This window comes from Arthrobacter endolithicus, from assembly GCF_026627425.1.
Taxonomy (GTDB): domain Bacteria; phylum Actinomycetota; class Actinomycetes; order Actinomycetales; family Micrococcaceae; genus Arthrobacter_M.
The window spans coordinates 1-57671 of the sequence record NZ_JAPNLH010000019.1; the positions used below are offsets into that span (position 1 = coordinate 1).

At 61.9% G+C, this 57671-nt stretch carries 51 protein-coding genes and 1 pseudogene (1 of these 52 running past the window's edge); 22 read left to right on the forward strand and 30 right to left on the reverse strand.

Annotated features, from left to right (window positions below; translation table 11 throughout):
* Positions 1-127: helix-turn-helix domain-containing protein (locus OS914_RS18305; RefSeq protein ID WP_420713967.1), on the reverse strand; the 127-nt coding region annotated here is incomplete at its 3' end.
* Between the two features lie 371 nt (positions 128-498).
* On the opposite strand from OS914_RS18305, the gene OS914_RS14765 reads away from it, so the two are divergent.
* The 6 genes from OS914_RS14765 to OS914_RS14785 all read left to right on the forward strand — a co-directional run bounded on the left by OS914_RS14765 (position 499) and on the right by OS914_RS14785 (position 8298).
* Complete coding sequence (locus OS914_RS14765) at positions 499-1893, forward strand: OFA family MFS transporter (RefSeq protein ID WP_267546825.1); 1395 nt, start codon at positions 499-501, stop codon at positions 1891-1893.
* Position 1894: 1 nt separating this feature from the next.
* On the forward strand, positions 1895-1996 hold the full coding sequence (locus OS914_RS18310) for an MFS transporter small subunit (protein WP_420713963.1): 102 nt from the start codon (positions 1895-1897) through the stop codon (positions 1994-1996).
* Positions 1997-3458: 1462 nt separating this feature from the next.
* Positions 3459-4946: an NCS1 family nucleobase:cation symporter-1 gene (locus tag OS914_RS14770; RefSeq protein WP_267546875.1), complete on the forward strand. Its 1488-nt coding sequence runs from the start codon at positions 3459-3461 to the stop codon at positions 4944-4946.
* 95 nt (positions 4947-5041) lie between these two features.
* Positions 5042-5788: an aspartate/glutamate racemase family protein gene (locus OS914_RS14775; RefSeq protein WP_267546826.1), complete on the forward strand. Its 747-nt coding sequence runs from the start codon at positions 5042-5044 to the stop codon at positions 5786-5788.
* An 81-nt stretch (positions 5789-5869) separates the two neighbouring features.
* Positions 5870-7222: an allantoinase AllB gene (allB, locus tag OS914_RS14780; protein ID WP_267546827.1), complete on the forward strand. Its 1353-nt coding sequence runs from the start codon at positions 5870-5872 to the stop codon at positions 7220-7222.
* 215 nt (positions 7223-7437) lie between these two features.
* Entirely contained in the window at positions 7438-8298 is an 861-nt protein-coding gene (locus tag OS914_RS14785) for a universal stress protein (protein WP_267546828.1), read from the forward strand.
* 28 nt (positions 8299-8326) lie between these two features.
* On the opposite strand, the gene OS914_RS14790 is transcribed toward OS914_RS14785, so the two are convergent.
* Both OS914_RS14790 and OS914_RS14795 read right to left on the reverse strand, forming a co-directional pair.
* Positions 8327-8752 (reverse strand): recombinase family protein, encoded by a 426-nt coding sequence (locus OS914_RS14790; protein WP_267546876.1) that lies wholly within the window; start codon positions 8750-8752, stop codon positions 8327-8329.
* A 37-nt stretch (positions 8753-8789) separates the two neighbouring features.
* Positions 8790-8924 (reverse strand): recombinase family protein, encoded by a 135-nt coding sequence (locus OS914_RS14795; RefSeq protein ID WP_267546829.1) that lies wholly within the window; start codon positions 8922-8924, stop codon positions 8790-8792.
* Between the two features lie 474 nt (positions 8925-9398).
* On the opposite strand from OS914_RS14795, the gene OS914_RS14800 reads away from it, so the two are divergent.
* Positions 9399-10655: an IS110 family RNA-guided transposase gene (locus tag OS914_RS14800; protein ID WP_267546877.1), complete on the forward strand. Its 1257-nt coding sequence runs from the start codon at positions 9399-9401 to the stop codon at positions 10653-10655.
* 149 nt (positions 10656-10804) lie between these two features.
* Here the strand turns inward: OS914_RS14800 and OS914_RS14805 are convergent, their stop codons facing one another.
* From OS914_RS14805 to OS914_RS14830, 7 genes and pseudogenes are all read right to left on the reverse strand, one after another.
* Entirely contained in the window at positions 10805-10993 is a 189-nt protein-coding gene (locus OS914_RS14805) for a hypothetical protein (protein WP_267546830.1), read from the reverse strand.
* Positions 10994-11138: 145 nt separating this feature from the next.
* Entirely contained in the window at positions 11139-11279 is a 141-nt protein-coding gene (locus OS914_RS14810; protein WP_267546831.1) for a hypothetical protein, read from the reverse strand.
* A gap of 115 nt (positions 11280-11394) precedes the next feature.
* Positions 11395-12504, reverse strand: a complete 1110-nt coding sequence (locus OS914_RS14815; protein WP_267546832.1) for a YeiH family protein — start codon at positions 12502-12504, stop codon at positions 11395-11397.
* Positions 12505-12844: 340 nt separating this feature from the next.
* A pseudogene (locus OS914_RS18120) lies at positions 12845-12943 on the reverse strand (sugar ABC transporter permease); the annotation flags it as partial.
* 150 nt (positions 12944-13093) lie between these two features.
* The gene (locus OS914_RS14820; protein ID WP_267546833.1) at positions 13094-13729 is read right to left on the reverse strand and encodes a DedA family protein; all 636 of its coding nucleotides are present in this window, start codon (positions 13727-13729) and stop codon (positions 13094-13096) included.
* 108 nt (positions 13730-13837) lie between these two features.
* Complete coding sequence (locus OS914_RS14825) at positions 13838-15154, reverse strand: alpha/beta hydrolase (RefSeq protein ID WP_267546834.1); 1317 nt, start codon at positions 15152-15154, stop codon at positions 13838-13840.
* 246 nt (positions 15155-15400) lie between these two features.
* The gene (locus OS914_RS14830) at positions 15401-15790 is read right to left on the reverse strand and encodes a hypothetical protein (RefSeq protein ID WP_267546835.1); all 390 of its coding nucleotides are present in this window, start codon (positions 15788-15790) and stop codon (positions 15401-15403) included.
* Positions 15791-15966: 176 nt separating this feature from the next.
* On the opposite strand from OS914_RS14830, the gene OS914_RS14835 reads away from it, so the two are divergent.
* The gene (locus tag OS914_RS14835) at positions 15967-17379 is read left to right on the forward strand and encodes a sensor histidine kinase (RefSeq protein ID WP_267546836.1); all 1413 of its coding nucleotides are present in this window, start codon (positions 15967-15969) and stop codon (positions 17377-17379) included.
* Positions 17380-17427: 48 nt separating this feature from the next.
* On the opposite strand, the gene OS914_RS14840 is transcribed toward OS914_RS14835, so the two are convergent.
* Entirely contained in the window at positions 17428-18156 is a 729-nt protein-coding gene (locus tag OS914_RS14840; RefSeq protein ID WP_267546837.1) for a response regulator transcription factor, read from the reverse strand.
* Between the two features lie 133 nt (positions 18157-18289).
* On the opposite strand from OS914_RS14840, the gene OS914_RS14845 reads away from it, so the two are divergent.
* Genes OS914_RS14845 through OS914_RS14855 form a run of 3 tightly spaced genes read left to right on the forward strand, consistent with a single transcriptional unit; the run spans position 18290 to position 22477 of the window.
* Positions 18290-19045: a phosphatase PAP2 family protein gene (locus tag OS914_RS14845; protein ID WP_267546838.1), complete on the forward strand. Its 756-nt coding sequence runs from the start codon at positions 18290-18292 to the stop codon at positions 19043-19045.
* Between the two features lie 31 nt (positions 19046-19076).
* Entirely contained in the window at positions 19077-21698 is a 2622-nt protein-coding gene (locus OS914_RS14850; protein WP_267546839.1) for a bifunctional lysylphosphatidylglycerol flippase/synthetase MprF, read from the forward strand.
* 59 nt (positions 21699-21757) lie between these two features.
* On the forward strand, positions 21758-22477 hold the full coding sequence (locus tag OS914_RS14855) for an SGNH/GDSL hydrolase family protein (protein WP_267546840.1): 720 nt from the start codon (positions 21758-21760) through the stop codon (positions 22475-22477).
* Here OS914_RS14855 and OS914_RS18125 read toward each other — a convergent pair.
* The 3 genes from OS914_RS18125 to OS914_RS14865 form a co-directional block, all read right to left on the reverse strand.
* On the reverse strand, positions 22426-22689 hold the full coding sequence (locus OS914_RS18125) for a putative immunity protein (protein WP_324290668.1): 264 nt from the start codon (positions 22687-22689) through the stop codon (positions 22426-22428). The genes OS914_RS14855 and OS914_RS18125 overlap by 52 nt on opposite strands.
* Positions 22634-24091 (reverse strand): cation:proton antiporter domain-containing protein, encoded by a 1458-nt coding sequence (locus tag OS914_RS14860; protein WP_267546841.1) that lies wholly within the window; start codon positions 24089-24091, stop codon positions 22634-22636. Before OS914_RS14860 ends, OS914_RS18125 begins: the two co-directional genes overlap by 56 nt.
* An 84-nt stretch (positions 24092-24175) precedes the next feature.
* Positions 24176-24688 (reverse strand): MarR family transcriptional regulator, encoded by a 513-nt coding sequence (locus OS914_RS14865; protein ID WP_267546842.1) that lies wholly within the window; start codon positions 24686-24688, stop codon positions 24176-24178.
* Between the two features lie 110 nt (positions 24689-24798).
* Here OS914_RS14865 and OS914_RS14870 point away from each other — a divergent pair, with 110 nt between their 5' ends.
* Positions 24799-26994: a chloride channel protein gene (locus OS914_RS14870; protein ID WP_267546843.1), complete on the forward strand. Its 2196-nt coding sequence runs from the start codon at positions 24799-24801 to the stop codon at positions 26992-26994.
* A gap of 112 nt (positions 26995-27106) precedes the next feature.
* Here OS914_RS14870 and OS914_RS14875 read toward each other — a convergent pair whose 3' ends face one another.
* The 3 genes from OS914_RS14875 to OS914_RS14885 form a co-directional block, all read right to left on the reverse strand.
* On the reverse strand, positions 27107-29752 hold the full coding sequence (locus OS914_RS14875; RefSeq protein WP_267546844.1) for a plasma-membrane proton-efflux P-type ATPase: 2646 nt from the start codon (positions 29750-29752) through the stop codon (positions 27107-27109).
* 191 nt (positions 29753-29943) lie between these two features.
* Positions 29944-32355, reverse strand: coding sequence for a phosphoketolase family protein (locus OS914_RS14880; protein ID WP_420713965.1), 2412 nt, complete (start codon positions 32353-32355; stop codon positions 29944-29946).
* A gap of 14 nt (positions 32356-32369) precedes the next feature.
* Entirely contained in the window at positions 32370-33263 is an 894-nt protein-coding gene (locus tag OS914_RS14885; protein ID WP_267546845.1) for a slipin family protein, read from the reverse strand.
* Between the two features lie 436 nt (positions 33264-33699).
* On the opposite strand from OS914_RS14885, the gene OS914_RS14890 reads away from it, so the two are divergent.
* Complete coding sequence (locus tag OS914_RS14890) at positions 33700-34284, forward strand: SOUL family heme-binding protein (RefSeq protein WP_267546846.1); 585 nt, start codon at positions 33700-33702, stop codon at positions 34282-34284.
* Between the two features lie 95 nt (positions 34285-34379).
* Here the strand turns inward: OS914_RS14890 and OS914_RS14895 are convergent, their stop codons facing one another.
* From OS914_RS14895 to OS914_RS14905, 3 genes are all read right to left on the reverse strand, one after another.
* Positions 34380-35069: an SDR family NAD(P)-dependent oxidoreductase gene (locus tag OS914_RS14895; RefSeq protein WP_267546847.1), complete on the reverse strand. Its 690-nt coding sequence runs from the start codon at positions 35067-35069 to the stop codon at positions 34380-34382.
* Between the two features lie 61 nt (positions 35070-35130).
* Positions 35131-36435 (reverse strand): nucleotide disphospho-sugar-binding domain-containing protein, encoded by a 1305-nt coding sequence (locus tag OS914_RS14900; protein ID WP_267546848.1) that lies wholly within the window; start codon positions 36433-36435, stop codon positions 35131-35133.
* A complete protein-coding gene (locus OS914_RS14905) occupies positions 36432-38642 on the reverse strand; it encodes a glycosyltransferase (protein ID WP_267546849.1) in 2211 nt (736 codons plus the stop codon). Before OS914_RS14905 ends, OS914_RS14900 begins: the two co-directional genes overlap by 4 nt.
* A 475-nt stretch (positions 38643-39117) precedes the next feature.
* On the opposite strand from OS914_RS14905, the gene OS914_RS14910 reads away from it, so the two are divergent.
* The 3 genes from OS914_RS14910 to OS914_RS14920 all read left to right on the forward strand — a co-directional run bounded on the left by OS914_RS14910 (position 39118) and on the right by OS914_RS14920 (position 41375).
* Positions 39118-39627: a GNAT family N-acetyltransferase gene (locus tag OS914_RS14910; protein ID WP_267546850.1), complete on the forward strand. Its 510-nt coding sequence runs from the start codon at positions 39118-39120 to the stop codon at positions 39625-39627.
* A 46-nt stretch (positions 39628-39673) separates the two neighbouring features.
* The gene (locus OS914_RS14915; RefSeq protein WP_267546851.1) at positions 39674-39805 is read left to right on the forward strand and encodes a hypothetical protein; all 132 of its coding nucleotides are present in this window, start codon (positions 39674-39676) and stop codon (positions 39803-39805) included.
* A gap of 181 nt (positions 39806-39986) precedes the next feature.
* Entirely contained in the window at positions 39987-41375 is a 1389-nt protein-coding gene (locus OS914_RS14920) for an MFS transporter (RefSeq protein ID WP_267546879.1), read from the forward strand.
* Positions 41376-42043: 668 nt separating this feature from the next.
* Here OS914_RS14920 and OS914_RS14925 read toward each other — a convergent pair.
* From OS914_RS14925 to OS914_RS14945, 5 genes are read right to left on the reverse strand one after another with little or no spacing between them, the layout of a single operon-like run.
* Positions 42044-42766, reverse strand: a complete 723-nt coding sequence (locus OS914_RS14925; RefSeq protein WP_267546852.1) for an SDR family NAD(P)-dependent oxidoreductase — start codon at positions 42764-42766, stop codon at positions 42044-42046.
* A gap of 14 nt (positions 42767-42780) precedes the next feature.
* Complete coding sequence (locus OS914_RS14930; RefSeq protein WP_267546853.1) at positions 42781-43545, reverse strand: SDR family NAD(P)-dependent oxidoreductase; 765 nt, start codon at positions 43543-43545, stop codon at positions 42781-42783.
* Entirely contained in the window at positions 43538-44926 is a 1389-nt protein-coding gene (locus OS914_RS14935) for an MFS transporter (protein ID WP_267546854.1), read from the reverse strand. The genes OS914_RS14930 and OS914_RS14935 overlap by 8 nt, the downstream gene beginning before the upstream one ends.
* Positions 44923-45813, reverse strand: coding sequence for a polysaccharide deacetylase family protein (locus OS914_RS14940; protein WP_267546855.1), 891 nt, complete (start codon positions 45811-45813; stop codon positions 44923-44925). Before OS914_RS14940 ends, OS914_RS14935 begins: the two co-directional genes overlap by 4 nt.
* Positions 45814-45866: 53 nt before the next feature.
* Entirely contained in the window at positions 45867-46880 is a 1014-nt protein-coding gene (locus OS914_RS14945; RefSeq protein ID WP_267546856.1) for an asparaginase, read from the reverse strand.
* A 352-nt stretch (positions 46881-47232) separates the two neighbouring features.
* Here OS914_RS14945 and OS914_RS14950 point away from each other — a divergent pair, with 352 nt between their 5' ends.
* From OS914_RS14950 to OS914_RS14975, 6 genes are all read left to right on the forward strand, one after another.
* Positions 47233-48210, forward strand: a complete 978-nt coding sequence (locus tag OS914_RS14950; RefSeq protein ID WP_420713966.1) for a LacI family DNA-binding transcriptional regulator — start codon at positions 47233-47235, stop codon at positions 48208-48210.
* Between the two features lie 301 nt (positions 48211-48511).
* Positions 48512-49261, forward strand: coding sequence for a 5-oxoprolinase subunit PxpA (gene pxpA, locus OS914_RS14955; protein ID WP_267546858.1), 750 nt, complete (start codon positions 48512-48514; stop codon positions 49259-49261).
* Between the two features lie 31 nt (positions 49262-49292).
* Entirely contained in the window at positions 49293-49532 is a 240-nt protein-coding gene (locus OS914_RS14960; protein ID WP_267546859.1) for an acetyl-CoA carboxylase, read from the forward strand.
* A gap of 2 nt (positions 49533-49534) precedes the next feature.
* The gene (locus OS914_RS14965; protein ID WP_267546860.1) at positions 49535-50887 is read left to right on the forward strand and encodes an acetyl-CoA carboxylase biotin carboxylase subunit; all 1353 of its coding nucleotides are present in this window, start codon (positions 49535-49537) and stop codon (positions 50885-50887) included.
* Positions 50884-51789, forward strand: a complete 906-nt coding sequence (locus OS914_RS14970) for a 5-oxoprolinase subunit B family protein (protein WP_267546861.1) — start codon at positions 50884-50886, stop codon at positions 51787-51789. The genes OS914_RS14965 and OS914_RS14970 overlap by 4 nt, the downstream gene beginning before the upstream one ends.
* Positions 51779-52765, forward strand: coding sequence for a 5-oxoprolinase subunit C family protein (locus OS914_RS14975; protein WP_267546862.1), 987 nt, complete (start codon positions 51779-51781; stop codon positions 52763-52765). Before OS914_RS14970 ends, OS914_RS14975 begins: the two co-directional genes overlap by 11 nt.
* Positions 52766-53548: 783 nt before the next feature.
* Here OS914_RS14975 and OS914_RS14980 read toward each other — a convergent pair.
* The 5 genes from OS914_RS14980 to OS914_RS15000 form a co-directional block, all read right to left on the reverse strand.
* The gene (locus OS914_RS14980; protein WP_267546863.1) at positions 53549-53938 is read right to left on the reverse strand and encodes an iron chaperone; all 390 of its coding nucleotides are present in this window, start codon (positions 53936-53938) and stop codon (positions 53549-53551) included.
* 391 nt (positions 53939-54329) lie between these two features.
* A complete protein-coding gene (locus OS914_RS14985; protein ID WP_267546864.1) occupies positions 54330-55115 on the reverse strand; it encodes a COG4705 family protein in 786 nt (261 codons plus the stop codon).
* A gap of 258 nt (positions 55116-55373) precedes the next feature.
* Positions 55374-56057, reverse strand: a complete 684-nt coding sequence (locus OS914_RS14990) for a maleylpyruvate isomerase family mycothiol-dependent enzyme (protein WP_267546865.1) — start codon at positions 56055-56057, stop codon at positions 55374-55376.
* Between the two features lie 230 nt (positions 56058-56287).
* Complete coding sequence (locus tag OS914_RS14995; RefSeq protein ID WP_267546866.1) at positions 56288-57145, reverse strand: PhzF family phenazine biosynthesis protein; 858 nt, start codon at positions 57143-57145, stop codon at positions 56288-56290.
* 72 nt (positions 57146-57217) lie between these two features.
* Positions 57218-57671, reverse strand: partial view of an FHA domain-containing protein gene (locus OS914_RS15000; RefSeq protein WP_267546867.1) — the 3' portion only. 434 nt of this gene lie beyond the right edge of the window; only the last 454 of its 888 coding nucleotides appear in the window; its start codon lies off the right edge, out of view — the gene reads right to left on this strand; the stop codon is at positions 57218-57220.

Sequence of the window (57671 nt, forward strand, 5' to 3'; positions counted from 1 at the left end):
GCCGTTCCCGCCAAATGATCGTATGATGCCGGCCAAGATCAGCCCCGATCTGCCGATCCGTCCTACCAGCCAGGACCCCCACAGCGATGTCCGCTCGATCCGAAAACGACAACGGCCTACGCCCCACAAGCAGCTCCTCTATTCAACCAACTTGTTGCTTCGAGGGTATGACACCGCCTTTTGTACTGCACTGATTAGACGCCGTCGTGCCCCGGACGCCGCTCGACGTGCAGCTCAAATAAGCTACCCGCCATCCACCTCGAATCCGCCAGGTCACGGTAGGAACCCGGCAAAGAATTGAACGTCGTCACGGCAAAGACCCCTACAGAAGACCCGCGCAGGACAATTCAGTGGCGACGCTCCGACCGGCGCGGGCGGCAGACAGCAGCCAACCAGTAAACCGCCGCTGGCCCGGCTTTATTTTCGATGTGATTTGTTACACAATTACGGACAGTGGCTGCTGATACCCACCGGGCCACACCGACCAAAGGAGTCCACATGGGTTGGCTTGACAGGGAGCGCACCGTCGCCCCTCCCGGCCTTAATCGCTGGTTCATCCCGCCGGCCGCTCTCGCGGTGCACCTATGCATCGGTCAGGCCTACGCCACAAGCGTGTACAAGACCGCCCTGGTAAAGCACTTCGGCGCCAGTCTGACGGAGATCGGCATTATCTTCTCCATCGCGATTGTGATGCTCGGCCTCTCCGCCGCCGTGATGGGCACTTGGGTGGACACGAACGGCCCACGCAAGGCCATGTTTGTCTCGGCGCTCTTCTGGTCCGGCGGGTTCCTGGTGGGATCACTGGGCATTTTCAGCCACCAGCTATGGCTGGTTTACCTCGGCTACGGGGTCATTGGCGGCATAGGGCTAGGCATCGGGTACATTTCGCCCGTCTCTACCTTGATCAAGTGGTTCCCGGACCGGCCCGGCCTGGCGACCGGCATGGCCATCATGGGTTTTGGCGGAGGAGCGTTGATTGCCAGCCCCCTGTCCTCAGCGCTGCTGAAGGCCTATGACCCGAACTCGGGTGCACCCGGCTGGGTTGCCAGCGGCAACGCCGTGGGGCTGCTCTTTCTCACCCTTGCCGGCATCTACCTTATCTACATGCTCTTTGGCGCCTTTACGATCAAGGTGCCGGCGGCGGACTGGAAGCCAGCTGGCTTTGATCCCGCCAAGGTCAAGGCAAAGACGCTGGTCACCTCAAACCACGTCTCGGCCGCCAATGCCATCAAGACCAAGCAGTTCTGGCTGGTATGGATTGCCCTATTCTGCAACGTGACCGGCGGCATTGGCATCTTGGAGCAGGCCTCACCCATGATCCAGGATTTTTTCCGCCAACCCGATGGTATGTCTCTGGTGACTGCCGGGGTCGCCAGCGGTTTTGTGGGACTGCTTTCCATCGCCAATATGGGCGGCCGTTTTGCCTGGTCGGCCACGTCGGATCTCGTGGGACGTAAACCGGTCTACATGATCTATCTGGGTGTCGGTGGCGGGCTTTATGTCCTGCTGGCGCTAGCCGGTTCAAGCACCACGGCGCTGTTCGTAGTCCTGGCGTTCATCATCATTTCCTTTTACGGTGGCGGCTTTTCAACAGCGCCGGCCTACCTGCGGGACCTCTTCGGCACCTACCAGGTGGGCGCGATCCACGGCAGGCTGCTAACTGCCTGGTCCGCTGCAGGAATTGCCGGTCCATTGATTATCAATGCTTTTCTGGACGTCCAGGGCAAACCGGGCGAGCTGACGGCGCAGGCTTACCAACCGGCGCTGCTGACCATGGTAGGCCTGCTGGTGATCGGATTCATCGCCAACCTGCTGGTCAGGCCCGTCCGGGATACGTTCCACGAATCAGCCCGAAGCATCCCCACCACCCGCGAACAAGCATTGGAGTCCTGAGATGACAGCTGTAAAACTCACCGTTGTCTGGGCACTGGTCGGAATTCCGCTGTTCTATGGCCTGTTCATCACGCTGACCAAGGTGGCAGCGCTCTTCGGTTGATCTGGGTTGAACACCCTCAACGGGACAGTGCACTGCCTAAACTTTTATCTAACCAAGGACGAGGTCAGGCCGATTATGCTTCCGCACCTGAACGTGGTGCGCCCATAGGTACCTTTCAAAGCAGGCTGCCTACCAAGTGGCCATTCGGAAACGGCCATCTCGGAAAGGCACTACGTCGCCACGCTCATTTTGATGGTTATTAGTGGTCGTCTAACCCGTCAATGCCGCGGTAGTGCGGTGTTTCTCTGACGGCGGGACAAGGAGTCAATAGCCATACTGATACGTACAGACCCGTTCCGTCAACTCGACCGGCTGGCCCAGCAAATACAGGGAACTGCAGCCGGGCCGGCGGCCGTGCCGACTTCAAGGCAGGGCATCAAGTTCCGCCCCAGAACGCGACCAGCTCCCCGAGCGCACCAAAGCCGGCATGGCCATCGCCGCCTCCCACGGACGTGAAGCAGGACGACGGGAAATCACCGCTACCCACCATGGAACCCGGAAAACACCTCGACCCCCACGGGACGATCTAAGAACAGCACCCCACAACAAGCCCCTTAATTGGACGGACAGCCGTACGGGTCACACGGACACTCTGCAACACAGACATCGACAAGATACCCATGATCGAGCTTCTTCAACGAAGAGGCGGCGAGCTTGTCGGGATCCGAAGGCTCGATCTCCGCCACACCCTAAGCATGTGCTGGAAACTTCTCCAAAAGGCAGGAGACACTACCGCGTTCCGCGAACTTGAGCCACCTAAGAAACACTGCCCACGTCCACAGCGCCAAACAGAACTAAAACTCCATTATGTGGAAATTAGGTATCTTATTGTGGAATTAGGTGATCTGCATTACAGTGGTGACATCCTCACGTTGAGGAGCCTCCAACGATTGGTCTAGGTCAATGTCTATCCCTCATCCTGCTGCGCTGAAAGCGAGTTCGGCCGCAGCCAAGAGACGCCGGCGGGTTCCTCCGGCCCCCCTCTTGAACAGTTCTGATCGCCCTGACGGCGCGTCCAGAAATCGACCGCCCCAGACGGATCCCCACTACTGTCAGGATCATAGCGTCCGCCCCTAATAAAGGGCATAAGGAGTCCGCCCTGACTTCGGCCGGATCGGTGCGAGGATCAGTGCCTGTAAGTCGTTGATGAAGCTGAGAAGCCATAATCCGACCGACAATTTGAACACGTAAGTGCCGGATCTTCGAGATTCTCTACACGTCCATGCGACGACCGTCTTCAAATCAGCGCCTCTGACGCTGCTGCCTCAGGAGCACCTTCCACTGGCCCTCACGCTCCACACACCCCGGCTCTGGGACTCTCCCCTGATTCTCATTCCGCCTGCGCGCCACCACAGATCATTTTTTTAGCTATTCGATAGGACCTCTAATGAGTATAATTCCAGGCTCGACCCCGCCGGTCGAGGTGCATGGCCACCACCACGGTAACCATCCCGATCCGATCATGCACCACCCGCCTGAGTCGGCTTTGCGTGTACCAGGTTTACCCGAGATCAGTGAGCGGCTGTACAACCAGGACTTGGCCCCGACCAAGGCAGAAGGTCGACGGTGGACGAGCTACAGCATTTTCACCCTGTGGGCCAACGATGTTCACAGCTTGGGCAACTACGGCTTCGCCATTGGCCTGTTCGCCCTCGGCCTCGGCGCGTGGCAGATTCTGGTGGCACTTGGCGTCGGCGCCGTCCTCTTGTTCGCGCTACTGACCTTCTCGGGTTTCATGGGATATAAGACGGGTGTCCCGTTTCCTGTGATGAGTCGCATCTCCTTCGGAATCCACGGCGCCCAGATTCCCGCGCTGATCCGCGGAGGCGTGGCTATTGCCTGGTTCGGAATCCAGACCTACCTCGCGTCCCTGGTCCTTCGCGTCCTGCTGATCGCCCTGTCGCCAGGACTGGGAAATCTCGACCATAACTCCATTCTAGGTCTTTCCACCCTCGGCTGGGCAGCCTTCCTCTTCCTGTGGGTGGTGCAGGTTATTATCGTCCGCTATGGAATGGACATGATCCGCAAGTACGAGGCTTTCGCCGGGCCCATCATCCTCATCACCATGATTGCCCTGGCCGTCTGGATGTTCGCAAAAGCCGGTGGGTCCATTGCCCTTTCAAAGCCTCATGCCCTCACCGGCGGTGCCATGTGGCGGGAAATTTTCGCCGGAGGTGCTCTCTGGGTTTCGATCTACGCCACGTTTGTTCTGAACTTTTGCGACTTCACCCGGGCCTCGAAGAGCCGCAAGTCAATCATCAAGGGCAATTTCTGGGGCATCCCGATTAACATGCTTCTCTTCGGCCTGATCGTCGTCGTCATCACCGGCGCCCAATTCAAAATCAACGGCGTCCTTATCAGCAGCCCCTCGGACATTGTCCAGTCCATCCCCAATACGCTCCTACTCGTCTTGGCTGCACTGGCCCTGCTCGTGCTGACTGTCGCTGTAAATCTGATGGCCAACTTTGTCGCCCCGATTTACGCCCTGACTAACTTGTTCCCCAAGAGACTCAACTTCCGCCGGGCCAGCCTGGTCAGCGCCATCATCGGCTTGGTGATCCTGCCTTGGAACCTCTACAACAACCCCGCAGTCATCGTCTATTTCCTTGGCGGACTTGGAGGGCTGCTCGGGCCTCTGTTCGGAGTGATCATGGCCGATTACTGGCTTCTCCGCAAGGCCAAGATCAACGTCCCCGAGCTCTACACCGAGTCCCGCACCGGAGCTTATTCCTACCGCAAGGGCATCAATTCCCGGGCGATCATCGCCTTCATTCCGTCCGCTGCCATCTCGCTTCTCATCGCCTTCGTTCCATCTCTCCAGGCAGTCGCGTCGTTCTCTTGGTTCTTCGGAGCCGGCATCGGGGCCTTGGTCTACTTCCTGATTGCTGACCGCAAGCGCTCATTCGAAGACGTCTCCGGAGAACCGATCGCGGTCCCCAGCCTGCACTGACAATCCCACCACCACTGGGGCACAGTCCCGACCCGGGACCCATTCGACGGACCGGACTGCGCCCCAGCGCCAAAGCAAAAGTAGGAAAGAACAACATGCGCATCCTGATCGCCAACGTCAACACCACCGTCTCCATGACAGACTCCATCGCCGCACAGGCGCGCAGCGCCGCGGCTCCCGGAACGGAAATTATCGGTATCACTCCGCGCTTCGGCGCCGAGTCCTGCGAGGGAAATTTTGAAAGCTATCTAGCCGCGATTGCCGTCATGGATGCGGTACTGGCCTACGCCGAGCCGTTCGACGCCGTCATCCAAGCAGGCTACGGTGAGCACGGCAGGGAGGGTCTTCAGGAACTACTTGACGTTCCCGTCGTGGACATCACCGAGGCCGCGGCAAGCACAGCAATGTTCCTCGGCCATAAATATTCGGTCGTCACCACCTTGGACAGGACAGTGCCGCTGATTGAGGACCGGCTCAAACTGGCCGGCCTCGACGCCCGTTGCGCCTCGGTGCGGGCCAGCGGCCTAGGAGTGCTGGAACTAGAAGAATTTCCGGACCGTTCGGTATCCGCGATCATCGACCAGGCCACCCAGGCTGTAGAGGACGACAAGGCAGAAGTCATCGTCTTGGGTTGCGGCGGCATGTCAGGCCTGGATGAACAAATCCGCACACGGTTGGGTGTTCCGGTGGTCGACGGCGTGGCGGCAGCGGTCACCATCGCGGAATCCCTGGTCCGACTCGGACTGTCCACCTCAAAAGTCCGCACCTACGCAACGCCGCGGCCCAAAAAAATTATCGGCTGGCCTCTGGCCGTATCCGTATCCGTATCCGTAGGGGAATAATGCCGTGTGCGAGCCGAAAGCGCCTCACTCCACCTTGCATTCCATCTTAGACACCCGTTCCAGGACACGAGGAGCTCTCCAATGACTTACCCCACACACGACACTTTTGACCTGGTCATCCGGGGCGTCAGCGTGCTGACCCAGGCCGGCACCGCCGCACACGAGGTGGGAATCACCGCTGGCGTTATTGCCGCCGTCGAACCCCTGGGAGCCGGGCTCACGGGCAGAAAGACTATCGAGCTCACCGCTGATGAGACCCTGATCCCCGGGCTCGTGGACAGCCATGTCCACATCAACGAGCCCGGACGCACCGATTGGGAGGGCTTCGCCTCAGCCACCCGGGCAGCTGCCGCCGGCGGCGTCACCACCGTGGTGGACATGCCACTGAACAGCATCCCCCCCACCACCACAGTGCCCAACCTTGAGCTCAAGCGCGAGGCCGCTGTGGGGCAGACCTTTGTCAACGTCGGCTTCTGGGGTGGGGCCATCCCAGGCAACACCGCGGACCTGCGCCCGCTATACGACGAGGGCGTGTTTGGTTTCAAGTGCTTTCTGATCCACTCCGGTGTGGACGAGTTCCCGCACCTGGAGGCCGATGAAATGGAGCGGGACCTGGCGGAAATCGGCACCTTCGACTCATTGTTGATTGTGCACGCCGAGGATTCGAGGACCATTGAGGAGGCCCCGGCTGTGCCCGGCCGGCACTACGCCGACTTTCTGGCCTCCCGCCCGCGCGCCGCGGAGAACACCGCGATCGCCCACGTCATTGAGGCGGCCCGGCGCACCGGCGCCCGCGCCCACATCCTGCACCTTTCCTCCGCCGAGGCCCTGCCGCTGATCGCGGCCGCGAAGGCCGAAGGCGTGCGTATCACCGTCGAGACGTGCCCGCACTACCTCACCCTCCAGGCCGAGGACGTACCGGACGGCGCCACCGCCTACAAGTGCTGCCCGCCCATCCGCGAGGCCGGCAACCGCGAACAGCTCTGGCAGGGACTGCAGGACGGCACTATCGACTGCATCGTCTCCGACCACTCCCCCAGCACGCTGGACTTGAAGGACCTGGAAAACGGCGACTTTGCCGTGGCCTGGGGCGGGGTGTCCTCGCTCCAGCTGGGCCTGCCGCTGATCTGGACCGAGGCCCGCAAGCGCGGCATTCCCCTGGAGAAGGTGGTCGAATGGATGTCCTCCGCCCCGGCCGACCTGGTAGGCCTGGAGGCCAAGGGCCGCCTCGCCGTGGGCGCAGACGCCGACTTCTCGATCTTCGCCGCCGACGAAGCCCAGGTGGTCGACGTGACGCGCCTCAAGCACAAGAACGCTATCACCCCGTACGACGGCGCATCCCTCACCGGGGTCATCCGGCGCACCTTCCTGGCCGGTGCCGAGATCGACGGCATCACCCCCACGGGCAAACTGCTGCGCAACAGCCAGATCTAAAAGCACTCCTTAACCGCCGCGAGAGAATCATTGTCCCAATGCCAACTCAACCAAAAGTTGCCTCACATGCCATCACGGTCTGGACACTACCGAGACGCGGCTCCCTTGAAATATGGATTCCTAAGTAGGGGCACCCCATAGATAGATATGTACTGTCAAATAAGAGCGAGGCGGCCATCAGGCAGCCAGTTCACCAAGGAACTAAAGGACACAACATGCGATACGTAGTTGGCTACACTCCCGACCGACGCGGGGCCGAGGCCGTCGCCCTCGCTGCGGCGATCGCCCGCACCCAAGATGCAAAATTGGAGTTAGTGCATGTTTTGGACAACCCACGACCGGAGGACGCCGGATACCCTGAACGCGGAGTCCAGCAAATTCTCGCCGGCAACGCCAAAGTGTGGTTGGAGGAAGCGTTGGCACTCCTCCCGCCAGACGTGCCTGTCCAAACCCACCTCCACTATGCTGAATCGTTTGCCGAGGGGCTGATTGAAGTTGCCGGGGAAGTGGACGCCGAGCTGATCGTCATTGGCGCAGCGAAACACGGCATACTCAAGCATTTCAGCATCGGAACGGTGGCCAACACGCTCCTGCATGCGTCCCCCGTGCCAGTCGCCCTGGCACCCTCCGGATACGAATCACCGCTATCAATAAGCCGCTTCACTTGCACGGTCGGTGGCAGGGAAGGCGCCAGAGAACTGCTTAGCGTAGCCATTGATGCCTCGTCACGGCGCCATGTCCCGCTTCGGCTCATTTCGTTGGTCGCCGTGGACCAGTCACACGCAAAGGACGCCAGCGAAGTTCAGCTGGCCAAGACCAATACCCGCATAGAAGAACTAATGGCAACGGCAGCAGTGTCGGCCGACACGGAGGTCACCCACGTCGTGGCACAAGGATCGACTCTCGAAGATGCGATCGGAAACCTTCCGTGGAACGACGATGAGGTAGTCCTGATCGGTTCGAGCCGATTGGCGGAAGGGCGGAGGCTGTTCCTCGGCAGAACTGCCTACAAGATGCTCCAACAACTCCAGGTGCCCATGGTGGTTGTCCCCCGCGCCTATGCGCGCAACATCTGATATTAGCTGCACACAACCAATCCCGCCTTCAGATATACGGCCCAGAGGGCGGCGAAGCGTCAGCAGTCGCCCCTTCTACGTCCGCTGCGCGACCGAGGCAGTAATCTACCGAGGCAGGACCAAAAAGGAGCCGAAAGACGCCGAGATCCCGGGCCACTTTGGCTTTGGGCACGTCCTGGGCAATCCGCTCGCGTGCGAGCTGGATCTGGTCCAGCGATAGCTTCGGAACCCGGTCGTAAACGCCGTTCCTCCTGTCAACGGCAACGCCCTCGGCCTGTCGCTCACGGACGGTATTGCCCGCAAACGGCGCGATGGCGACCAGGACCATGAGCATGAACTCCCCTTGCGGCGTGTCAGTGTTCAGTTCCGGGTTGTCGATGAAGTCCAGGGCGACGCCCTTGGCTTTGAGTTGCTCAATGAGCGAGAAGGTACGTCTTGGACCGTGCCAGCCGATCCGGTGACTTCACCCGAACCTTGTCACCGTCGCGGACTTAGGTCAGCATTTCCTGGAGCTGTAGCTGGTCGTTTGTGTTTTTGCCGCTGACCTTCTCGGAGAACAGCGTGGGTACAGGACCAAGTGCTTCGAGCTGCCGCGCCTCGTTCTGGTCGGCGACACTGACCCTCACGTAAAAAATGACCTGCCCTTTGCCTCCAGCTATCCTTAAAACGCGCGATCAGCTTTGACTAACCAAAGTCGAAGGGAGTGGCTGTTCGTTCAGAATAGCGGTTAAACGGCAGCTCAAAATTGCGGTTCGGCGGCACCGGTCGTCTTGCATCGCATGGGATTCGAGACACAGGGGTTACGAGCTGTGGAGCCGCTCCGCGGCGTTGGGGGTTTGAGAAAACGCCCTTGTGGCTAGGTTGGGTAGCGGCGCATGATGGCAGTGCCGCGGTCGACGCCGGTGTGTCTTAGTGCTTAGAGCCTGTTTACGAGCGTGGCGTGGAGGGCTTCCACGGGAACCGTGGATTGGTGCCGCAAGCCCAGCAGCGTAGGTCTGATGAGCCCGTTTAGTAGATTCCTGAATTATTTCCCCGCCCTTCCCGCGGCCCCTGGCACCACCAGCCGGTGGTGTTGTTGGACCAGACGCAAGGAGTAAATGATGGACATCGTGCACGAGCGCGCCGCGGGAATGGATATCTCCAAACGCAATGCGAAGGTCTGCATCCGGATACCGGGAACGCGGACAGGAACGTCCAGCAGGACAGTGACCACATACGGGGCAACGACGAATGAGATCGTGCGCCTGCGCCGGGATCTGGAGGCAGCTGCGGTGACGGTGGTGGTGATGGAGGCCACCGGCGACTACTGGAAACCGTTCTATTTCCTGCTGGCGGAGTCGCTGAATGTGCAACTGGTCAATGCTAAAGCTGCGCGGAATATCCCGGGCCGGAAGAGCGATGTTTCAGACGCAACGTGGCTGGCCGAGCTCGCAGCCCACAACCTGCTGCGGGCCAGTTTCGTGCCACCCGAGCCGATCCGCCAGTTGCGGGATTTGACCCGCACGCGATCGAACCTGACTCATGAGCGCACCCGAGAATACTCACGACTGGAAAAAGGGCTGGAGGACTCCAACATCAAATTGTCCTCGGTCGTCAGCACGCTGAGCACCCAATCCGCCCGCCGCATCCTCGACGCTCTCATTTCCGGAGAACGTGACCCACAGGCCTTGGCCTCGCTGGCGCATGCCTCGATGGGCCGCAAATCCGCAGCGCTGGTCGAAGCCCTCACGGGCCGTTTCACCGACCACCACGCATTCATGGTGCAGTTGCATCTGGACCGCATCGACCAGATCGAGGCGACCATCGCGGCCCTGGACGCCCGCATCGACACGGTGATGGAACCTTTTTCCTTAGCCCGGGAGCTGCTGATGACCGTCCCCGGGATATCGAGGAATGTCGCTAACGTCATTATCGCCGAAGCTGGCGTGGACATGAACGTGTTTGAAACTGCGGGCCATCTGGCATCGTGGGCCGGAGTGTGTCCGAGCCAGAACGAGTCCGCTGGACGGGTCAAGTCCACCCAAACCCGACCCGGCGACCATTACCTCAAAGCCGCCCTGGGAATCGCGGCGCTGGCCGTGTCCCGGTCAAAAACGACCTATCTCGCCGTGAAGTATCGTCGCATCCAGTCCCATGCCGGCGCCCTGCGGGCCGTAGTCGCACTTCAACACACGCTGCTCATCATCGTCTGGAACATGCTCCACGACGGAGTCGTCTATGACGAACTCGGCATCGATCATTACGACAAAACGAACCCCGAACGCGCCAAGAAACGCCTCCTACGCAGAATGGTCTCGCTCGGATTCGAGCCCAACCTCACCCCACTTTCCGCAGGGAGCTCACCTTCGTTTTCTTAGTAGACACCATGCCCGATGAAGACAAGGGGTGAAGAGGAGAGCCCGGCAGTGGTTCACCGACCTCCCCAAAACGTCCGCCATCATCCGGGCGGAATGAGCAACGGCGGCCCACCTCTCCAAACCACTCCTCGGTAGCTCGCGTTCACCCTTCACGGTGCGGCGTTCGGCGGAACGTTCGCTAGAACCTCAGCTGTCTGGCCCTCATCAAGCACCCAACGCTGACCAGGCGGGTGGTTCAGGTACTTTTCGCGAAGGTAGGATCGCACGACGCGACCCGGTCGAGTTTCCTCGGTGTAGCCCAGCTTGTAGGCGAGTTCAGCAGGTGAATAGGTGCCCATGCCCTGAGTCTAAGTCTTTCGAAAGCTTGCCAAGGGCAGGTCAGATACGGTCGCATATGGCACTTTCAGAGTGTTGTTTATGCCAACCGTCGGTTGACGGCCTTCGTGGAAGTAGTTGTTCCTCGTGCCGGGTTGTGGGGTCCGGTCAGGTATGGGCCCGTTGAAGGATTGCCTTTCCGATAGTCCGGGCATCGGCGGCCACGATGTCCGACCTGGTCGTGATCCCGGCTTTGGTGAGGGTCAGCAGAGCATCGTCGACCTGGCCTTGGGCGCTGGACTGGTTCAAGGTCGCGTGCCTGCTCCAGGATGGCTTCGCTGTGGGGCGTGGTATCGATGGCGACGAGGATACGGGAAAACATTGTTTCTCCTGGTTGGAAGGGCGGGGTGGTCCGCTGGGGTGGTCAGTTCAGTCCGGTGGCGGATTGGAGTCCGAGGCTGGTCAGGGTGACGATGATCCACAGCAAGGCGCCCAAAAGAAGTGGCTTCGTTCCGGCACGGCGGAATCCGCCCAGGTCTGTCGACAGGCCGATGGCCGACAGTGCGACGGTGATCAGGAAGACCGAAAGTGTGCTCAATCCTGGGTGGGCGGCGGCGGGGATCAGGCCAAGGGTGTTAATGGCGGCAATGAGGAGGAACCCGATCAGGAACCAGGGCACGAGGCGGAACACGTTCACCCGGGCCCGGGGGGCCGGTCCTGTTCCGGCAACCTCGCCGGCAGGGAGCCTGCTCCCGGTTTGCTTGAGGCGGTGTCCGGCCCAGGCCGCGAGGCCAAGACAGATGGGAATGATCATCAGGGTGCGGACAAGTTTGACGACGACGGCGAAGTTGGCGGCGGTGCTGCCGTACGTCGTTGCGGTCGCGACGACGGAGGACATGTCGTTCACGGCGGTGCCGGCAAAGAGCCCGAAGGCGTGCTGGCTCATTCCGAGTAGGTGACCGATCAAGGGAAAGGCCAGGACGGCGGCGATGTTGAATAGGAAGATCGTGGAGATCGCGTAGGCAACGTCAACGCTGACAGCACCGATCACGGGAGTGACCGCGGCGATGGCGGAGGCGCCGCAGATTCCCGTCCCGACGCCGATGAGGGTGCGCAGGTCCCCGACGATTCCCAGCCAGCGCCCCAGCAGATAAGCCGCAATCAGGCAGACCACCAGAGTGCCGAGCATGACGGGGAGGGATTCCAGGCCGGCCTGGGCGATCTGGGACAGGGACAGTTGGGAACCGAGGACGACGACGGAGAGCTGCAGGATGAACTTGCCTGCCGTGTTGATGCCTGGTCGAAGCCGGTCTCGGGGTTTAATCAGCGCGGCCAGTGCCACGCCGATGATGATGGCGCTGACCGGGCCGCCCACCAGCGGAACGAAACGACCGATCACTGTTGCAACTACAGCGATCGACACGGCCAGGGCCAGCCCCGGGATCCTTGCCGTGGTCCCCGAACGCAGGCGGTGCAACCTTCCCGTCCCGGGATAAGGGTTGCATGCGGTTTCCGTGCCGGTGGGTGTGTGCATGATTCCCATCCTCGCGTTCGCGCAGTGCCGGCAGTAGGGGGCCTTCACTTGTGAGGGTACAAGTCCCGCTTGTGTCTGCGGGTGACATGTCATTGTCCCCGCGGACATCGGCTTCAGCTTCACCGCGACCGGGCAGCCGAACGGCATCTCGGCATTGCACACCCATGACGGGTCGTTCCCCCTGCTCCGAGCCACCCATGACGGTTCCCCTCCGAGCGCCTTCAGAACCGCCATACAGCGCAGCGCTTTAAGCACCATTCTGAACGAACAGTCACAATAGTCGAAAGAGACCCTAATGGACGTTACTCTGCAGTGACCTCAACCTGTTCCCTCGGGTACACCCGTAGAACAGGGATGACTCCGGCGAGGCGTTGGACTGGTCCCGCCAGAATGACAAGTAGGCCTGATCGAAGACTTGCAGCGCAGCGATGGTCAGTACGCAACCGTGCCCGCTGGCTAGCGGAGGAGAACCTCGCCCGCCCGTCGTAACAGGAACGGTTTGTGGTGTTCGGCCCGGAACATCGCGGCCGGCGCGGGTTTGCCCTGCATGCTCCGTGGAGCCGCCGGGATTCGAGCCGATCCGCGGGCCTTAGTCAGCGGCGACGTGAAGGTTCTGTTGCCTGCGGGCTTTGCGGTGTTTGTGGATGCGCCAGGTAATGAATGCGAGGGCAGCGGCGCCTACGATGACCAGAGTGACGTCGTGGCCGACGCTTTTGGCGACCGTGAGGTATGCGTTGCCCACGAAGTAGCCGAGCAGGACGGCGGCGGCGCCCCAGAGGAGACCACCTGCTGCGTTGAAGAGCAGGAAACGCCGGTACGGCATGCGGGAGAGCCCGGCGAGGGCCGGCATCACAGCCCGGAAGAAGGCGGTGAAACGGCCCAGGAAAACGGCTGCTCCGCCACGCCGGGCGAGGAACTCGCGTGCGGCGTCGAGCTTTTGTCTGCGTTTTTTCAGTAACCGCAGGTTCAGAATTCGCGGGCCGTAGTGCCGGCCGACCTCATAACCAACGCTGTCGCCGATGACGGCGGCCAGGATGACCAGAACCATGATCAGCCACAGCTGCAGGTGATGCTGGCTGGCCAGCACACCGCCGAGGATTGCTGCCGTTTCCCCGGGAAGGATGAAGCCGATGAATAATGCGTCTTCGGCGAAGACCAAGGCGGTGATGAGCAGGTAGGCCAGAACCGGGGTGACGTGCAGTATCGCGTTCATTATTGCGCCCATGTTCTGCCTTTCCTTTGCTCGCTTTAGCCCAGCATTCCATGCAGGAGCTGAGAGGTCCCTGAGGACCCGGGCCGGTCTGCATTTACGTGGTGTGTCTGGTGCCGGTGTTTACCGGGTGAGGCCCAGGCGTGGTGCGAGCCACGTCAGCGCTGGTCCCGTAGCGTTCAGGGGTACGGCCCAGGAGTGGCCGACGCCGGCGACGGTGTGCGTCCTCACTGTCATTCCAGCTGCCTTGGCCGCCGCGGAGACCTCGTTCATATACTTGATGAACAACCTGTCCTGGCCGCCGGCGGCGAAATAGATCCAGCTGTCCGGGTACCGGTTTCTCGCCATCACGGTCAGAGGCGTCAGGGCATCGAAAGCAGCGGTATTGCCGCCGAACGCTTCCTGCACGGTTGCCGTCCGGTTCGCGGACAGTGCAGGTTCGGCCTCACCGCTGAGATCGATGGCCGAGGGGTAGATTGCCGGGTGTAGGGCAGCCATCTGCAGGGCGCAGGTGCCACCAAAGGAGAACCCGCCGACGGCCCAGTGTCCCGGGTCCGGGTCGACGGTGAGGGTGCTCTTGATCCAGGCCGGCACGTCCACGGAAAGATAGGTATCCGTCTTGGCGATCCGGGAATCCATGCACATGGTGTTTGCGGAACTGGACCCGTTAGCATCGGGAACGACGACGACGGGCGCGAGTCCCTGATGGGCGGAGGCAAACGCATCCATGACCGGCTGCAGTTGGCCGGCCGTGAGCCAGTCCCCGGGGGACCCGGGCTGTCCCGGGATGAGGACGAGGACCGGCAGCTGTGGATGCGCCGCCGCCTGGTAGGCAGGCGGCAAGTAGACGTATCCGGCGCGGCCGTTGAATCCGGAGACGGTACCGGGGATCTGCACCGAGTTCACTGTGCCGTGCGTCGGCAGTCCGGGAGGCTTCACCCAATGATCGATGACGGGGCCTGCGGCCGGCGCGGCGGGGCCGGAGGCCTCGGACGGCTTAGCCGTGGACGGGGCGAGAGGGGCGATGGCCGCGGTGCTCGCCCCTGTGAAGTCCCCGATGGTGCGGTAAGTACCGAAGTACAGGTTGATCTGCACCCCGACAGTCAGCACAATGGCGGCCATCGCCGCGGGGGCGAGGAGTTTGCGCCACCGTCCGCCTAAGATCAGGTTCAGTACCATCAGCACCACCGCGAGGACTCCGGCACCTATCCACCCGATCACCTGTAACGGCAGATCGTAGGCCGTGATACCGGAGAGGTTGACCAAATACCAGTTGATGGCCCATGCCACGGCGGCGGCCAGTACCGCGGAGGCTCCGATGTACAGGACCCAGCGGCGGCGGCGGAGCAGGAGCAAATAAGCTCCGGCAACGCAGGCCAGCACGCCCACCGCAAGAGGGAACGGACCGGAAATTAGAGCTATGCCGGAGATGGCGCCCATATGGAAAGTGTCCTGGCGGTAGGCGGAAAGGGATGAACCCCTGAGTCTAATGGTTTATTTCCAGGATCAGCCGGCAGGAGAAGTCGCTGCTGGGAAAGTCCCTGGCGATGAAAGGCCCGTAAAGGAGGAGGGATTCCTTCACGGGCCGTTCGGTTGTTTTCAGTCAAGCCCTCGGCGAGGGTTTGTTGCGCGGGTTCCCATAGGCGCCTTCTTCGGTGGTGTCGTCTCCGGCTGGCCTAAGCCCTGTTATGGGGAGCCCGGAAGGTCACCGGGATCGGTGTGGTCCCCGCTCTGCTGAAGGTCAGGGCCGGCATCGCCGGGCTTCTCGGGGGCGCCGGCCTTTTCGCCGGCATCCGGTGCCTCCGTGGCGCCGGATGCGTCCGGTGCGTCCGTGACGCCGGATGTGTCCGGTGCTTCGGTAGCGCCGGCCGTATCCGGGGTGTCACCGGCGGTGGGCGTATCGGCGGTTGCCGGAGCCGAGGAGGACGGCGGCGCAGGGGGCGCGGTGGCGGCACTGGCCGCGCCGGCACCGAGTCCGGCGAGAGCCAGTACGCCGACTGCACCCAACATCACCCTCTTTTTCATGCCCATCTTCGCAAGAGTCTTCTTCATAATCTGTTCTTCCTTGATCGTCATTGGGGGTTCCTTTCTTCGTGGACAGCTGCTGTGGCCGCCGTTGCCATCCGGAGCGGGTGGCGATGAATCCAGTCTGCCCGGGGACCACTGAGAGGAACCTAAGTCTGGTTGTGAGCGGGCTGAGAAGCCACAGACGGTAATTATGAAATCGGTGCGGGCACGGTCATTGTTGTTCCATGAAACTCTCTCCCCTGCCGCAGCGCTCCCCTTCCCTGTCGGGGATGCCGATCTGGGGTGTGCGAAAAAGAGCGACGGCGACTGCCGTCGTCGTCGTCGCCGCCGCCCTCCTCGTGGGGGGTCTGCTGTTGCTGGTGCTCCTGCAGACCTCCCTGATCGCTACGACCGAGGGGGCAGGGAAACGTAAGGCCGCGGATGTGGCAGCGCAGATCAGCAGCCAGGACGTCTCCGAAGCGGGGCGGTCGTTGGGCGCCTCCGCGCACAGCGGTCAGTATGTGCAGATCATTAGCCCCAGCGGCGCCGTCGTGGCGTCCTCGGAAAAATCCGCTGACACCACCGCTTTGTCTGCGCAGCGTCCCGGGCCTGGGCAGACTGTCAGCCAGGATGTGTCCAGCCTGCAAAGCATCGGCGACACCGACGCGTTCCTCATCGTTGCCACCGGCGTCCAATCCGGGGACGGCGTTTATACCGTCGTGGTCGCCTCAACGGTTCAAGTCCAGGCGGATACGGTATCCACGGTGGCATGGTTCATGCTCGGGGCAATACCGTTGCTGCTGGCCGTCGTGGGGACCTCCGTGTGGGTTCTGGTAGGCCGGTCCCTGCGTCAGGTGGAGCGCATCCGCGGGCAGGTCGCCCGGATCAACGCAAGCCGGCTCAGCGAGCGGGTCGATATTCCTGCCACCAACGACGAAATCCACCATCTGGCCCTGACCATGAACACGATGCTGGACCGTCTGCAGGCCTCCGACGGGGAACAGCGCAGATTCATCTCCGACGCCAGCCATGAACTGCGCAGCCCCTTGGCCACCATCAGCGTCGGCCTGGAAATCGCGGCCGCGGACCCCAGCGGGGACACTTGGCGCCAGATGCAGAGCATGCTCAGTGGGGAAACGGCCCGGATGCGCTACCTCGTCGATGATCTGCTGACCCTTGCCAAGGCCGACGATGAGGGCGTGCGCGTCGCGGCGGCAGACGTTGACCTCGACGACGTCCTGGACACCGAAATCCGCCGGCTTCGCTCCATGAGTGCGCACCACATTAGCGCAGACCTCACCCCGGTAAGGGTCACCGGCGATGCCCGACGGCTCGGACAGGTGCTGCGCAATGTCCTCGACAACGCCAACCGGCATGCCCGCTCCCGAATCTTGGTCCGTCTCACCGCTGGCCCCGGCGGAGCGCGCGTGGTGATCGATAACGACGGCGACCCGGTGCCCGAGGCGGACCGGCAGCGGATCTTCGAACGGTTCGTTCGTCTTGACGAGAGCCGTTCACGCGAAAGCGGCGGCAGCGGACTGGGGTTGGCCATCGCTGCAGGGATCATGGCCGCCCACCACGGAAGCATCACCGCCTCGGTGTCCCCGGCCGGGGAGTGCCGTTTTGAGATCTTCCTTTCGCCGGACCTGCCGGACTGACCCTGACTTCGCCGTCCCCTCGTCCGCCGGCCCGTCGTCCCTAACGGACTATGCCTCTGTCCTGCCGGTCCGCTGCTGTCCGAAGGTGCCGTTAGGCGGGTTGTCCCGGTCCGCGCTGAGCCGGTAGCCCATGCCTCGGACAGTACTCAGGGTAGAGACCTTGAAAGGGGCATCAATTTTTCGGCGCAGGTAGCCGACATAGACTTCCACCACATTGTCACCGCCCTCGAATGCGGGATCCCAGACGTTGTCGAGGATTTCGGCTTTGGATACCACCTGATCGTGCCGGCGCAGCAGAAACTGCAGCAAGCCGTATTCGCGCGCCGTCAGGGAAATTGCGGTATCGCCGCGGTGTACGCTGCGGTTCAGCGGGTCCATGGTCAATGTTCCCAACGTCATCACCACCGGCCGTTCCGGGGCACCACGCCTGATCAATGCCCGCAGCCTGGCAGTGAGCACCAGAAAACTGAACGGTTTGGTCAGATAGTCATCGGCTCCCAGATCGAACGCGTCGGTCTGGTCATATTCCCCGTCCTTAGCCGTAAGCATCATCACCGGCGTCCAGATTTTGCGTTCGCGCAGCTCCTTGAGGACGTCGTATCCGTTTTTCAGCGGTAGCATGAGATCCAAAATGATCACGTCATAAGGATTCTCAGTCGCCGCCCATAGACCGCTCACCCCGTCGTGGGTCACATCCACAATGAAGCCCTCGTTCGCAAGACCGCGTCGGACCGTTTCGGCCAGCAGTTTCTCGTCTTCAACTAATAAAATCCGCACAGAAGCCCTTTCCTTATCAGCAGTATGACGCACAGATGCTGAAGGAAAACTGAGAAGCCTTCCTCAGCATCGTCTCAGGTATGCTGCGTCATGCTGACACGGCACTACATTCCAGCCCTATGTCAGGATGACCATGATCACCGCACCACTTGGCCCACAATCCGGACTTCGCCAACGGGCCCCGCTTCCGTTTTTGCGTTCCTTGTGGTGGATCGCACTCGCCGCTGCCGTCTTCGCCGCCGCGGTCGCCGTCGGACTGATGGTTAAGGGCGCTGGCGCTATGACACCGGAACTGGGCGTGGACGTGGCCTTAAGCCAGGAGCGCAACCCAGTCCTGACCGGCATGTCACTGGCCATCAATACTGGCCTCGGTCCTGCCGGCGCAGTCATCATCCTTCTTCTGGTCTGCCTGTTCCTCCTGGTGATCCGACGCAACCTGATGCGCGCCCTCGCGTTCGGATCAGTGGTCAGTGTCGGTTGGCTCTCATCCGAAGTCGGTAAACGGCTTGTGGAGCGGATTCGGCCCCCGGACGGGGCCGTGCACGCACTGATCTCTGAGCGCGGTACGGATAGTTTTCCCTCCGGGCACACAGCCTTCGCCGTGGCCCTGGTCTGGGCCGTCGTCCTCGTCATTGGCAGCACCGCCAGCCGCCAGGGATTGCTTCTGGGAATCGGTGCCGTGTTTGTGGCCCTCGTCGCGTTTTCCCGCCTGTATCTAGGGGTCCACTACCTCAGTGATGTGCTTGGTTCGGTGTTCATTGCCAGCGCCGCGATCCTGGCGTGGCTGCCGATCTGGAACAACCTCCTCGCTCCCCGGTTCACCACGCCCCGGGCCGGAGCGCAGCGTGTGAGCATGGACAGTGACCCCATCCACCCTCCCGCCCCCTGAACGAAGGATTAGTACCACCCGAGGAACAGCAGTGAACGCAGTAAAACTAAACCCTGACCCTGGCAGGCTCCGAACGTCCCGCCCGGGGCCGGGCTGGTTCCTGCCCTGGACCTATGCCCCGGTCACCGTGACCTTCCTCATCCTCTTTTGGATACTGGGCGTCCTTACCTCTACCGTTCTTGCCGGTCCACGAGGGACGCTGCGCCCTTATGCCGTCGTCACCGCCTCGTCCCTTCCGGCGCACTGGGAGGTGCTGGTTACGGGTGCGTTCTGGGGGCGGGACCTCCCCGGCTATCTTGTCGGGACCGTGTTGCTGGTTGCCGCCGGCATTCCGGCCGAACGACGGCTGGGCAGTGTGCGGTTTGCTGCGGCCGCTCTCTCCTCTCAGGTGGTGGGCATCTTCGCCGCCACAGCGGTTGTGTACGGCGGCCGGAACTTGATGGGCAGCTGGTCAGCACAGTTGATGACGCATTGGTTTCTGGGGCCTTCCGCGCTGATTTGTGGTGCTGGGCTGGCGGCGACCGCAGCGCTGGGGACGTTGTGGCGTCGTCGTCTGCGGTTGGGAATTTTTGCGCTGCTGATCCTGCTCACGCTCTACAGTGGCTCCTTCCCCGATCTGATACGGCTCGGTGCAGCGACTGCCGGCGCACTCCTCGGGCCACTGCTGCAAGGACGCCGTCCGCGGTTCGGCATCCCCGTCACGTCCCGTCGGGAAGCCCGGGTTCTTGTCGCCATGGTTGTGGCCGCGTCCGCTGTCGGTCCGGTTCTGGCCGGTCTGCTGCCCCACGCCGTCGGACCGCTGGCCGTGCTGCGGTTCCTGTTCACCAACATTCAACCCGTTGACCCCCAAACCCTGCACAGTCTGTGTGCAGACCCCACCCGGCTCAAGGACTGTGCCGCGGCGCAGCTACAGCTGCGTGCCGGTGCCGGCGGGATCTTCATGTCCATCCTGCCATCGGTCCTGCTCCTGCTCTTTGCGGATGGTTTGCGCCGGGGCCGACGGTTTGCCTGGTATGCCGCCCTGGTGCTCGAAGGCGCGGTGGCGGTCCTGGCCGGCAGCTATATCGCCGCGGCGCTGATGCCCGCTGGGCCGAACAAGACCCCCAACGAGGGGCCAGGCGCCATCGATATCACCGCGTTCCACCACCCGCTGGCCCTGATCCTGCCGTTGCTGCTGCCCATCCTCTTGGTCATTCTCCTGCTGGTGACCCGGAAGCTCTTTCCCGTTTGCGCCCCGCCCAGAACCTACCCCCGCCTGACACTGACCATCATTGTCTTGGCCGCGGCCCTAACGGGAATCTACCTGCTGGCGGGCTTGCTGCTGGCGGGAGGCTTCACTCCGATACCGGGAATTGGAGACCTCCTGGCGGACATCCCGGACCGGTTCGTGCCGCTGGGCTATCTGCTGGATCTGTCTCCGGCATTCTTTCCGGAAAGTGGTGCCGCCGTTGCCCTGTATGAAGGCATCGGCATCACGTTCTGGACCATCACCGCCGTCCTGGTCTTCAGGTCCTTCTTGCGCCCGGCCCATAACGTCCACGGCAGTGACGAGGACCGGGCCCGGGCGATCCTTAAAAACACGCAGGGCTCCTCCCTTTCCTGGATGACACTGTGGAACGGAAACAGCTACTGGTTCTCCACCACTGGAACCAGCTTCATTGCCTACCGGGTGCTCTCCGGCGTCGCACTGACCCTCGGTCCTCCGGTCGGGCCCGCAAAGGAACTGCGCACCACCATGGATGAGTTCACCCGCTACACCGGGGAGAACGGCTGGACCCCGTGCTTCTACTCCGTCCCCGACGAGGTACGCGCCATCACCGCGCCCAACGGCTGGGGATCGGTGCAGGTGGCTCAGGAAACCATCCTGGATCTGGAAACCATCTCCTTTTCCGGCAGGAAATTCCAGGACATCCGCACCGCCCTGAACAAAGCGGCCAAAGAAGGAATCCGCGCCCAGTGGATCTCCTACCCGACGGCGCCGCTGTCCATCGTGGACCAGATCCACGCCATCTCCGAAGAATGGGTCGCCGACAAGGGTATGCCGGAGATGGGGTTCACCCTGGGCGGCCTGGATGAGATCAACGATCCGGAAGTACGATGCCTGCTGGCGATCGATGACCAGCACACCGTCCACGCGGTAGCGTCTTGGTTGCCCGTTTACCGTGACGGGACGATCATCGGCTGGACGCTGGACTTCATGCGACGCCGCAGCGCCGGCTTCCGCGCCGGCATCGAATTCCTCATCGCCTCTGCCGCCCTGTCCCTCAAAGACGGCGGCTATGAATTCATCAGTCTCTCCGGCGCACCCCTTGCGAGAATTACGGCGACGGCGGAAACTGGCGCCGCTGCCGGCGGGGGCTTCACCCCGGCTCCCGATGGTGGACTGGACCGGTTGCTGGGCCGCCTCGGAGCCATCCTGGAACCGGTCTACGGATTCAGATCCCTCCTTGCATTTAAATCCAAATTCCAACCCCGCTATGAACCCCTCTTCATGCTCTACCCCGATGCCGCCGCCCTGCCGAGCATCGCCAACGCCATCGGCAGGGCCTACATTCCCAAAGTCTCAGTAGGTCAGGGCTTTACCCTTGCCGGAAAAATCATCCGTCCCCGAAGAAATTCCACTACCCCCTCTCAGATCCATGCGCCAAAATAGGAAGCAGTGTGGAACGACGACCGCCCTACGGTCACACCACCACGACGTCAGGAATGCCAATGAAAACTCCGTGGTGGAAGGCAAAGCAATGGAGATGGGCGGCGCCCCTTGCCGTGGTCTGCGTCCTTGCCGGACTAGCCACCGTCAGCGTCCGTGCAGACCCGGCGCCTCCGCGTACCGGCGCTGTAGCGTCGAATCCGAACGCCACCCAGGTCGTCATTATCGGTGATTCCCTCAGTACCGGTTACGGCACCAGCGCCGAGCTCGCGTGGCCCCACCTGGTCGAAGACGGCACCGCACAACGGATCCGCCCCCTGCAGATCACCAACGCCGCCGCCAACGGAAGCGGCTACCTCAGCGTCGGGGACGGTGATCGGACGTTCGCCTCCGAAATCAGTGAAAGCGTCACCGCGGCAACTAAGGTCGTGCTGATCTTCGGCTCCGAAAATGATATGGGCTCCGACAACACAGAGTTAAAAAATGCCGCCGCTGCCGCCTACGCCCAGGCCAAAGCCGCCGCACCCGCCGCCGCTATAATCGCCGTCGGCCCTCCCTCTTACACCACCACCCCTGACCCTGAGCTGCTCCAGGTCCGGGACCAGGACCAGGCCGCGGCGGCAGAGGCCGGAATAACTTTCATCGATCCGATCCAAAACCAATGGTTCATGGGCCACGCGGACCAGCTGATCGGGCCCGACGGGGACCACCCCAGTGAAGAAGGGCAGCACTACCTGCAGGCAAAAATGGAGCCCCTTCTGCTCGCAGCCTCCGGGGCTTGAGCCGTCCAGTAGAGGTCGTTTCGCAACCGCTGGTCGGCTTGCGTCATCGTGACCTGGTCACGCACCCACGCGCGGGCATACTCGATCACCTGACGGGGTCGTGGGTCCCGTGGCTGAGCCGACTCGAAAGGGAAGAGAACGTTCCCCGGGTTGCTTTCACGCTCGCGGCCCGAAAAGCTCAGCGACTGCCTCGGCGGTCTCTGAGAGGGCAAGCACCGAATCTCCAGCCCGCAACTTCATGCCGCCTCGGACTTGGACAAGATGTCCGTCGCGGCGGACCATGCTGATCCAGCCGTCTTCGCCCAGCTCCAGATCAGCGATTGTCGCCCCGTCGGCAGCGGAACCTTCGGCAACAACAAACCGGTGCAGGCCGTGCGGTTCATCGCTGAACCGCATCCCCAGCGCCCACGGCTGCTGCTCCACCCGACGCATCGGCACCCGGAATGCGGACGCCAGATAAGGCAACAGGCCCCCCTGCAGGACAACCGAGATGAGTACGACGATGAAAATGATGGAATACATCGCCTGGGCGTGGTCGGCACCGGACCCGAGGATATACATGCCCAAAAGAATAGGCACAGCACCCTTCAGCCCGGCGCTAAGAATAAACGCCCGCTCCCCCAGCTTGAGCCGGATCCTGACAGACAACAAGCCAACCAGGACCGGTCGGATGACAAGGATCAGCAGCCCCGCCAGAGCGAGACCGATAAGTACCACTCCCGAGCTGAGGACGTCACGCAGTGAGACACTCAATCCCAGTACGGCGAACGCGACAATTTCCGCAATACTGGCAATACCGGAGGCAAAACGCTCGATTTCCAGTTTGTAAGGCGCCCGGGAATCACCAACTATGATCCCTGCCAGGAAGACGGCGAGGAACCCCGATCCGTGAAGCATGGTGGCCGCCGCATAGATGAACGCGGCGCAGGCGATAGCCCGCACCGAATGCAGCGACTCGTTCGGCAGCCCCACATGGCGCATCAATTTCATCAGGCCATAGCCGCCGAGGATCCCGACAACGGCTCCGACGCCCATCTGCAGGAGGAATTCGCCCACGCCTCCGGCCACCGCTGACAGGCCACCACCGCCGGCGGCAAGGAGACTGGCCATCAGGGCAATGCCGACAGGATCGTTCGCGCCCGACTCTCCTTCGAGGATCGTCCCGCTGCGGCCGGCGATTTCACGGCCTCCGAGGACTGAAAAGACCACCGCGGGGTCCGTGGGTGAGAGCGCCGCTCCCAACAGCAGCGATGCCCGCCAGTCAAAGCCGAAGAAGTAGTGGGCGGCGGCGGCAAGTGCGGCTGCCGTCACAGCCGTCCCGGCAACGCCGATCCAGACGATCGCGGCCGAGGCACTGCGGAAGCGTCTGAAGCCTATGTGCATTCCACCGTCGAACAGAATGAAGACGAGGGCCACCGTGACAATACGCTCGTCAACCTTGATCGGCACCTGGCCAAGGACCGGGAAGAGGTCCGATGCGACTGCGGCAACGACGAGGAAGAGCGCCGGAGCGGGAACGCGTATTCGCTGGCCCAGCCGGTTCGATGCGACTGCCACCATCAAGGCTGCCGCCACCAGCAGGATGACAAGACTAAACGGCTCTACATCAGGCACAGTCGAAGCCTACTCTTCCGGGTCAGACCCGGGCCGCCGGTCCGGCACCGTGGAAGCACCGGCATCGCCAGGAAAAGAACCCACCTATAAGCCCAGGATCAAGGTCTCATCCGCGCGCGGTTCGCCGGCTGCGCGGGCAAACACTTCAAATCCTGCCAGAACGGTCTCCTGTTCGGGACCGGACAGTCGGCTGAGCACCACGGAAATCTCCTGCCGACGGGACCGGGTGACCTCGGCGCAGATGCGCGAGCCCTCTTCTGTGAGGGAAATAATGACCTCGCGGCGGTTCTCGGTGCTCGCTGATCTGGCGATCAGGCCCCCAGCCACCATGCGGTCCGCGAAGCGGCTGAAGGTGGATTGGTTGGTACCCAGCCGCACGGCAAGCTCTCCCATTCGGAGCGGCCCGAAGTTCGACAGCACCACCAGCACCCTGAACTGTGGAAGCGTGACGGCGTCCATGACCGGCGCCAAGGACCGGGCAATAACACCCAGCAGCGCCCGTGACGCGGTCAGCGACTTATCGACAACTTCAAATCCTGGGTCAACGGCCGCATCGGGCCGGGATGCGCCGGCGGCACCGGGTGATGATATCGTCATGATTGCTATAGTACATATATTGCACCACTTCATAGATATTCTTACCCAAGGAGTTTGACGTGACCGCCCTGCCTTCGACCGGACGACGTTGGTTGCCGGGGGGAAGGAGCGTGCGCACGTTGCCAATGCGGCTCGCGGGAACATCCTACCAGTGGGTCGCAATGGCCATCCTCGTCGGCGCGGGCGCGGGACTGGCCGCCGTCGCGTTCCGCTGGCTGATCAGCATCGCCACGCTTATCTTTACCGGCACGTCGGACTACTCCGCCAGCCACGGCCACCCGGGCCATCCCTGGGCGCCTTGGCTAGGGGGATTTTTCGTTGTCCTGGCCCCGGTTGTCGGTGGGCTCTTATATGGACCCTTGGTCCAACGCTTCGCCCCCGAGGCCCGTGGCCACGGCGTCCCGGAGGTCATGTACGCCGTCAGCCAGCACGGCGGCAGAATTAAAGGCCGCGTTGCCCTGGTCAAAGCGCTGGCCTCAGCCATCTGCATCGGCTCCGGAGGATCCGTCGGCAGGGAGGGCCCGATCGTCCAGATCGGCTCGGCGCTGGGGTCTTGGCTCGCCCGTATATTCCGGATGCCGGAATCCAGGGTCCGGGCGCTGGTTGCCTGCGGTGCAGCCGGCGGCATCGCTGCCACCTTCAACGCTCCGATTGCCGGGGTGTTCTTCGCCTTGGAACTCATCCTCGCCGACTTTGCCGCCGGATCCTTCGGCGCCGTGGTCCTTGCATCGGTGACGGCCTCCATCATTGGGCGCAGCTTTCTGGGCAACGAGGCTTTCCTGAAGTTACCGGCCTTCACGATCACCTCGGCCGCTGAGTACCCTTTGTTTATCCTGCTGGGCCTGCTTGCCGCGATTGCCGGCGTCGGCTTCACCAGGATCCTGTACCTGATCGAGGATTTGTGCGACTGGGCCTGGCACGGACCGGCGTGGCTGCGGCCGGCGGCCGGAGGCGTGCTTCTGGGATTGCTGCTGCTGGTCCTGCCGCAGATGTACGGGGTCGGCTACCCGGTCATGCAAGCAGGAGTCGCCGGTTCCTACGCCGTCGGTTTTCTGGTCCTTTTGCTCGTAGGCAAGATCGTGGCCACCAGCCTCACCATCGGCATCGGAGGCTCTGGTGGCGTGTTCGCGCCCTCACTGTTCATCGGCGCCATGCTCGGTGCCGCGTTCGGAGAGGTCGCCGGTTTCCTGGTACCGGCCCTGAACGGACAGGTCGGCGCCTTCGCCTTGGTGGGCATGGGCGCGGTCTTCGCCGGAGCCGCACGGGCGCCGATAACGGCCGTCATCATCATGTTCGAACTCACGGGCGAATACTCCATCATTCTGCCCCTGATGCTGGCGATCGTCGTCGCCACCGGTGTTTCAAAAATCATGAGCCGAGACACCATTTACACCCTCAAACTGCGCCGCCGCGGAATCGATCTGGAGCGGCACCCGGGCACGGAACTTTTGAGCCGAACCCGGGTAGACGCCGTCATGGACACCTCGTTTCGTGCCCTTCCGGGATATCTAAGCGTCGCGGAAGGTGCCCGACGGCTACTGGGTGCCAAACACCCGGCCCTTCCCGTCATCGGTGCGGATGGGACACTGACCGGTATTGTCACGGTTCAACACCTTGCGAACGTGCTAAACGACGACGACGACGAAAGGGACCGCATGACGCTCTCCGACGCCGCCGAAATGACAGCCACGGTGCTGCCAGAGGACACTCTTCAAATGGTCCTCGGTGCCGTGCTGGGCTCCTCCACAAACGCTGGGCTGCCCGTTACAGATGCAGACGGCTCGCTGCGAGGTTGGCTGAATCAGGAAACGGTTCTGCGCATCCTTTCGAGCCCCCATGCATTACCAGTGTCGGGAGTAGAACAACGGACCGACGGCCCCCGCCCGTCCGTTCAGCCTCGGCCGCGTCCCGGCTCCGCCGGTAAACGCACACTCGTGCGGCGAAGATTCCAAAGACCGCCCCCTGAACAGTCTCATGAAGACTCCCGTTCCGGAGTTGACATGAACAACCGCACATCCGCCTTGCGACGGCCGCAATCCGGTACCGCCCGGATCGAACGTCCCCAGGTTCACACGAACGGGGGAACGTTTCTGGTCTTCCCCGACGGCCACGTCGTCACGGTCACCAATGAAACGTATGAACAGGGCCGCCGTGCACTGGCCCGCGTCGCCTTCGCCGACCCCAGGCCGGCGGCGCTGGACCGGGCAAAGGAGGACTTCCGGCGCATCGAAGAAGAATGCTTCCGCGAATTCGGACTCATTCGCCACGGCAACGAATGGGTTTTCACCGAGCAGTCAGGACCATAAGCGCGAAACCGTGAGTCGCCCGAGCGGTACCTTCAGGATTTCCATCCGACGCCGAGGACTCGTCGGTGCCGGGGTGGTCGTGGAGATGGTTCCTGATTTACTGCCCGTAGGGTCAGTCGTTGTAGTCGTGGTAGACGGGGTCGCCCGGTTCGGTGTCGGTGTAGAAGGCGCTGGTCGTCGTCGAGGACGGGCCGGGGGCGCAGTGGTGGTCAGGTGACGCAGTGGCCTTGGTCGGCTTCCCATCGTCCGGGTTGGTGGTCGGGTTGGCGGGGTCGAGGATGCGGTAGGCAAGGAGTTTGATGCGGTCGCTGGCCAGGGCCCAGATGATGGCGTAGCCCCAGACGAAAGCGGCCCAGCCCCAGCCCAGTGGGGTCATGAAAAGACCGTAGACAGCGATCAGGGTCGCGATGGCCTGGGTACCGAGAACTGCCATCCACAGGATGGGGGCCGGGCGGATGGACCAGGACGGGCCGCGTGTGCGGGTGAGGAAGATGGTGAGATGCCCGGCAACGGACAGCATCAGATACATCATCGTCTGCAGTTGGGGACGGCCTACGCCGAAAACCCTGTCGCCGAGGTAGAACAAGCCGAATGCGGCGATCGGCCCGACGACGCCCAGAACGGTGGCGATACCCAACACCATACGCATGTTCCAGGCTTCGGGCTTCATCTTGTAGTGGACGTTGTCGTAGGCGATGGAGAGAATCGCGCCGTCGTTGAGCAGTGCCAGCATGACGATCATGATCGCGGTAACCGGGAAGAAGTTGAAGAAGAGGATCGCCCCGGTCACGAACAGCAGCACCCGCAATGTTTCGGCGATGCGGTACATGGCGTAGGAGTTCATCCGCTGAAAGATCTTGCGGCTTTCCTTGATCGCGTCAATGATCACCGCAAGCCCGGGGGTGAGCAGGATGATGGCAGCCGCCGCGCGGGCGGCGTCAGTGGCGCCGGAAACAGCGATGCCGCAGTCCGCTTTCTTTAGGGCCGGGGCGTCGTTGACGCCGTCGCCGGTCATGCCGACGATGTGGCCGCGCTGCTGCAGGACGTCAATGATGTGGTATTTATGCTCGGGGAAGACTTGGGCGAACCCATCGGCTGTCTCGATGGAGCGCACGCTCGCCGGACTCTCTTCCTTTTTCACGTCACCGAGGCCAGCGGCGTCGAGGATGTTGGTGCCTAGCCCGACTTTTCCGGCGGTCTCTTTGGCGATCGCGATGGCGTCACCGGTGACCATTTTCACGCTCACGCCCATCGCTTCTGCGGTGGCAATTGTGGCCTGGGCGTCCTCTCGTGGCGGATCGAACAGCGGAAGCACCCCCAAAAAGTTCCACCCGTCCTGGCCGTCGCGCCGGGCCACTCCCAGTGACCGGTAGCCGCGGGCGGCAAAATCGTTGACGGCTTCCTCGACAGCCGGTGTGTTCTTGGCGCTCTCGCCGGTGAGAGCGAGGATGACCTGCGGGGCGCCCTTGCTGACCTTGAACGCCTTCCCGTCCGCACCGGTGACGCTGGCCTCGGTGCGTTTGTCGACCGGGTTGAACGGTTCAAAGTGGCTGATCGTGTAGGTCTCCAGTGCGTTTTTGTCGTTGACGCCGCCGAGGACGGCGAGATCGATGGGGTCGTCATTGTCGGCGCGGGAGGCCAGTGCGCCTGCCAGGATGACCTCGGCGGCGGTGACCGTGTCAACGCTGAACGGATCACCTAGGGTCAGCGAGTTCTGCGTGAGGGTACCGGTCTTGTCCGCGCACAAGACGTCCACGCCGGCCAGTTCCTCGATCGCGACCAGCCGACTGACGATGGCCTTCTTCTTGGCCAACAGCCGGGCACCGACAGCCATAGTCACCGACAGCACCGTAGGCATCGCGACAGGGATCGCCGCAACGGTCAGCACCAGGGCGAACTGCAGGGTGGTCAGTATTGCGTCGCCCCGAAGCAGGGAGACGAGCACAATCACCGCCACGAAGACTGCTGCGAGGATGATGAGATAGTTGCCGATTTTCAGGACTGCTTTTTGGAAGTGGCTGACGGTGTGGGCGTCGGCGACCAGTTCGGCAGTCTTGCCGAAGTAGGTGTGGATGCCGGTGGCGTAGACCAGCGCACCGATCTCACCGCGGCGGATGATCGAGCCCGAGTACACCGGATTGCCCGGACCGCGAGTGGCCGGCAGGGACTCTCCGGTGAGGGCGGACTGGTCAACCTCGATCTCGTCGCCGTCCAGGAGTCGGGCGTCGGCGGGGACGATGTCACCGAGACGCAGACGGATCACGTCACCGGGCACCAACTCCCTGGCCGCCGGGGTGACCCATGCGCCGTCGCGTTTGACCCTCGCGCTGATGGCGAGCTTGGCCTTCAGCGCGTCGATGGCGTTCCCGGCTTGACGTTCCTCGGTGTAGCCGACCACGGCGTTGGCCATCAGCAGCACCAAGATGATGAAGAAGTCCGGCCAGTGCCCCACCGCGCCGGAGAGGATCACCGCGGCCTCGATCATCCACGGGATCGGCCCCCAGAAGTACGAGAGGAACTTCAACAGCGGGTTGGACTTGTGCTCGGCGATCTCGTTCGGCCCGTACTTGCTCAGCCGTTGCGCTGCTTCGGCCTGAGTCAGGCCCTCCGCTGAGGTGTCGAGCTGCTGGAGGACGTCCGCCATCGGCAGCGACGCCAAGTCAGGCAACTGATCCGGATTTGACGCCGTCGAACCGACCGGCGCAGACTCGCCCGTCGTGAACGCGCTCGGCGAGGATCTAACGTTGTCATCGCTCATGGTGGGTATCCGCCTACTCCAATGGGATGCCGACCCCGGATGGGGGTCGCGGCGCCGTGCTCATCATGAGAAGCTCCAGCGAAAGGACTGTCGGCGTCGGTCGCGCCGGTGCCGGCGGGTGGGGAAACTGTCTGCGGCTTGACCGTCGTCGGGCTGGGCACCGGCGCGGGGACGGTCGGAGAGGTGGTCGGTCATTGCCAGGGGGTCCAGACCCAGTCGCGGATCTCGGGCAGGTCCTGGCCCTGTTGGTTGATATAGAGGTTGTGTTCGATGAGCTTGTTGGTCATCGCTTCTTTAAGGTAGTCCCCGGTTGCACCAAGCTGGGGCAGCCGGTCGACGACGTCCTGGACGAGGTGGAAGCGGTCGAGCCGGTTCTGCACGCGCATGTCAAAGGCGGTGGTGATGGTGCCTTCTTCGTTGTAGCCGCGCACGTGCAGGTTACGGTTGGTCCGCCGGTAGGTCAGGCGGTGGATCAGGGTCGGATATCCATGGAACGCGAACACGATGTGCTTGTCCTTGGTGAACAGCGAGTCGTAGTCCTGATCGGAGAGGCCGTGTGGATGCTCACTCGCTGATTGCAGCTTCATCAGGTCCACGACATTGACGACCCGGACCTTCAGCTCTGGCAGGTGCTCACGCAGGATCGACACAGCCCCCAACACCTCCAGTGTTGGGGTGTCCCCGCAGCAGGCCAAAACGACATCGGGTTCGGCACCGCGGTCATTGCTGGCCCACTCCCAGATCCCGATTCCCTTGGTGCAGTGGAGCTCCGCCTCGGCCATGGTGAGCCATTGTGGCATGGCGTGCTTACCGGCGACGACGACGTTGACGTAATGACGGCTGCGTAGGCAGTGGTCGGCGACAGTGAGCAGGCAGTTGGCGTCCGGCGGGAGATAGACCCGGACGATGTCGGCCTTTTTGTTCACCACATGGTCAAGGAAGCCGGGATCCTGGTGGGTGAAACCGTTGTGGTCCTGCTGCCACACATGGGAGGCCAGTAGGTAGTTCAGCGACGAGATGTCACGTCGCCACGGCAGGGCCTTGGTGATCTTGAGCCATTTGGCGTGTTGGTTAAACATCGAGTCGACGATGTGGATGAATGCCTCGTAGCAGTTGAATAGGCCGTGGCGGCCGGTGAGCAGGTAGCCTTCCAACCATCCCTGGGACTGGTGCTCGGAGAGCATCGAGTCCAACACGAGACCTTGAGGCGCCAGTGCCTCGTCACCTTCGACCATACGGGCCTCCCATTGGCGGTCGGTGACCTCGAACACCGCCCCCAGCATGTTCGACAAGGTCTCGTCCGGGCCAAAGATCCGGAAGTTGCGTCGCTCCGCGTTTAACCTGATGACATCGCGCAGGAAATCCCCCAGGACGCGCGTATCCTGTGCTTCCACCGCACCGGGCGCCGTCACGGCGACCGCGTGGACCCGGAAATCGGGCATCCGCAGGTCCCGCAGCACCAGGCCGCCATTCGTGTGGGGATTGGAACCCATCCGCTGTTCCCCGGAGGGAGCCAGCGCTGCCAGATCGGGCAGCAGCCGACCGTTCTCATCGAACAGCTCCTCCGGTTTATAGCTGCGCATCCATTGATCGAGTTGTTCGACGTGCCCCGGATGGGCCTCATCCACGAGCAGCGGCACTTGGTGCGCCCGGAAGGTGCCCTCAATCTGCAATCCGTCAACCACCTGAGGTCCGGTCCACCCCTTCGGAGAACGCAACACGATCATCGGCCACTGCGGCCGGGTCGCAGCACCACCGGTACGCGCATCAGCCTGAATGCTGCGGATCGTTTCGACTGCCTGGTCGAGAGTGGCCGCCATCAGTTGGTGCATCGCCCCCGGATCATCACCTTCGACGAAGCGCGGGTCCCATCCGCAACCACGCAGGAACGCCTCCAGTTCCTCGGGCTCGATCCGTGCCAGCACCGTGGGGTTGCTAATCTTGTACCCATTTAGGTGCAGGATCGGCAGCACCGCCCCGTCGCTGACCGGGTTGAGGAACTTCGTGGACTGCCACGCGGTGGCCAGCGGCCCGGTCTCGGCCTCCCCGTCGCCCACCACACAGGCGACGACGAGCCCGGGATTGTCGAACACGGCACCGAACGCGTGGCTCAAGGAATAGCCCAGTTCACCGCCTTCGTGGATCGATCCTGGGGTGGTCGGAGCGACGTGGCTGGAGATCCCACCCGGGAACGAGAACTGCTTGAACAGCTTCTTCAACCCGGCCTCGTCCTCGCTGACGTCCGGGTAGATCTCTGAATAGCTGCCCTCAAGGTAGGTGTTGGCCACCAGCGCCGGCCCGCCATGCCCGGGTCCCGCAACGTAGAACATATCGAGCCCGTACTTCACAATCACCCTGTTCAGATGCACGTAAATGAAGTTCTGCCCCGGGGTGGTGCCCCAATGCCCCACCACCAGCGGTTTCACATCCGTCAGCGCTAGCGGGCGCCTGAGCAAGGGATTGTCATAAAGATAGATTTGCCCCACTGACAAGTAGTTCGCAGCGCGCCAGTAAGCATCCATCCGGCGCAGGAGTTCAGCGCTCAGCGATGGCCGCGGCAACGGACTCGTTGCGGACAGTTCGACGGCGACGTTGTCGGTCACGGGTACATTCCTTCTCACTTCGGGATGTGCGCGGCCGGGTCGATGCTTGGCCGACTGACGCCATTCGGGACGGCCGCGAGGAGGTCCGCAACAGGTGTTTTCGCCGTCCCGGGGTCCTCTGGGGCCAGCCCGGCCGCGGACTTCGTTTCACGGGCGAGGAATGCTCCAAGTTCGCCGATTGTGCTCATCAGCGGCGCGGGGAAGACGACGGTGGTGTTCTTGTCGACGCCGATCTCAACCAAAGACTGCAGGTTGCGCAGCTGCAGCGCAAGCGGGTGCGCCATCATGGTGTCGGAGGCTTCCCCCAGAGCGGCCGCGGCCAACGACTCACCCTCGGCGTTGATGATCTTGGCGCGCTTCTCACGCTCGGCCTCAGCCTGGCGGGCCATGGCGCGCTTCATGCTGTCGGGCAGCTGAATGTCCTTGAGCTCGACGAGAGTTACCTCCACACCCCAGTCCACCGTGCTGACGTCGAGGATCTCTCGAATGTCCAGGTTGATCCTGTCGGTCTCCGAGAGCGCCTCATCCAAGGTGTGCTGGCCGACAACCTTCCGCAGCGTGGTCTGGGCGATTTGGTCAATGGCGGAATAGACGTTCTCGATCGCGACGACGGATTTGACCGCATCAACGATGTGAAAGTACGCGACCGCAGAGATGTCTACGCTGACGTTGTCCCGGGTGATGATGCCTTGGGACTGGATCGGCATGGTGACGGTCCGCAAGCTGACCTTGGGCATCCGGTCAATGACCGGGATGATCCAAGTCAGCCCGGGGGCACGGACCCCGATCACCCGACCGAGCCGGAAAAGCACCCCCATCTCGTACTGGGTGACGACCCGGATCGATAGCTTGAGCGCGATCAGCGCCAGGATCAGGACCACCACAATGATGGCCACGAGAATAGTCATATCAAGTCCTTGAAAATTGGCTCAATTCCGCAGGAACCAAGCCACGATGCGTGAAGATATCTGATGGGACCGCGCCTGCTTCGGGGTGGTCACCAATGGTGAGGAAGATTCGGAACCGTTCGCGGCCCGTGATGAGCTCGCGGAAACGGGTCGGCACGGGAGGCGCGTGCAACCGTTAGCTTTGTCCTCGCGTCATGACCGACGCTCCCGCCTTGGCCTCTGAACGGCCAGAATAATTCAAATCGGTGCCAGCGCCAACTTGGCTGTCCACGCAATCAACACCGTCGATGAAACCCATCGTACGCTCGTGTGGAAACCCCGCGGCTGTGTAAATGCTGATGGTTTGCCACCAATGCGGCGGACGCCTGCACGTTCCACAGACGCTAACGTCGCGCGTTTCAAGGCTCAATCAGCACTGCAGGAGTAGCGTGGGGGAATGACTGAACAACAGCCGTACCAGATTGTTCAAAGCCACGAGGATTTTCAGGTGCGCAGTTATCCCGGGCACCTGCTCGCCGAGGTGATCACCGAGGGTTCCTTTGAAGGCGCTGGCAACCGCGCCTTCCGTTACCTCTTTGCCTATATCGCCGGAGAGAACCGCTCAAGCCAGAAAGTCGCCATGACCGCACCGGTGGTCCAGGACTCCGCGTCAGAAACAATCGAGATGACCGCCCCTGTCGTGCAGCAGGGAATTGAGATGCGGCCCGGCAGCGCTGAGATCCCACGGTTCCGGGTTGCTTTCGTTCTGCCGGAAGGTTTCACTCTCGAGAACGCGCCTCGGCCCACCAGCCCCCTCGTCCACTTGCGGGCTGTTCCAGAGACTCTCGCTGCGGTCATCAGTTTCAGCGGTCGGTGGACTGCCGCGAGCTATCAACACCATCTCGACACGCTGAGAAGTGCTGTGGCAGCCGCCGGACTGACACCCATCGGTACACCACGTTTCGCCCGGTTCGATCCGCCGATCAAGCCATCGTTTATGCGCCGCAATGAGATAATACTCGATCTCGAGAACCCCGGATGAGGCGGCGCCAAACACGGTTGCAAATTCCCTAAAAGCAGACAATGCAAGCTCCCTGAAACCGCTCCGACACTGAACTTCCAGAACGGCCCGGGACGTCAATCGAACGCAGCGGCAGAAAGGTCCGCCTCATCGGCGGCGATTGCCGCCACTATCCGGGCCGCCACAACGTCAGCAGCCAGGCCCCGTCCCAGAGGCGGCGAGACGCCAGAGATCGGGCGAGTGTGCAGACCGGTCTGCGTATGGGGAGGGCGCACATCCAGAACGCGTATCTTTTGCCGGCGCAACTCTGCACCCATGGCGGCGCTAAAGCCCGTCAAGGCTGATTTGGTCGCCGAGTAGGCGGCCATTCCTTTCATCGGCTTCTCAGCGACGACGGCGCTGAGGTGCACAACGACGGCCCCGGGATTGAGTTGCGGCAGTAAACTCCGCAGCAACCGCACCGGAGCGACAAAGTTCAGCAACAGCAACTCATCGAAAGTCTCGTCGTCGAGCTCTCCCAACGGCCCGAACGCGACGACGCCTGCCGCATAAACCACACCATCTATTCCGCCGTCTTCCGCCGCTGCCGCAGCCACGGCTGCTGGGCCGGCCGGAACACTCAGGTCGGCAGACACCGTTGTCACCACCGCTTCGCCCAGCTCTTCCGCCAGGGCCGCTAGCTTCGCCTCATTTCGCCCTGCCAGCGTTAAGCGTGCTCCTTCATCGGCCAACCGACGGCAGATGGCAGACCCAAGCCCACCGGTCGCGCCAACAACGAGCAGATGGGCATCACGTAACTGTGTCATGGGCGAAGGCTAACAAGTGAGCCACCACTCCCACAATGGCACGGGGCGCTGCTGAAGGCAGCTACCCCTGAAGGGCCGAACGAATCCGGGCGTGCCCGTCCCCTTGGCGCAGAGAACGCCCAAGTTCATGCAGGGCTGCACGTTTGTCTTCGGGAAGCTGCAGCATCGAGCCGAGAGCGAGTTTGATGTCTGCAACGGTGGCGGTATTCGGGGCCAGAACTGCGCCGAAGCCAGTGGATTCGAGCGCAGCGGCACCGGCGAACTGGTCTGTAGAGAAGGGCAAAACCACCAACGGCACCCCAAACGTCATAGATTCGGTGACGCTGTTGTTGCCCCCGTGGGTCACGCCCGCGGCGGCTGATTCCAGCAATGTTACCTGCGGGAGGAATTCACCCACCAGCCAATGTTCTGGAATTTCCCCGAGGGCTGCCAAATCCCCCGAACCGTACGCCACCGCTGCACGGATCCCGGATTCCCGCAGTGCGGTGACGACCCTATTGAGGACATCATCGCGCACCGAAAGAAAGCTGCCGAAGCTCACATAGACGAAGGGGTCGGTGTTGGATGCGAGCCACTGCTCCACGTGCGGCTCGGTGGGCTCGGAGCGCACAGAGGAGCCCAGGAATAGGTGCTGGGGCAGCAGCTTGGTTCGTTCCGTTGACACCAATTCGGCGGGGTAATTAAAAATGAGCAGGTCGCCATGCTCGGCGAAAGCGTCCGGTGAGGGCTGGAGCGTGGGAGCCAACTGAGCCAACGCCAGGTTCCATTGCGTGGTGAATGATTCACTGACCTGAACGCACAAGTTCTTCAGCTCCTGCAGTTCAGCCTCGCCCGGGGAGAATGCGGCCGGCCAAGCCGGAGGAAGCCCGTACACCTCGGATGCTCGGGGCAATGGCAAAGCCGTGGGATGGCCCAGGACGACGTCGATGTGATGTATTCCTGCAGCAACCATGGCCAGACGAGCGCTGAACGCCAGATGATCGACAATGATTGTCTCCGGGTTCAGCTCCTCGATGATTGCCTGTACCGCCCGGGCAGTCTTGACCGGCTCCCACATCAGGTCATTCATGCGGGCCTCTGCCTGGAAGGCAAGAGTTTCAATCATGCCGCTGCGCGTGGCCGAGAAAAATCCGCGCAGTGACTCGTCTTCACCTTCGGGCTGTTCTTCAGCGCGGATCACACCAGGGTTTGAACCCCTGCTCAGTTGCAAGGGAGCATGTTCGAACCCAAAGGATTCGACAATCGCAGAGGTGGCAGGTCCGGTCGCCACCACGACCCGTTCACCTGCCTCCAGCCAACTTGTTCCCAAGGCAGCAAGGGGGTAGAGATGTGAGGCATAGTCAGGGCTGATTATCAGAAGTGTCATGGGGCCAACATCAATTCTCTTCGAACTTCAACATCGTCGTGGTGCACATCTGAATACACCTGGGTCAAGGTGTGAGCCATCGCTTCGATCGTGAAACGTTCCTGGACAATCCTGCGGGCGTAAACAGCCCGATCGTCCGTGTTTTCATCGGCTGCGCACATCAGGGCCGCATTGACCGCGTCACGCAGCAGCGCGGTATCCCAAGTTGTTGTGAGAAATCCGGTGCGCCCCTGTTCCACATAGGTTGCTGGACCGCCCGCGTCGGGACCCACCACCAGCAAACCTGAGGCCATGGCCTCCAACAACGCGATACCAAATTCTTCCTTGAGGCTTCCGCAGACATAAACACCGTGCGGAGCCGCGAAACCCGGCAGTCCAGTGCGCGTCGCAGCGACCCATCGGGCCACTGTGTCGTTGGGCCGGTGCCCCGAAAGCAACAAACCCTCCCGGAGTTGTTCGCGTGGGTCAACTATGGCCTCTATGAGGTCAAGTTGTTCGCGTTCGTCGGCCGAGGGGTTCTGGAGGTTTCCACCAATGAGCATAAGATTGGTTCGGTGACGAAGGTCGGACCCAGCCCACGCTTCGACGATGGTGGCCATGCCCTTGACCCGGTGAAATCTTCCAACACTGGTCAGCAACGGCAGTCCGCGGCGTTCGGCCGGAAGATTGCTGAGGAGGTCTCGAAGTTCGAGCAGTGCTGCGCTCGCTGGTTTTCCGGAAGCAAGTGACTGCGCTTCCAGGACTGCCCGGTCAATCACCTGCAGATCGATGCCTTCGGGAACAACAGTGTGTCGGTTGGGTTCCTTCGCAATGTCAATGCCCACCAGCTCGATGATGTCCTGCCGCAGGTTTGGTCTTGGGAAGAACACGGTGTGGGCTGAGGTAGCGGCCAGTCGCTGAACGAGTCGGGCACGGAACCAAAAATGTTCCACCTCGTCAATGTTCCCAAAGTTCTCCCGGTTGAGAGTGCCCGCATGATCCATCGAGTTAATGACCGAGTGTGGATCCGGTGCCACAGTGAAGACAACCGGAATATCGAGGGCCCGGGCGACGTCGAAGGCAGCCAAACTGCCCACATCCGCCATCCGTAGGTGAATTACTTGAACGCCTCTGGCTGCCCTGAGTATCCGGCTGATGCCTCGGCGGGCGGCGACCAGGAACGGCCAGGCGTTCGCTGATCGCTTTGGGCCCTGCAGCAAAGGGATACGGCCGTACAGGTGGCCGTATCGGGTGTTGCCCAGTGCTGCCACGCTCTGTGCCGCCTCGTCCGCGTCACCCCTTGAAAGGGTCAGCACACGGTCAACCGGCAATCGATGGTCCGTTCCAGCGGGGCAATCATCCATATCACGTTCCGGGGCGGACACGAGCGCATCACCGAGCCGTACCAACAAGGTGGCAATACCGCCGTTATCCCCACTGCCGGACTGGCTCAGGTGTGCGTCGATATCGGCGTGAAGGAAAAGCTGGGCGACTGTCAGACCGGCGTCGGGCTGCCGAATTGCCTCGTCGCTTTCCGAAACGTCTTGAACGTCAAGGTCAACCAAGGAAAGCTGGGCCACCTCGGCGAGGCGGCCTCCGTTTTCAACTAGCTTTTCCAGGAGATCGACTATTTTTGGCTGCCCCTTGCGTTGTCCCAATGCTGCGATGGCTGCAACTCGAACAGATAAATCCTCGTTCTCGTCGTGGGCTATGCGCAGCAAGGGAGCAGTGGCGATGGGGTGATACACCAGGCCCAGTGTCTCCACCAACCGATAGCGGCTCTCCGCTTCAAAGACACCAAGCAGGGCGCTTTCCAGACCGATGGTTACCAGTTCAGGTGCGGGGGTTCCCCACGCTTCAAGAGTTCGCTGGGACAACATCGCGGCAAAGCCCCCCGAAGCAACCAGGCCGATGAGCCGCCCCATGGATTCGGAGCGAGGAACGCGGGACCTGTGCGCCCAAGCTGCATGCTCCCGGATGAAACCATGTTCACTGGATAAGAGTTCAGATAGGGCCAGGTCGGCTTCCTCATCAACCATTTGCGCAAGCGCATGAGTCGCTGCGATCGCAACGATCTGGTCTTTCGAAGCGATGGCGCTGCGGAGTATGCGAATGTTTCTCACGCCGCCGTTGCGGCTTGCTTGGACTGCCAAATCGTCGGCGAGCCGCAGGGCATCGACGAGACGATCAGTCTTTTTCAAAGCATCGAGAGAGTTCTGAACGCTCACGTGTGTACCTCTTCAGGAGTAAGTCCTCGTCAGCACTGCAAATAGAATACAAGTCCGATCCTAACCGTGGCTTGGCTAGATCGCCCACACGACCAGTGCCATTGCACAACCGGAAGGGCTGGCGACCAAGTTCCAGATCGTTCGGTGTGTCTGCTTTCAATCAAGCAAGAACTCCTGTTAATCCTTTATCTAGACCCTCAACCTCGCGGGCGTCGATGTCCAGCAGGCGCTTGAGCCGCGACAGAAAACCGACGCGGCGAAAGCGTCGAGGCTGTCGAAGGACGTGTGAGCGTCGAAGCCGTCATGGTTTTCAGCCTAGGTGCGCACCAGCACCGCGTCCACCGGAAGGGCAATCCCTGTGTTCCGGGGGCTGGCTCTTCGCCGTGGAAGTGATCGGACTCAGTCGATAACGATGCGCGATCACACAGGAGTGAGGTTCGGGATTCAAATCAAGGGACGTCTGTATGCTTTGTGAGTGCTTCCCGAACCAACCCCTCGGCTTCGATTCCGTCAGATGGCTCCAGCAGACCTCGACAACATGACATCGCTTCTAAGCGACCCGGCCGTCATGACGTATTACCCCGCGGCCAAAACACGTGACCAGGCTTCGCAATGGATCGCCTGGAACGAAGCGAACTACGCCGAACTCGGCTACGGCCTGTGGATCGTGGAAACCCATGATGGCCAGTTTCTCGGAGACTGCGGCCTGACCTGGCAAGGAGTCAACGGCCGCATGGAACTGGAAGTCGGCTATCACCTGCTCGTGAGCGCACAAGGTCAGGGTTACGCCACTGAAGCGGCAGCAGCGGCCAAGGACTTCGCCCGCCATGAGCTCAACGTTCAACTGCTCGTCGCCATCATCCATCCAGACAACGCAGCCTCTCGTCGTGTCGCAGAAAAGATCGGCATGCGGCACATTGAGGATGACCGCAGCGGGGCAACGGCAACCCGGGAGGTCCTTGGGATTCAACTAGACGTCCGGTAAAGGTTATGCTCTGGGACGGCCACTATGGAAAGTGATAGTGCCTCAGGTGCATTACTCTGCAGAGCCCGGAGCGCCCGCGGACTCTCCGATGAGCTACGCCATGGCGGCGCTCATCTACCGCGGTCAAGGCCTCATTGCCACAGTGCGGGCAAAGAAGTTTCTGGCGCTCCACCCTTAAAGCGGCGCGGTTGTGGCAGCCGGGACTAATCCGTGCCGGTCCGCGGTTAGAGTTATGGAGCCGACACCCGGTTCCGCGGAGTACGCGCTGTAGGCGCCGACGGAAATGAGATCATGTGACGACAACGACCACCGCGGGGGTTGGCTTTCGCTCTCAACGCGGGCCCATCCTGATCGCCCTGATGCTCGCCACCGGCCTGGTCGCCATCGACTCAACGATAGTGGCCACCGCGGTGCCGTCGATCGTGCACGACATCGGCGGCTTCTCCGCGTTTCCCTGGCTGTTTTCCGCCTACCTGCTCGCGCAGGCTGTCTCCGTGCCCGTTTATGCCAAGCTCTCCGATATGATCGGCCGCAAACCGATCGTTCTCGGCGGGATCGGTCTCTTCCTGCTCGGCTCGATCCTGTGCGGGGTGGCTTGGAGCATGCCCGCGTTGATAGCGTTTCGTGTGCTGCAGGGCCTTGGCGCCGGCGCCGTCCAGCCGATGGCCATCACCATCGCGGGCGACATCTATACCCTGGCGGAGCGCGCCAAGGTCCAAGGCTACCTCGCGAGCGTGTGGGCGATCTCCTCGGTCGTCGGCCCAACTCTCGGCGGAGTGTTCTCCTCTCTTGGCTTCTGGCGGGGGATCTTCCTAATCAATATCCCGCTGTGCCTCCTCGCCGGCTGGATGCTCATCCGCACCTTCCACGAGGATGTCCACCGTACCAAGCACCGAGTGGACTACCCCGGAGCAGTTCTTCTCACGATCGCGCTCAGCCTGATCATTCTTGGAGCCTTGCAGGGCGGGCAGGGCTGGTCCTGGAATTCACCGATCAGCATCGCAGTGTTCGCCATTGGAGCCGCCGCCTTCGCGGCGTTCCTGCTCGTTGAGCGCCGCGCCGCCGAACCGGTGCTCCCGCCTTGGGTAGTGTCGCGACGGCTCCTGACGACGACGGCGCTGATCTCCTTCGGCGTCGGCGCCATCGTGCTTGGCCTGACCTCCTACGTTCCCACCTTCCTCGAAGGCGCCCTGTCGACGTCGCCGATTCTCGCCGGGCTGTCCCTGGCGGCTCTGACCCTCGGCTGGCCGATCAGCGCCTCACAGGCGGGGCGCTTATACCTGCGGATCGGTTTCCGGCGGACGGCCTTGATTGGCATCGCACTCACGGTCACCGGAGTCGCCGTACTCGCCCTCACGGCGCCCAGGCCCAGCGTCATAGTCGTCGCCGCCAGTTGCTTCGTTGTCGGCTTGGGTCTGGGTCTGGTGGCCACCCCAACGCTCATCGCGGCCCAATCGAGCGTGGAATGGAACGAACGCGGAGTAGTCACCGGCACCAATCTCTTCGCCCGATCGATCGGCAGCGCGCTGGGAGTCGCCGTCTTTGGCGCCGTAGCGAATGCGATCTACGCCGGGACCCCGAACGGCAGCTTAAACACGCACACCATCGTCTCGGCTTCCACCGCCGTGTTCGTGTCGGTATTGGTGAGTGCCGTGCTGACCGTCATCGCCGTCGTCGCCATGCCCAACAGCAAACGCGGGCCGGCCACGTCGACGACGCAAGCCGACGTCCAAGAAACCACGTCTTAAGGTTCACCGGGACAGCCAAGCGCCGCCCCACCTCTCCCGGCTCGAACCCGGAACCTTTCGCGCGCCGGGTTACGGGCGTCATCATGCGCTTCGGCAGAGTGTGCAGGGCGACCGTGCCGCGGTTCAAAGTAGCCCAGACGACGACGGGGCGCCTACCGCCGAACGGGCCAGAAAATTTGAGGGAGACATACGCGGGCGGTCGTTGATGCGGTGACAGGGCCATCACGGCGGCCCGACAAACCCCAGTGCACTGCCCACTGGCTGGCGCTACCGTTCTGCCCTATGGACGGGCTAGCGATATTTTTTCTGTGTCTCGTCACGGGCTGAACGGATAACTGCGGCAGCCAATGCACTCTCCTCGGCGCCGGCCGCGTTGGCACCCGGTGGTGGCAGGACGGCCAAGAGGGCAGCTGAACTTTCTAGCCCTCCGATGACAGTGCGCCATAGTTCCCCTACTGTTCGGCAATGACTGCTCCCGCCGGTGGCAGAGGTGGTTGTCCAGCCGTCGGCCACCGCCGTTACTTTGGCAGCACCCGGAAGTTTGCGGCAGAGGGCGTTGACGGTTTGGGCGACGATTAAGTGTTGCCGGATTGTCCGGACCGATCCTAGGATCGGGTCCGCGACGGCAGCTCTTCCGCAGGCTCCGCACATAGGCTTTTCCTTATCTTTTAGGGCATGACGTCGCCGGAGTTTGGTCCCAGTGTCTGCCCGAGGTAGAGGTTGCCGCCCGGGTCGCTGGCCAGCAGCAGCGCAGTGGGGGCCACCTCGGAGGATTGTCCGAACCGGCCTAGTGGCAGTTCGGCGCGTTTGGCAGCCTTCCAGCCTTCGGAGATGCCCTCGACGAGCGGTGTCTCAATAGGTCCGGGAGCAATGGCGTTGACCAGGACATTGTCAGCCGCGAGTTCGAGTGCGAGGGACTTGGTCAGTGCAATGACCCCGGCCTTGGCTGCGCTGTAGTGGCTGAGCCCGACTCCGCCCTTGAGCGCCAATTGCGAGGCAATGTTAATGATGCGGCCCCATTGTTGCTCGCGCATCTGTGGCACGACTTCGCGGCAGCACAAAAAAACGCCGCTTAGGTCGATACTGAGCGTCTCGTTCCACTGCGCCAGCGTCATGTCTGCCAGCGGCGATTCGGTAAGCAGACCGGCGCTGTTGACCAGCACCTGGATCGGGCCCAGTTGCTGGCGGGCGATCGCGAATGCGCTGCGAACGCTCCCTTCGTCTGCGACATCCACCGAAATCACACCGGGTCCGGCGGCCCGGTCCAGGACAGCCACCCGGTCGCCATTGGCTCGGAACGCTTCCGCGATTGCCCGCCCTATGCCGCTCGCTCCCCCGGTAACGACGACCGAGCGGCCCTCCTCGAACGAGACGGATGTTGGTTCTGCCATTTCTTCCCCTGCCCTCACGCCCGCATTTTGACGGTAAGCCCGCCGTCGACGACCAGTGCCTGCCCGGTCAAATAGCCGGCATCGGCGGAGGTGAGGAATCCGATCACCGAGGCCACTTCCTCCGGTCGACCGACTCTTCCCCAGGGGATGTCTTTCCCTGCCTGTTTAAGCCCTTCGGGTCCCAGTGAGTTAACCGGGTCGAGTGACTGGGGTGTTTCGATCAGGCCGGGGATGACGGCGTTGACCCGGATGTGGCGCGGGCCGAGTTCGACGGCGACGCTGCGGACCAGGCCGAGCACGCCAGCCTTAGCGGCGGCGTAGTGGGCGTGTTCTTCCCAGCCGTAGACCCCGCCGGCAATGGATGAGATGGCGACCATTGCCGCGCCCTCCCCCATGTGCCGGGCCCCGGCGCGGAGCGTTCGCAGCACTCCGGTCAGGTCAACGTCAAGCATGTCTGTCCAGCGCTCGTCAGACAGGTCCGCCAATGCCGCATTGCGAAGAATCCCGGCATTCGCAACCGCGAAGTCCAGCCGGCCGAATTCATCGATGGCGCGCTGGGCGAAAGCGTCGACCGAAGGTGTGTTACGGACGTCGACCTCGTGGATCACTGCCTGGCCGCCCGCTTCCCTGACCAACCGGAGAGTTTCCTCCGGGTCGTGCGGATCACCGGAAAAGGTGCCGATAACAGTGCATATGTTTCGCTGCGCGTAGTGCACAGCCGATGCCCGGCCGATACCGCTGGCTGCACCGGTGACGATGGCGACTTTGGGCTCACTCATGGGGGTGGTCCTCCAGAACTGCCTCGACCGGGGGCTTCGCGGCGAACATCAGGATGCCAGAAACCAAGGTTCCAAGGGCGCCGACCCAAAGTGCTGCGGTTCCGGTGCCCGAACCGGCGGCAAGGCCAGTGAACAGGGCTCCGCCGATGATAGTCCCCGGTTGGCTCATCGCCCCGATGAAGGCGGTGCCCGTGGCGCGGCAGCTGACCGGGTAGCACTCGGCCATGAAGTACTGGATCGCAGCGTACGGGCCGACGAGGAAGAACAGTCCGGCACCATACGTGAGGATAATCATGAAGGGGCTGGTGGCGATGGGGCTGAGCATAACCGCAAAGCAGATTCCGGAGATGATCCAGCCTCCGATGATCGTGCGCTTGCGCCCGATCTTGTCGCCGATCCAGCCGTGAAAGACGTACCCGAAGTAGGCGAGCAGGTTGATGATGATCAGCATCCAGAAGGCATCGGAGAGCTGCACGCCCTTGGCGTTCTTCAGCACTGAGCTACCCAGGACACTGAAGATTGTGATGCCAAAGAAGTTGATGATCCACGCGAGCGAGAACACGATCGTGTTCCTGCGCAGGTGCGGTTCCCAGATGCGCTTGAGCGGGGCCGCTGAGGAGTGTTCTACCCCGTAGGAGCGGGCCAAGGCGTGGGCGTCATCCGGGTTTCCGTGTTTTTCCAGTTCGGTAAGTTTGCGGTGTAGCTCGAACTGGGGCGTTTCCTTCAATTTCCGGGAAATCACCCAGACTATGATCGCTGCCGGGATGGTGGCCATCAGGTAGAGGGCACGCCAGCCCAGGGAGGGCAGGAAAGCCAGTGCCAAGGCGCTTGCGAGCAGGAAGCCCAGCGGCCAGCCGCCCTGGATAAAGGAGTAGTGGAATCCGGGACGCTTGCGCTTATCGGCGACCTCGGTAACCTGGTAGACCTCATTCATGTAGGTCGCGTTGACTGCCTGTTCCGAGAAACCCAGTCCACCGAAGGAACGGATCAGCACGAGCAGTCCGTTGCTGAGGAAAGGAATACCGGTAGGGATGGCTGCCGTGAGCCCGGAGATGACGGCGGTGCCTCCGATCGTGACCATCATGCCCTTGCGCCGTCCAAGCCGGTCAATGACGGGGCCGATGGCGAAGCAGACCACGGCGGTACCGACGGCAATCCATGTGTTGATCGCGTACGCTTCCGGCGCCGTCCAGCCAAATTCCTGCTGCATGGCAGGCAAGAGGGTACCAAAGAGTCCGTAGTCGAAGACGGCGACGGTCCAGGCCAGCAGGGCAAGGGTGGTGGCGATGGTGGTGTGTCTTTTGGAGAAGATGGGGAAGCGGCGCTTCTCATCCGCCCTTGGCGGGGTCAGGTCGACCCCTGCCTGATTGATGGTGCTCACTTGGTGGTTTCCTTTCGGGGGCTGCGGGAGAGGAAGGAATCGGCGATCTGGTCAAAGGTGAGCCAGCTGATGCCTTCGTGGCTGTTAATGTGCTCGATCAGGCGTTCCAGCATGAGCAGAACCTGCGGACGTCCCGAGACATCAGGGTGAATGGTCATGGTGAAGGTCGCCTGATCCATTTCCCGATAGACCCAGTCGAATTGGTCCCGCCACATCTGTTCGATATCACGCGGGCTAACGAAGCCGTGCGAATTCGGGGAGGCTTTGATGAACATCATTGGCGGCAGGTCATCGAGGTACCAGTTGGCCGGGATCTCCACCAGATCGGTCTCCTCACCGCGGACCAGCGGCTCCATCCACGTCTCGGCGGCCTTCGTGTAGTCGATCTTCTTCCAGCTATCACCCACCCGCACGTAATAGGGCTCGAAGTCACGATGCATGAGGGAGTGGTCGTATTTGATGCCGCGCTCGAGCAGGATCTCGTTGGTCACGGGGGAGAATTCCCACCAGGGTGCCACATACCCCGTTGGCCGGCGCCCTGAGGCCTTTTCGATCAATTCGATCGAGCGGTCGAGGATCGCGGTCTCCTGCTCCCTGGTCATCGCAATGGGATTTTCGTGCGAGTAGCCGTGGACTCCGATTTCGTGTCCTTGGTCCACGATCATTTTGACCAGCTCAGGGAAGGTTTCGAGGGAATGACCAGGGACGAACCAGGTGGAGGGAAGGGAGTACTTCTCGAACATACGGATAAGGCGAGGGCCGCCGACTTCTCCGCTGAATAAGCCGCGTGAGATGTCACACGGTGAGTCCTCGCCCCCATAGGACCCGAGCATTCCGGCAACTGCGTCCACGTCTACACCGAACGCTACTTGGATATCCTTGGTCATGAGTCAACCTTTCACTTCGTTTTGTTTAATGTGGTCTTTTCGCGGCAGACCGGTCATGGGAGCGCGCCGCGGCGGGCGAAGACTTCTGTGATGCGGGACATAGGGGTCCCGAGTCTGAGCAGGAGACTAAGTAGGATCAGTGACTGGGACGGCCTGAGCAGCCCGGAGGGTATGGCCCCGGCCGCTCTAAGGTCCTCCCCGCCGCCGTCGCCGTAGCGTGGGACCACGGCGCCGGCATCCACCCTGGTGCTCGTCACCACCACTACGCCGGACGACGTGGCCTGGGCGATCCCCCTGCAAAGTTCATGGTTCGCATTGCCGATCCCGGTGCCTTGGAGCACAATTCCCGCGGCCCCGGCTTGGAGGGCCGCCCGTAGAAGTGTGGAGTCCGCGCCCGGATAGACAGCGATGAGGTCCACCCGCGGCGAACCTGCTGCCGTCCCAGGTGCAGGCAGAGGTTCAATTCGGGCCGGCGCATGCCCCATTCGGACTTCTCCTGCGGCGGATACGGATCCTGCTGGTCCGAAGTCCGGATTGGCGAAGGCACGCAGCTGCGTTGTGTGGCACTTACGTACTCCCGTTACAGGGAAGATAGTTCCGGCAAAAACTACGAGTACACCCCTGTCCCTCGCCAAGGGGGACGCGGCGACGGCGATAGCCTGGGAGAGGTTATCCGGACCGTCCGGGACCGGGGAATCGGCGGCCTGCTGTGCTCCGGTGAACACAACCGGGCGCGGATCATCATGCAGGAGGTTAACAAGATAAGCTGTCTCCTCCATGGTGTCCGTGCCGTGTGTGACCACCACCCCCAATACCTCAGGGGTTGCCAGAGCCTCTTGTATCCGCATGCTGATGGCGGCCATGTCATCGACGGTCAGCAAATAGGAACCCTTCCGGAAGACATCGACAACACGGACCGGATGGGAGGGCCGCACGGCCATGCTGGCGAACACCTCCTCGCCCGAGTCCGACGCCACTGCTCCCCCGGTCCCGGATGCGCGGGAGGATATTGTCCCCCCCGTGGCAAGGAGCACCACATGCGGCCCCGAAATGTTGTTGACAGTCATTTCCACTCCGTAGATCTTGTGTAGCCGTTCCTCCCCAATCGATTGGGGAGGCGGCCAAAACCGACCCCTGCGACGCTTTGGTACTTGAGCCCGCCTGGTTTGACGACACATGGTCATCCGTTGCGGGTTCGAATACCGCTTACCCAATCGATTGGGTAAGCTGGGAGCAACTATAGAATGTGAGCTGCGGCACGTCAAGAGTCCCGGAGCGGGCCTCTAAGACAGCCGGCAGATCTTATGGTTGCGCTTTTCGAAATCAGACTGGGGGAACGAATTGAACGACAGCACGGCAGGGGGCCGGACGGTCACACTGAAGGATCTTGCGAATGAGCTCGGCATTCACCCATCGACCGTGTCCAGGATCCTTCACTCCGGCACCGAAGTGGCGCGGGGAGCCGCGTCCGTGGCGACGGCCAAACGAGTTCGTGACCTGGCGCACAAGCTCGGCTACTCCCCCGATCCGCAGGCCACTAGTCTGCGGACCCGGCGCACCCACCTTCTGGGAGTAATAGTGCCCAGGCTTTCGGACCTCGTTCTGGCCATCATGTACGAGGGCATTGAAGAGGGTGCCGCCGGGCTGGGCTACTCCACTTTTGTCATGAACTCCCGCGACAACCCGGTGGAACAACGACGGAAAACGGACACGATGCTGGCTCGCCGGGTGGACGGGCTGATCATCGGCGATGCGCATCTGGACAACGTCCTGCTGCAGGAACTACGCACCCGCAAGGTTCCATTTGTCCTCATGAACCGCCGCGTCCCCGGCCACCCGTCGGCCACCTGTGACGACGTGCTCGGAGGCCAGCTTGCGGCCGACCACCTGTGGAGCCGCGGGCATCGGAACGTCGCCGTGATCGCCGGCGAGCCCTATGCCAGCACCGCCGTAGACCGGACGGCCGGCTTCGTTGATCAATGGAAGTCCTTTGGCGGTGCAATCTCACAGCAAGCCGTAGTGTGGTCGCGGTTCGATACCGCCGGAGGACGGGAAGCTGCTGAAAACATCCTTAACGCATGCAATCCTCGTCCCACTGCCCTCTTCGCCGTCAATGACTTCGCAGCGATCGGAGCCATGGGAGCATTGCGTTCCCACGGCCTAACGGTCGGGCGCGACATGGCCGTCGTCGGCTTTAACGACACCTCCTTGGCCGCGGAGCTGCCCATCCCTCTGTCGTCAGTGCGCTCGCCTATGCTCGATATCGGGCGAACCGCAGTGCAGCTCCTGAAACAGGTTCTTGACGGGGAACGCGTCGAACCCATCAGGTTGAAACCCACTCTTTGTGTCCGCGAAAGCAGCGCCCGAGCAATCAGCGCGACACTTTTGCGGCAATGACCAAAGCCCCGGAGCCTCCCCGAGCGATGCAGCAGGCGTGCCAGTTCCCAGCCTCGCCTCAGCTCCTCATACCGCTCTGAGGCGATGACCTGCTCAACGTGCCTCATGACCAACGCAAAGGGAACTTCCGGCGGCAGTTCCAGCAGCGGCAGGCCATGCTCCGCGCCGGCCCGAAACGGGCGCGGAAGCCTCCTGGAACACGGGATTAACCGCCGATTAGTGCAATAACGATAATCCAGCCCACCAGATTCAGCGGCCTGCACAATTCCCGCAAGGCCAGTTGTTGAGTAACGTTGCCTCCATGCAAGCCACTGTGACCACCGACACTCACTCCCACGTGACGTTGAACTCCGATTTGGGCGAAGGGCTGGGCATTCACGAGTTCGGCAATGACGAGGAACTCATGCGCATCATAGACGTCGCCAACGTTGCCTGCGGATATCACTCCGGTGATCCCGACGTCATGAACCGGACCGTTGCCCTCGCGGCATCGCACGGTGTGGCGGTCGGAGCCCATCCCGGCCTTCCGGATGTGGTGGGCTTCGGCCGCCGTCGAATGGTGCTCAGCCCAGAAGAAGTCGGGTCAATCATTCTCTACCAGACCGGAGCGCTCGCTGCCTTCCTCAAGAAGCACGGGCTGGAACTTAACCACATTAAGCCGCACGGCGCTCTCTACGGCATGCTCGCTGCCGACGAGGAACTGATGCAGGCGGCCGCCTCAACGGCATTGCAGTTCGGTGTCCCCTTCTACGGTCTGGCCGGCACTGCGCACGAAATCGTCTGCCGGGCCATGGGCGTGGACTTTGTGCCCGAGCTCTATGTTGACCTCAATTACGGCCCCACTGGCGAGCTCCTAATTCAGCGTCGTCCGGCCCCCACTGATCCGGTCGCGGCGGCCGAGCGCGTCAGCCAGGCATTGGCCGGAGAGCGTGTCCTCGCCGTTGACGGCACTAAGCTGGACATCCCCTTCCAGAGCGTCTGCGTCCACTCCGACGCACCCAATTCGACCGCCGTGGCCTCCGCCGTGCGCGCCGTCCTCGGTCCACGTTGATCTAAACTCCTTCGAGAAAGCGAGAATCCACATGGCAATCATCGTCTCCCCACTGCCGGGAATTTTTTACCGCAAGCCCGGTCCGGGCAAGCCTCCGTTCGCCAACGAAGGGGACACCATCGTGATTGGACAGACGGTGGGCATTGTCGAAATCATGAAGCAGTTCACTGAAATCCAGTCTGACGTCGCCGGCGTCCTCCAGTCCTTCGAGGTCGATGACGGCGCAATGGTCAACCCGGGCGATGCAATCATTGTCATCCATGAAGGATAGATATGAAGAAACTGCTGATCGCAAATCGCGGCGAGATTGCCGTGCGGATTGCCCGCACTGCCCGCCAAATGTGTATTGAAACAGTCCTCGTGGCTAGCGAACCCGACGCTGATTCCCTCGCTGCACGTTCCTGCGACCATTTTGTCTTGATCGGTCCGGCTCCCGCGACTGCTAGCTACCTGAACCAGGACGCGATTCTCGCCGCAGCTCTGGAGACCGGTTGCGAGGCAGTCCACCCGGGCTATGGTTTCCTCTCCGAGAACGCCGCGTTCGCCCGCAAGGTAGCTCAATCGGGCCTGATCTGGGTCGGTCCGGACGCCGCCGCCATAGAAATGATGGGCAACAAGTCCATGGCAAGGGAATCGGCCCGTAAGGCCGGCGTCCCTGTTCTCCCCGGATCGGACGGCCCGCTGGATCCGGCCGCGGACGCCGTCGAAGTTGGCCGCGGAATCGGATACCCGCTCGTGGTTAAGGCATCCGCAGGCGGCGGCGGCCGAGGAATCCGCTTCGTCGACCACGAAGACGAGCTTCTTGAAACAATCGATATGGCGCGTGGCGAAGCGGCTTCCGTCTTCGGTGATCCCACCGTCTATCTGGAGCGCTTCGTCCAACATGCACGGCACGTAGAGGTGCAGATTCTCGGCGACGGAACCAGCTTTATCCACCTCGGAGACCGTGACTGCTCCCTGCAGAGACGCTCACAGAAAGTTATCGAAGAAGCACCGGCACCGGACCTTCCCGACGCGGTGCGCCGAATCATCCGGGAGTCCTCCGTGGAACTTGCCCGCGGATGCGGTTACAGCGGGGCCGGAACCGTCGAATTTCTGTATGACCCCAAGAACCAGGAAGCAGCATTTATCGAAATGAACACACGTATCCAGGTCGAGCACCCAATCACCGAGGCAATCACCGGCATCGATCTGGTCCGCGAACAACTGCAGATTGCCTCCACCGGCACCATGTCCTTAAGGCAGGACGACATCCGTCTCGTCGGCCACGCTATAGAATGCCGCATCAACGCCGAAGACCCGGACCACAACTTCTTCCCCAGCCCTGGCCTGATCAAGGACTTGCACTGGCCCACCGGTCCAGGCATTCGAGTCGACGCGGGAGTGGAGCGAGGGTCGGTGGTCAGCCCGTATTATGACTCGCTGCTTGCCAAACTGATCCTCTACGCGGATACCCGTGAAGCCGCCATAAAGGAAATGCTCAATGCGCTGGACCAGACGCGGATCGAAGGGGTCAAAACCACTATCGGGCTTCACAAAAAGCTGTTGGCGCGCCCCGAATTCGCAGCTGTCACCCACCACTCAAAGTTCATAGAAACAACGGCCGACCTAATGGAGGCGCAATGAGCGGCCCGGAATTGGCCCTGCAGGAGGCGCGTTACACATGGGGAGCAGATGAATTCCTCTTCGTCGAGGTTTCAGAGGCCATGAGCCTGGCCGCCAACTTCAAGGTTATGTCACTCGCCGCCAGGCTCTCGGACTCCAACCTCCCCGGGATTGTGGACATCTGTCCTGCCAATGCCTCGCTTCTGGTGCGGTTCGATCCCGACGTCCTCCCACCGCACACCCTTGAAAAGACCGTCCGTGCGATCGAACGCGACCTGACCCATCATCAGGAGCAGACGCTCCAAACCCGGATCATTGAGGTCCCAGTCTGGTACGGCGATCCCTTCACCGCTGAGGTGGAGAAGCGCTTTCGTGACGGATTCCATCAGGAACCCGAAGGGACCGACGTCGAGTTTGCTGCCAAGGTCAACAACCTCAAAGACTCCGCCGAATTTATTGAACGCCATCACAGCCAGCCCTGGCTCGTATCCATGGTTGGCTTCGTCGCCGGGCTACCCTTCCTCTTTCAACTGGTCGAGCGGGAAAAACAGCTCCAAGTCCCCAAGTACCTGAGCCCACGTACCGATACGCCCAAACTGACGGTGGGCCACGGCGGCTGCTTTGGTTGCATCTACTCGGTGCGCGGCGCAGGCGGGTACCAAATGTTCGGCGTGGCTGCCGCACCGATCTTTGATCCGGCCCAGGCCCTGGAAGACTTCAAAGACTTCATGGTTTTCTTTCGGCCGGGGGATATCGTCAAATTCAGCCCGGTTACAGAAACCGACTACAACAGCATCCAGAGACAGATTTCTGCCGGAACGTTCCGGTACCGCCAAAGACCCGTGACCTTTGACCTTTCCAAGGCTCTGGCAAACCCCGAACGGTACAACCGGGAACTCTTGGAGGCCCTCAATGGCATTTAGAATTAAAACACCGGGGTTGGCAACAACAGTCCAGGACCAGGGACGCTTCGGTCACTACAACGTCGGTATCCCGCAAAGCGGTTCTATGGACCAGTACTCAGCTGAACTCGGCAACGCACTCGTGGGCAACTCGGTACAGGATGCCGTTCTCGAATGTACCTACGTCGGCCCCGCGCTGATCACCGATCACCATGTTGTCATCGCCATCACCGGAGCACCGGTGGATATCAAGGTCAACGGCATGCCACGACCGCAGTGGACCAGGCTGCGCCTTAACGCCGGCGATGAGCTCAGCTTCGGAGTCATCCAAGGCGGGACCCGCTACTACATCGCGGTCAGCGGCGGTATCGACGTTCCCGAGGTACTTGGCAGTCGATCCACCTACAGTCTCGGCGTCATTGGCGGATTTAAAGGCAGAAAGCTAGAGACCGGAGACGAAGTTGCCATCGGCGATCCGATTAACAACAGGACGCTGTCCGCCGTCGAAGCTGTCCCGGAAAACTTCAGGCCGGTATTTACTAAGGAACAGGTGGTCCGCATTGTCCTGGGCCTGTACGACCACCGTCTCTCCGTCGAAGGGCTGGACAACCTTCTCCACGGCGAGTGGACGGTGACACCCGTGGCAGACAGGATGGGATTGCGTTACTCAGGTCCAGGTGTGACGTGGAAGGACCGCGAGCAGCCCTTTGGCGCAGGGTCAGACCCATCCAACATTGTTGATGCCGGCTACGCTGTCGGATCTATCCAAATTCCGGGCGGCACTCAGCCCATCATTCTGCACCGAGATGCTGTGTCAGGCGGCGGCTATGCCATGGTCGCCACAGTCATAAGCGCAGACATGGATCTGGTAGCCCGAGCGGCACCGGGCACAGCCACGACTTTTAGAGCCGTCAGTCAGCACGAGGCCTTGTCAGCCCGCGAGGAACTCTCTGACCGCAAAAATGAGGCCTGGGCGGCAGTGGGTGCCACCCGGTGAGGGCCACCGTTGAACTATCTTCCGTTGCCGTTTTAAAAAGTTCGAACCCACCAAGTCCGTGGCTTGGATCCCCTCCCCTTCGCCACAGGCTTTTAATCCTGGCCAAGGACTGATTTCGCTCCGCTCGTTACGCCGTTCCAGATCAGTACAACCGCGCTTCGCATCCCGGTATCACCGTCCCCGATGACGCGCGTCAGCGGATACGATCGGCGGGGCCGCCGGATTCTTCCACTTTGCCAAGGGCATCGGCGGAAGCGACCTCAAGGCGTACCTGGCCGGCAGTATCGCCGCTGCGCCGAACTCAGTCCCGTTGATCGACGGGATTCAACAACAACATTGGACGGCGCCAACTCCTTCTTACGACTGGACAGTGCACGAGCCGGTCACACGTCAAACGGCATGAATTTGTTCTTCGCCACACTCTTAAGCGAACGGGGACCACTTGGCTCCCGCGACCGGTACCTAGCGGCTTCAGATACGCATCTATGGTCTGCTCGCTCACGGCTGGGACCTAGCCCAAGCCACGGGCGAACGGGCAGCGCTGCCGGAGGACCTGGCCGAGCAGGCGCTGACGTTTGTCGCCAAGCCACGTCAGCCGATTGATTACAGCCGTGTGCCGTGGTCCTTATCCGTTTCTACAAAAATCCGCCGACCGACCGCCACCGCGAGTAGGGGATCTGGCGCGGCAACCGCTAATTCATCAACCTGTGAGCCAGTCCGTGTCCCCCTCGGGTCCGAGACAGCGAAAGCAGTTGCACTCAGGCCCCAGCGGGGGCGGGGTTGTCAGGAGATCGCGGCCCTCACCAATTCAGCAATCCGCTTCTCCACTACCGGGCTCCACTTTTCCAACGCGTATGACACGGGCCAGATTTCGCCCTGGTCGAGCCGTGCAGCATCCTGGAACTCCAGGGTCGAATAGCGGGTGTTAAACTTGCCCGCGTTCTTGAAGCAGAAAACGACCTTGCCGTCCTCGTTCGCGTAGGCCGGCATCCCGTACCAGGTCTTCGGCGACAGCATCGGGGCATTCTCGGTCACCGCCACGTGCACGCGCTCGGCGATCACGCGATCTCCCGGCGCCATTTTAGCGATACTGTCCAGGACCGCCTGCAGCCCATCCGCCTTCTTGGCGCCCTGCTTACCCTCGGCACGCAACTCCGCTGCGCGCTCCTTCATCGCAGCATGCTCCGCTGCTAAGAAGCCGACGGATTCGGACTTGGCTTTATTCGTGGGCATTCTTCGCTCTCCCTTTGTGATACGCGGTGCTGGAAGCCTCCCCGCCTCCTGTGACTAGACTATGTCCGGCCACGCTTCGGCGCTTCTCCATTCCTGCTCGGATCGCGGTCCCTGAGTGCACCGGTCGATCTGGTCCTAGGAGTTCAGCAGGGCTGGACGGGACGGGACGGGTCGGGTCGGGATGGAGCGGGCGATCACTTGAGGGGGGCCGAGCAACTGTCTCAAGGACCGTTCGATCTCACCCGGATGACCTAGCCGAGGGCACAGAATCCGTGCGGTCCGTTCGACACCCGTGCCCATTGCTCCTGAGTGGCGCAACTGGGCGGCTGCGTCAATCGGAGCCGAGTTCCGCCTTCACGCGGACGTCGCCGCGGCAGTCCTGTATTTCGCGGCCGGTCGCGGACAGATAGCCTACGAAGATCGCGATCAGGATCGTCAAGACCAAGGCTACCCACCCGGCACCGAGTCCAAGCCCACTGGCGTCCTGGGGCTTTCCGAGCCAATCGGCAACGGAGGCACCCAGCGGCCGGGTCACCACGTAGGCGAACCAAAAAGCGAGGATCGAGTTGAATCCGAACCGGTGTCCGATAGCGGGAATCAGGATGATCACCGCGAAGATTACCGCAGAGCCGAAGTACCCAAGGTGGAGCGTGTAGGCAACCATGTCCCCGAGGGCAGTACCCAAGGCGAACGTCGAGATGACCGCCAGCCAGTAGAAAATCTCCCGCCGCGGCGTGTCGACCACGTGGATCGACAGAGTCTTCTCGACGACATGCCATGTGAGGAAGACGGCGGCCAAGGCGGCCGCGTAGAACGTGGAGGACACGAGGTAGGAGACGCCGAAACCGACGTGGAGGACGTCCGCGCACATCGTCCCGAACACACCGACCATCACTACTGCCAGCCAGTAACGCCACGCGATGTAATGCCTTGCTCTGAATTGGATAATCATCGCGACGACGAAGGCAGCGAATCCAAGGAGCACCGCGGGAACCGGCCCAATGGTGTTCACAAGATAGTCACTGGTTGACTCGCCCATAGCGGTCGACAGGCCCTTGATGATCCAGAACAGAACCGAGATCTCGGGCACCCGCAACATACCCTGCCTGACCGTCATGCATGCTCCTCACAATCGCGCTCCACATCACCCTCCGCGGGGAGTGAAGCGATCTATTTCTTCCTAACAGGGCGAATAAGCCCTGAAGATACCCGCTGGCTACTGTCTCACAGTTACCTTGGTGATCTGTCCCAGGCCCAGGACGGGGCGCCGGCGGAAGTTCTTTTGGGGAGGACCGAGTCGCAGACCTGTCCGGCCTCGGTGCACGCTCCTTGTCCCGCCTACGCACGGCCTCCCCGTTTGAGAAATCAGGTGCAGCTAGGACGCGTTGTCATCCTGCTCCCGCGGCTGTTCAGCTGCGGTGCTTTCGAGGCGTGCCCGAAGCGTCGGCATGCCGGGACCCTGGAGGTACTCAAGGTAAGGAGCGCGTCCGGCCATCGTCATCATCAGGGCAACGGTTGGCCCAGTTACCAGTGGTCCCGTACCCGCTGTGAAGGGCCCGTCGTCTGCCCTCAGCTGGAGACCTGCAGCGTGCGTACGGCTGGCAACCGTGAAGTTGCGGCGGGCGTAGAACTCCGCGACGGGTGTCAATGCATCAATGCTCGGAGCATTGGGAAGCCCCAGTGGGTGGCGAATATCTTGGGCGTGGACGAGAACTTCGCCAAGGTAGGCCCGAGTGTGGGAGGACGGTGCAATGCTGCTATTGATCACAGCGCGAAACAGGTCCAGGGTCTGGGCCGGGGTGTTTCCGCGGTGCTCCTGGAGCCGGCGCTGGTTGTGAACATCGGGCCGGAAACGCGAACCAAGCATGCTGCGCAGCCACTGCGACTGGTTCAGGCTCGCCGCGGCAGTCAGATGCGCGACAACTTTCTCGACATCCCACCGCCCACACAGCGTCCCGTGATGCCACTGTTCCGGGGAGAGGCCCGTCAAATCCTCCGCGAGCGCGGCGCGCTCGGCATGGGCAAGAGCCCAAAGATCGCCATCCGAAGGTTCTGCCATAGCGACTTCTTTCCTCCCTTCCGTTTTTGTGGCTTCAATCTTACGCCGCCCATACCGATGCATTCAGGCAGAAGCTGGCGCCTGGTTGGGCACCTAGTCGAAGGAAAACTCAATAGGTCAGCTCACGGCGCTACCGTGATGCCCGACGGTCGGCAGCGCGTCACTGCCATGATTGACTCCCGGCCGACTGACGACCGGCGGGCTGACCTACGTTCCGCCCGTCTTTTTCATTAGTGAATGACGGAAGCGGTCCCAGACACGACGATTCCGCCGGTCGCAGGGATATCGACAGTAAGGATGCTCGGCCGCCCTATATGTCGGCCCTGACGAATGGTAATCCGGACTGGCACATTGACCAGACGAAGCGCCCGAAGGTATCCACCTACAGACGCCGCAGCGGATCCGGTGGCAGGATCCTCGCTCATCGTTCCAACAGGGAAAAGATTGCGCGCCTCGAATTCCAGGGAGGTGATTGCATACAGTGTGGTCACGGTGCCCGACCAGCCCCGTTCATCCATCAGTGCTCGCATTCCATCCGGGTCGAAGGTGAAACTGTCGAAAGCAGAACGCTGTGCGAAGACAATCACGGGGTGTATATTTCCGGCGAACGATAGCCGCGGCGGATAATGCGGGTGCAGATCTGCCGCAACGATACCCAAGAGGGTCATCAGCCGCTGAAGCACTGGCTCCTCCATCGACTCGACGCGCGGCTCGACGCTGGTAAAGGAAGCGATGGTGCCGGCAGCAGTTGGATGGGTCTCGATCTTCACCTCTCCGATCGGCGTCTCGAAAAGGTAAGTTTTGGCTTCACCACGATTGGCCAGTGCGACGGCGGTCGCTATCGTGGCATGGCCACAAAACGGCACTTCGGCCGTTGGTGAGAAGTAACGGATTCCGACGCGGCACGGCTCCGCCGGCGTCGCCGGCCGCGTGACGAACGCGGTCTCGGCATAGCCGATGTCCGTGGCAATCTGCTGCATCTGCGAAGTAGACAGGGCACTCGCGTCCAGCACCACGCCTGCCGGGTTTCCCCCTGATGGTTCTGAGGCAAAGGCCGTCAATCGCAACACCGTAGTTCCCTGGTCCATGTCCGCAATACTAGGCCACGGTTGCGCACGTATCCTCGCGAGGAGTAGGTTCTGCGATTAACTGCCCCGTGCCTACTGGGGTTTGCGAGGGTCTCCCCTGCCGGTCACGGCATCGTACTCGAACTGGCCGGTGCGCGGGTCGAACTGCCGTCGTTGAAGCCGAGCGAACTCTCCTGCGGTTCTTCCCCCAAATGGTCTTCCGTGATCTGCGTATTCCTCACGGAAGAACACCATCCTCCACGGTCCCAGCAACAGTCGGGCACCGGTGCGCAGGATGTTAGGGTACGCGCCCTCGTTGGCTGGATCGCCGGGATGGAAGACGTACTCGTCGTCGTCGGTGTGGACAATACTCCCGTGCGCCGCGGCAAGCTCCGGCAACCTGAAGTTGGCTTCCGGCCCACTGCCGATCACCGTGATGTCTTCGGTGAGGTTGAACTCCTTGGGCGGACGGCCGTCCCATGTCTCGCTGTCCCTGACAAAGATGAGCCTGGGCCGGCCACCACCACGCGAATAGTGCGTAGTGGTA

What these genes read in the sequence shown, in the direction of transcription:
- OS914_RS14765 (WP_267546825.1), top strand. Translation starts at nt 499, where the DNA reads ATGGGTTGGCTTGACAGGGAGCGCACCGTCGCCCCTCCCGGCCTTAAT.
- OS914_RS18310 (WP_420713963.1), top strand. Translation starts at nt 1,895, where the DNA reads ATGACAGCTGTAAAACTCACCGTTGTCTGGGCACTGGTCGGAATTCCG.
- OS914_RS14770 (WP_267546875.1), top strand. Translation starts at nt 3,459, where the DNA reads ATGCACCACCCGCCTGAGTCGGCTTTGCGTGTACCAGGTTTACCCGAG.
- OS914_RS14775 (WP_267546826.1), top strand. Translation starts at nt 5,042, where the DNA reads ATGCGCATCCTGATCGCCAACGTCAACACCACCGTCTCCATGACAGAC.
- allB (WP_267546827.1), top strand. Translation starts at nt 5,870, where the DNA reads ATGACTTACCCCACACACGACACTTTTGACCTGGTCATCCGGGGCGTC.
- OS914_RS14785 (WP_267546828.1), top strand. Translation starts at nt 7,438, where the DNA reads ATGCGATACGTAGTTGGCTACACTCCCGACCGACGCGGGGCCGAGGCC.
- OS914_RS14800 (WP_267546877.1), top strand. Translation starts at nt 9,399, where the DNA reads ATGGACATCGTGCACGAGCGCGCCGCGGGAATGGATATCTCCAAACGC.
- OS914_RS14805 (WP_267546830.1), bottom strand. Translation starts at nt 10,993, where the DNA reads ATGGGCACCTATTCACCTGCTGAACTCGCCTACAAGCTGGGCTACACC.
- OS914_RS14815 (WP_267546832.1), bottom strand. Translation starts at nt 12,504, where the DNA reads ATGCACACACCCACCGGCACGGAAACCGCATGCAACCCTTATCCCGGG.
- OS914_RS14820 (WP_267546833.1), bottom strand. Translation starts at nt 13,729, where the DNA reads ATGGGCGCAATAATGAACGCGATACTGCACGTCACCCCGGTTCTGGCC.
- OS914_RS14825 (WP_267546834.1), bottom strand. Translation starts at nt 15,154, where the DNA reads ATGGGCGCCATCTCCGGCATAGCTCTAATTTCCGGTCCGTTCCCTCTT.
- OS914_RS14830 (WP_267546835.1), bottom strand. Translation starts at nt 15,790, where the DNA reads ATGACGATCAAGGAAGAACAGATTATGAAGAAGACTCTTGCGAAGATG.
- OS914_RS14835 (WP_267546836.1), top strand. Translation starts at nt 15,967, where the DNA reads ATGAAACTCTCTCCCCTGCCGCAGCGCTCCCCTTCCCTGTCGGGGATG.
- OS914_RS14845 (WP_267546838.1), top strand. Translation starts at nt 18,290, where the DNA reads ATGATCACCGCACCACTTGGCCCACAATCCGGACTTCGCCAACGGGCC.
- OS914_RS14855 (WP_267546840.1), top strand. Translation starts at nt 21,758, where the DNA reads ATGAAAACTCCGTGGTGGAAGGCAAAGCAATGGAGATGGGCGGCGCCC.
- OS914_RS14865 (WP_267546842.1), bottom strand. Translation starts at nt 24,688, where the DNA reads ATGACGATATCATCACCCGGTGCCGCCGGCGCATCCCGGCCCGATGCG.
- OS914_RS14875 (WP_267546844.1), bottom strand. Translation starts at nt 29,752, where the DNA reads ATGAGCGATGACAACGTTAGATCCTCGCCGAGCGCGTTCACGACGGGC.
- OS914_RS14885 (WP_267546845.1), bottom strand. Translation starts at nt 33,263, where the DNA reads ATGACTATTCTCGTGGCCATCATTGTGGTGGTCCTGATCCTGGCGCTG.
- OS914_RS14890 (WP_267546846.1), top strand. Translation starts at nt 33,700, where the DNA reads ATGACTGAACAACAGCCGTACCAGATTGTTCAAAGCCACGAGGATTTT.
- OS914_RS14895 (WP_267546847.1), bottom strand. Translation starts at nt 35,069, where the DNA reads ATGACACAGTTACGTGATGCCCATCTGCTCGTTGTTGGCGCGACCGGT.
- OS914_RS14900 (WP_267546848.1), bottom strand. Translation starts at nt 36,435, where the DNA reads ATGACACTTCTGATAATCAGCCCTGACTATGCCTCACATCTCTACCCC.
- OS914_RS14920 (WP_267546879.1), top strand. Translation starts at nt 39,987, where the DNA reads ATGCTCGCCACCGGCCTGGTCGCCATCGACTCAACGATAGTGGCCACC.
- OS914_RS14925 (WP_267546852.1), bottom strand. Translation starts at nt 42,766, where the DNA reads ATGGCAGAACCAACATCCGTCTCGTTCGAGGAGGGCCGCTCGGTCGTC.
- OS914_RS14930 (WP_267546853.1), bottom strand. Translation starts at nt 43,545, where the DNA reads ATGAGTGAGCCCAAAGTCGCCATCGTCACCGGTGCAGCCAGCGGTATC.
- OS914_RS14940 (WP_267546855.1), bottom strand. Translation starts at nt 45,813, where the DNA reads ATGACCAAGGATATCCAAGTAGCGTTCGGTGTAGACGTGGACGCAGTT.
- OS914_RS14945 (WP_267546856.1), bottom strand. Translation starts at nt 46,880, where the DNA reads ATGACTGTCAACAACATTTCGGGGCCGCATGTGGTGCTCCTTGCCACG.
- pxpA (WP_267546858.1), top strand. Translation starts at nt 48,512, where the DNA reads ATGCAAGCCACTGTGACCACCGACACTCACTCCCACGTGACGTTGAAC.
- OS914_RS14960 (WP_267546859.1), top strand. Translation starts at nt 49,293, where the DNA reads ATGGCAATCATCGTCTCCCCACTGCCGGGAATTTTTTACCGCAAGCCC.
- OS914_RS14965 (WP_267546860.1), top strand. Translation starts at nt 49,535, where the DNA reads ATGAAGAAACTGCTGATCGCAAATCGCGGCGAGATTGCCGTGCGGATT.
- OS914_RS14970 (WP_267546861.1), top strand. Translation starts at nt 50,884, where the DNA reads ATGAGCGGCCCGGAATTGGCCCTGCAGGAGGCGCGTTACACATGGGGA.
- OS914_RS14975 (WP_267546862.1), top strand. Translation starts at nt 51,779, where the DNA reads ATGGCATTTAGAATTAAAACACCGGGGTTGGCAACAACAGTCCAGGAC.
- OS914_RS14980 (WP_267546863.1), bottom strand. Translation starts at nt 53,938, where the DNA reads ATGAAGGAGCGCGCAGCGGAGTTGCGTGCCGAGGGTAAGCAGGGCGCC.
- OS914_RS14985 (WP_267546864.1), bottom strand. Translation starts at nt 55,115, where the DNA reads ATGACGGTCAGGCAGGGTATGTTGCGGGTGCCCGAGATCTCGGTTCTG.
- OS914_RS14990 (WP_267546865.1), bottom strand. Translation starts at nt 56,057, where the DNA reads ATGGCAGAACCTTCGGATGGCGATCTTTGGGCTCTTGCCCATGCCGAG.
- OS914_RS14995 (WP_267546866.1), bottom strand. Translation starts at nt 57,145, where the DNA reads ATGGACCAGGGAACTACGGTGTTGCGATTGACGGCCTTTGCCTCAGAA.